49 protein-coding genes and 1 tRNA gene (2 of these 50 cut by a window edge) are annotated in these 56,904 nt (G+C 64.4%); 26 read left to right on the top strand and 24 right to left on the bottom strand.

Annotation, left to right across the window (positions count from 1 at the left end; translation table 11 throughout):
• The 11 genes from ACSHT2_RS17205 to ACSHT2_RS17155 form a co-directional block, all read left to right on the top strand.
• A protein-coding gene (locus ACSHT2_RS17205) for an ABC transporter substrate-binding protein (RefSeq protein WP_440642596.1) crosses the window boundary here: on the top strand, window positions 1–1,224 show its 3' portion. 438 nt of this gene lie to the left of the window's left edge; 1,224 of the gene's 1,662 nt are visible here — the last part of the coding sequence; the start codon falls outside the window, past its left edge; its stop codon occupies window positions 1,222–1,224.
• A gap of 225 nt (window positions 1,225–1,449) precedes the next feature.
• A complete protein-coding gene (locus ACSHT2_RS17200; protein ID WP_440642595.1) occupies window positions 1,450–2,403 on the top strand; it encodes an ABC transporter permease in 954 nt (317 codons plus the stop codon).
• 3 nt (window positions 2,404–2,406) lie between these two features.
• On the top strand, window positions 2,407–3,309 hold the full coding sequence (locus ACSHT2_RS17195; RefSeq protein WP_440642594.1) for an ABC transporter permease: 903 nt from the start codon (window positions 2,407–2,409) through the stop codon (window positions 3,307–3,309).
• A gap of 197 nt (window positions 3,310–3,506) precedes the next feature.
• Entirely contained in the window at window positions 3,507–4,565 is a 1,059-nt protein-coding gene (locus tag ACSHT2_RS17190; protein WP_440642593.1) for an ABC transporter ATP-binding protein, read from the top strand.
• Window positions 4,562–4,759, top strand: a complete 198-nt coding sequence (locus ACSHT2_RS17185; RefSeq protein WP_028179607.1) for a hypothetical protein — start codon at window positions 4,562–4,564, stop codon at window positions 4,757–4,759. The genes ACSHT2_RS17190 and ACSHT2_RS17185 overlap by 4 nt, the downstream gene beginning before the upstream one ends.
• Entirely contained in the window at window positions 4,756–6,171 is a 1,416-nt protein-coding gene (locus ACSHT2_RS17180) for an amidase (protein ID WP_440642592.1), read from the top strand. Before ACSHT2_RS17185 ends, ACSHT2_RS17180 begins: the two co-directional genes overlap by 4 nt.
• Entirely contained in the window at window positions 6,168–7,145 is a 978-nt protein-coding gene (locus ACSHT2_RS17175) for an ABC transporter ATP-binding protein (protein WP_440642591.1), read from the top strand. The genes ACSHT2_RS17180 and ACSHT2_RS17175 overlap by 4 nt, the downstream gene beginning before the upstream one ends.
• Before the next feature lie 377 nt (window positions 7,146–7,522).
• Complete coding sequence (locus ACSHT2_RS17170; RefSeq protein WP_440642590.1) at window positions 7,523–9,271, top strand: type I secretion system permease/ATPase; 1,749 nt, start codon at window positions 7,523–7,525, stop codon at window positions 9,269–9,271.
• A 10-nt stretch (window positions 9,272–9,281) separates the two neighbouring features.
• A complete protein-coding gene (locus ACSHT2_RS17165) occupies window positions 9,282–10,616 on the top strand; it encodes an HlyD family type I secretion periplasmic adaptor subunit (RefSeq protein ID WP_440642589.1) in 1,335 nt (444 codons plus the stop codon).
• Between the two features lie 82 nt (window positions 10,617–10,698).
• Window positions 10,699–12,168, top strand: a complete 1,470-nt coding sequence (locus ACSHT2_RS17160; protein ID WP_440642588.1) for an AMP nucleosidase — start codon at window positions 10,699–10,701, stop codon at window positions 12,166–12,168.
• An 81-nt stretch (window positions 12,169–12,249) separates the two neighbouring features.
• Window positions 12,250–12,525, top strand: coding sequence for a DUF1488 family protein (locus tag ACSHT2_RS17155; RefSeq protein WP_440642587.1), 276 nt, complete (start codon window positions 12,250–12,252; stop codon window positions 12,523–12,525).
• A 35-nt stretch (window positions 12,526–12,560) separates the two neighbouring features.
• On the opposite strand, the gene ACSHT2_RS17150 is transcribed toward ACSHT2_RS17155, so the two are convergent.
• Window positions 12,561–13,043, bottom strand: a complete 483-nt coding sequence (locus ACSHT2_RS17150) for a CinA family protein (RefSeq protein WP_440642586.1) — start codon at window positions 13,041–13,043, stop codon at window positions 12,561–12,563.
• Between the two features lie 143 nt (window positions 13,044–13,186).
• On the opposite strand from ACSHT2_RS17150, the gene ACSHT2_RS17145 reads away from it, so the two are divergent.
• Genes ACSHT2_RS17145 through ACSHT2_RS17135 form a run of 3 tightly spaced genes read left to right on the top strand, consistent with a single transcriptional unit; the run spans window position 13,187 to window position 15,791 of the window.
• Complete coding sequence (locus ACSHT2_RS17145; protein ID WP_440642585.1) at window positions 13,187–14,272, top strand: amidohydrolase family protein; 1,086 nt, start codon at window positions 13,187–13,189, stop codon at window positions 14,270–14,272.
• On the top strand, window positions 14,269–15,378 hold the full coding sequence (locus ACSHT2_RS17140; RefSeq protein ID WP_440642584.1) for an amidohydrolase family protein: 1,110 nt from the start codon (window positions 14,269–14,271) through the stop codon (window positions 15,376–15,378). The genes ACSHT2_RS17145 and ACSHT2_RS17140 overlap by 4 nt, the downstream gene beginning before the upstream one ends.
• On the top strand, window positions 15,378–15,791 hold the full coding sequence (locus ACSHT2_RS17135) for a Rieske (2Fe-2S) protein (RefSeq protein WP_440642583.1): 414 nt from the start codon (window positions 15,378–15,380) through the stop codon (window positions 15,789–15,791). The genes ACSHT2_RS17140 and ACSHT2_RS17135 overlap by 1 nt, the downstream gene beginning before the upstream one ends.
• 142 nt (window positions 15,792–15,933) lie before the next feature.
• Here ACSHT2_RS17135 and ACSHT2_RS17130 read toward each other — a convergent pair whose 3' ends face one another.
• On the bottom strand, window positions 15,934–16,833 hold the full coding sequence (locus tag ACSHT2_RS17130) for a transcriptional regulator GcvA (RefSeq protein WP_440642582.1): 900 nt from the start codon (window positions 16,831–16,833) through the stop codon (window positions 15,934–15,936).
• Window positions 16,834–16,943: 110 nt separating this feature from the next.
• On the opposite strand from ACSHT2_RS17130, the gene ACSHT2_RS17125 reads away from it, so the two are divergent.
• Window positions 16,944–17,147, top strand: a complete 204-nt coding sequence (locus tag ACSHT2_RS17125; RefSeq protein WP_440642581.1) for a DUF1127 domain-containing protein — start codon at window positions 16,944–16,946, stop codon at window positions 17,145–17,147.
• Between the two features lie 67 nt (window positions 17,148–17,214).
• A complete protein-coding gene (locus ACSHT2_RS17120) occupies window positions 17,215–17,838 on the top strand; it encodes an N-acetyltransferase family protein (protein WP_440642580.1) in 624 nt (207 codons plus the stop codon).
• 248 nt (window positions 17,839–18,086) lie between these two features.
• On the opposite strand, the gene ACSHT2_RS17115 is transcribed toward ACSHT2_RS17120, so the two are convergent.
• Together ACSHT2_RS17115 and ACSHT2_RS17110 are read right to left on the bottom strand one after the other, a co-directional pair.
• A complete protein-coding gene (locus ACSHT2_RS17115) occupies window positions 18,087–18,917 on the bottom strand; it encodes an enoyl-CoA hydratase (protein WP_440642579.1) in 831 nt (276 codons plus the stop codon).
• A gap of 228 nt (window positions 18,918–19,145) precedes the next feature.
• Complete coding sequence (locus ACSHT2_RS17110; protein ID WP_440642578.1) at window positions 19,146–19,847, bottom strand: SDR family NAD(P)-dependent oxidoreductase; 702 nt, start codon at window positions 19,845–19,847, stop codon at window positions 19,146–19,148.
• Window positions 19,848–19,914: 67 nt separating this feature from the next.
• Between ACSHT2_RS17110 and ACSHT2_RS17105 the strand changes: the two genes are divergently transcribed.
• From ACSHT2_RS17105 to ACSHT2_RS17095, 3 genes are all read left to right on the top strand, one after another.
• Window positions 19,915–20,076: a hypothetical protein gene (locus ACSHT2_RS17105; RefSeq protein ID WP_440642577.1), complete on the top strand. Its 162-nt coding sequence runs from the start codon at window positions 19,915–19,917 to the stop codon at window positions 20,074–20,076.
• On the top strand, window positions 20,069–21,853 hold the full coding sequence (locus ACSHT2_RS17100; protein ID WP_440642576.1) for an acyl-CoA dehydrogenase family protein: 1,785 nt from the start codon (window positions 20,069–20,071) through the stop codon (window positions 21,851–21,853). The genes ACSHT2_RS17105 and ACSHT2_RS17100 overlap by 8 nt, the downstream gene beginning before the upstream one ends.
• Window positions 21,854–22,025: 172 nt before the next feature.
• Window positions 22,026–23,114, top strand: a complete 1,089-nt coding sequence (locus ACSHT2_RS17095; RefSeq protein WP_440642859.1) for a Zn-dependent alcohol dehydrogenase — start codon at window positions 22,026–22,028, stop codon at window positions 23,112–23,114.
• Between the two features lie 167 nt (window positions 23,115–23,281).
• On the opposite strand, the gene ACSHT2_RS17090 is transcribed toward ACSHT2_RS17095, so the two are convergent.
• From ACSHT2_RS17090 to ACSHT2_RS17060, 7 genes are all read right to left on the bottom strand, one after another.
• The gene (locus ACSHT2_RS17090; RefSeq protein WP_440642575.1) at window positions 23,282–24,754 is read right to left on the bottom strand and encodes an amidase; all 1,473 of its coding nucleotides are present in this window, start codon (window positions 24,752–24,754) and stop codon (window positions 23,282–23,284) included.
• 95 nt (window positions 24,755–24,849) lie between these two features.
• Window positions 24,850–25,821, bottom strand: coding sequence for an iron exporter MbfA (gene mbfA / locus ACSHT2_RS17085; protein WP_440642574.1), 972 nt, complete (start codon window positions 25,819–25,821; stop codon window positions 24,850–24,852).
• 66 nt (window positions 25,822–25,887) lie between these two features.
• Window positions 25,888–27,036 carry an alpha/beta fold hydrolase gene (locus tag ACSHT2_RS17080; RefSeq protein WP_440642573.1) on the bottom strand — a complete coding sequence of 383 codons (1,149 nt, stop codon included), beginning with the start codon at window positions 27,034–27,036 and terminating at the stop codon, window positions 25,888–25,890.
• A gap of 126 nt (window positions 27,037–27,162) precedes the next feature.
• Complete coding sequence (locus ACSHT2_RS17075) at window positions 27,163–28,032, bottom strand: MBL fold metallo-hydrolase (protein WP_440642572.1); 870 nt, start codon at window positions 28,030–28,032, stop codon at window positions 27,163–27,165.
• A gap of 16 nt (window positions 28,033–28,048) precedes the next feature.
• Window positions 28,049–28,660, bottom strand: coding sequence for a glutathione S-transferase family protein (locus tag ACSHT2_RS17070; RefSeq protein WP_271527008.1), 612 nt, complete (start codon window positions 28,658–28,660; stop codon window positions 28,049–28,051).
• Window positions 28,661–28,772: 112 nt separating this feature from the next.
• Window positions 28,773–29,615, bottom strand: coding sequence for a fumarylacetoacetate hydrolase family protein (locus ACSHT2_RS17065; protein ID WP_271527007.1), 843 nt, complete (start codon window positions 29,613–29,615; stop codon window positions 28,773–28,775).
• Window positions 29,616–29,700: 85 nt separating this feature from the next.
• The gene (locus tag ACSHT2_RS17060; RefSeq protein ID WP_440642571.1) at window positions 29,701–30,549 is read right to left on the bottom strand and encodes an MBL fold metallo-hydrolase; all 849 of its coding nucleotides are present in this window, start codon (window positions 30,547–30,549) and stop codon (window positions 29,701–29,703) included.
• A gap of 110 nt (window positions 30,550–30,659) precedes the next feature.
• On the opposite strand from ACSHT2_RS17060, the gene ACSHT2_RS17055 reads away from it, so the two are divergent.
• Complete coding sequence (locus tag ACSHT2_RS17055) at window positions 30,660–31,136, top strand: DUF3775 domain-containing protein (protein WP_271527005.1); 477 nt, start codon at window positions 30,660–30,662, stop codon at window positions 31,134–31,136.
• Window positions 31,137–31,354: 218 nt separating this feature from the next.
• On the opposite strand, the gene ACSHT2_RS17050 is transcribed toward ACSHT2_RS17055, so the two are convergent.
• The gene (locus ACSHT2_RS17050) at window positions 31,355–32,137 is read right to left on the bottom strand and encodes an SDR family oxidoreductase (protein ID WP_440642570.1); all 783 of its coding nucleotides are present in this window, start codon (window positions 32,135–32,137) and stop codon (window positions 31,355–31,357) included.
• Window positions 32,138–32,262: 125 nt separating this feature from the next.
• Window positions 32,263–32,775 (bottom strand): CvpA family protein, encoded by a 513-nt coding sequence (locus tag ACSHT2_RS17045; RefSeq protein WP_440642569.1) that lies wholly within the window; start codon window positions 32,773–32,775, stop codon window positions 32,263–32,265.
• Window positions 32,776–32,918: 143 nt separating this feature from the next.
• Here ACSHT2_RS17045 and ACSHT2_RS17040 point away from each other — a divergent pair, with 143 nt between their 5' ends.
• Entirely contained in the window at window positions 32,919–33,680 is a 762-nt protein-coding gene (locus ACSHT2_RS17040) for an SDR family oxidoreductase (RefSeq protein ID WP_440642568.1), read from the top strand.
• A gap of 118 nt (window positions 33,681–33,798) precedes the next feature.
• Here the strand turns inward: ACSHT2_RS17040 and ACSHT2_RS17035 are convergent, their stop codons facing one another.
• Both ACSHT2_RS17035 and ACSHT2_RS17030 read right to left on the bottom strand, forming a co-directional pair.
• Window positions 33,799–35,397, bottom strand: coding sequence for a GMC family oxidoreductase (locus ACSHT2_RS17035; RefSeq protein ID WP_440642567.1), 1,599 nt, complete (start codon window positions 35,395–35,397; stop codon window positions 33,799–33,801).
• 130 nt (window positions 35,398–35,527) lie between these two features.
• The gene (locus tag ACSHT2_RS17030; protein WP_440642858.1) at window positions 35,528–36,904 is read right to left on the bottom strand and encodes a coniferyl aldehyde dehydrogenase; all 1,377 of its coding nucleotides are present in this window, start codon (window positions 36,902–36,904) and stop codon (window positions 35,528–35,530) included.
• 365 nt (window positions 36,905–37,269) lie between these two features.
• Between ACSHT2_RS17030 and ACSHT2_RS17025 the strand changes: the two genes are divergently transcribed.
• Window positions 37,270–37,346 (top strand) — tRNA-Met (locus tag ACSHT2_RS17025).
• A gap of 246 nt (window positions 37,347–37,592) precedes the next feature.
• Here ACSHT2_RS17025 and ACSHT2_RS17020 read toward each other — a convergent pair.
• The 3 genes from ACSHT2_RS17020 to ACSHT2_RS17010 all read right to left on the bottom strand — a co-directional run bounded on the left by ACSHT2_RS17020 (window position 37,593) and on the right by ACSHT2_RS17010 (window position 41,463).
• The gene (locus ACSHT2_RS17020) at window positions 37,593–39,164 is read right to left on the bottom strand and encodes an MDR family MFS transporter (RefSeq protein WP_440642566.1); all 1,572 of its coding nucleotides are present in this window, start codon (window positions 39,162–39,164) and stop codon (window positions 37,593–37,595) included.
• On the bottom strand, window positions 39,161–40,327 hold the full coding sequence (locus tag ACSHT2_RS17015; RefSeq protein WP_440642565.1) for an HlyD family secretion protein: 1,167 nt from the start codon (window positions 40,325–40,327) through the stop codon (window positions 39,161–39,163). Before ACSHT2_RS17015 ends, ACSHT2_RS17020 begins: the two co-directional genes overlap by 4 nt.
• Window positions 40,328–40,521: 194 nt before the next feature.
• Window positions 40,522–41,463 (bottom strand): helix-turn-helix domain-containing protein, encoded by a 942-nt coding sequence (locus tag ACSHT2_RS17010; RefSeq protein ID WP_440642564.1) that lies wholly within the window; start codon window positions 41,461–41,463, stop codon window positions 40,522–40,524.
• Between the two features lie 345 nt (window positions 41,464–41,808).
• On the opposite strand from ACSHT2_RS17010, the gene ACSHT2_RS17005 reads away from it, so the two are divergent.
• Together ACSHT2_RS17005 and ACSHT2_RS17000 are read left to right on the top strand one after the other, a co-directional pair.
• Window positions 41,809–44,673 (top strand): ATP-binding protein, encoded by a 2,865-nt coding sequence (locus ACSHT2_RS17005; protein ID WP_440642563.1) that lies wholly within the window; start codon window positions 41,809–41,811, stop codon window positions 44,671–44,673.
• 144 nt (window positions 44,674–44,817) lie between these two features.
• Window positions 44,818–45,570 (top strand): SDR family NAD(P)-dependent oxidoreductase, encoded by a 753-nt coding sequence (locus tag ACSHT2_RS17000; RefSeq protein WP_440642562.1) that lies wholly within the window; start codon window positions 44,818–44,820, stop codon window positions 45,568–45,570.
• A gap of 38 nt (window positions 45,571–45,608) precedes the next feature.
• On the opposite strand, the gene ACSHT2_RS16995 is transcribed toward ACSHT2_RS17000, so the two are convergent.
• Complete coding sequence (locus tag ACSHT2_RS16995) at window positions 45,609–46,094, bottom strand: hypothetical protein (RefSeq protein WP_440642561.1); 486 nt, start codon at window positions 46,092–46,094, stop codon at window positions 45,609–45,611.
• A 197-nt stretch (window positions 46,095–46,291) separates the two neighbouring features.
• On the bottom strand, window positions 46,292–46,783 hold the full coding sequence (locus ACSHT2_RS16990; protein WP_440642560.1) for a hypothetical protein: 492 nt from the start codon (window positions 46,781–46,783) through the stop codon (window positions 46,292–46,294).
• A 261-nt stretch (window positions 46,784–47,044) separates the two neighbouring features.
• On the opposite strand from ACSHT2_RS16990, the gene ACSHT2_RS16985 reads away from it, so the two are divergent.
• Window positions 47,045–50,092: an ATP-binding protein gene (locus tag ACSHT2_RS16985; protein ID WP_440642559.1), complete on the top strand. Its 3,048-nt coding sequence runs from the start codon at window positions 47,045–47,047 to the stop codon at window positions 50,090–50,092.
• Window positions 50,093–50,237: 145 nt separating this feature from the next.
• On the opposite strand, the gene ACSHT2_RS16980 is transcribed toward ACSHT2_RS16985, so the two are convergent.
• From ACSHT2_RS16980 to ACSHT2_RS16965, 4 genes are all read right to left on the bottom strand, one after another.
• A complete protein-coding gene (locus tag ACSHT2_RS16980) occupies window positions 50,238–51,350 on the bottom strand; it encodes an ABC transporter permease (protein WP_440642558.1) in 1,113 nt (370 codons plus the stop codon).
• A 2-nt stretch (window positions 51,351–51,352) separates the two neighbouring features.
• Entirely contained in the window at window positions 51,353–54,127 is a 2,775-nt protein-coding gene (gene rbbA / locus ACSHT2_RS16975; RefSeq protein ID WP_440642557.1) for a ribosome-associated ATPase/putative transporter RbbA, read from the bottom strand.
• Window positions 54,124–55,191, bottom strand: coding sequence for an HlyD family secretion protein (locus ACSHT2_RS16970; RefSeq protein ID WP_440642556.1), 1,068 nt, complete (start codon window positions 55,189–55,191; stop codon window positions 54,124–54,126). The genes rbbA and ACSHT2_RS16970 overlap by 4 nt, the downstream gene beginning before the upstream one ends.
• Before the next feature lie 248 nt (window positions 55,192–55,439).
• Window positions 55,440–56,630 carry an ABC transporter substrate-binding protein gene (locus tag ACSHT2_RS16965; RefSeq protein WP_440642857.1) on the bottom strand — a complete coding sequence of 397 codons (1,191 nt, stop codon included), beginning with the start codon at window positions 56,628–56,630 and terminating at the stop codon, window positions 55,440–55,442.
• 223 nt (window positions 56,631–56,853) lie between these two features.
• Here ACSHT2_RS16965 and ACSHT2_RS16960 point away from each other — a divergent pair, with 223 nt between their 5' ends.
• Window positions 56,854–56,904, top strand: partial view of an acyl-CoA synthetase gene (locus ACSHT2_RS16960; RefSeq protein WP_440642555.1) — the 5' end (the start) only. The gene runs 1,563 nt beyond the window's last position; only the first 51 of its 1,614 coding nucleotides appear in the window; its start codon is at window positions 56,854–56,856; its stop codon lies off the right edge, out of view.

The raw sequence follows: 56,904 nt of genomic DNA, 5'->3' as shown, positions 1-56,904 counted from the left end.
CGCATGCCGACGCTGGCCTCGGCGAAGAAGATCGACGACATGACGGTCGAGCTTACCACCAAGGAGCCCGACAGCTTCCTGCCGATCAACCTCACCAACCTGTTCATGGCGAGCCCGGCGAAGTGGCGGGCCTTCTACGACAAGGCCGAAGGCGCCGATGCCAAGGCCAAGTCGCAGGCCGCCTGGACCGCGTTCGCCAAGGACGCTTCGGGCACCGGCCCGTGGAAGATGTCGAGCTTCACGCCGCGCGAGCGGCTCGAGCTGGTCAAGAACGCGAACTATTGGGACAAGGCACGCGTGCCCAAGATCGACAAGATGGTGCTCCTGCCGATGCCGGAAGCGAATGCGCGCACCGCGGCGCTGCTTTCCGGACAGGTCGATTGGGTCGAGGCGCCCGCGCCGGATGCACTGCCCGAGCTCAAGCAGCGCGGCTTCAAGCTCTACGCCAACGAGCAGCCGCATGTCTGGCCGTGGCAGTTCTCGCGCATCGAGGGCTCGCCCTGGAACGACATCCGCGTGCGCAAGGCGGCGAACCTCTGCATCGACCGCGAAGCCCTCAAGGACGGCCTGCTCGCCGGCCTGATGGTGCCCGCGACCGGCACCTTCGAGCCTGGCCATCCCTGGCGCGGCAATCCCAGCTTCCAGATCAAATACGACAAGGCTGCTGCGCAGAAGCTGATGCAGGAGGCCGGCTTCGGCCCCAACAAGAAGCTGACGGTCAAGACGCAGACGTCTGCGTCCGGTTCGGGCCAGATGCAGCCGCTGGCGATGAACGAATATCTCCAGCAGGCGCTGGCCGAATGCTATTTCGACGTGAAGCTCGACGTCATCGAGTGGAATACGCTGTTCACCAACTGGCGCCGCGGTGCCAAGGACCCCTCGGCCAACGGCGCGAACGCGACCAACGTCACCTATGCGGCGATGGACCCGTTCTTCGCCCTGGTGCGCTTCCTGCAATCGGGCATGGCGCCGCCGGTCTCGAACAATTGGGGCTTCATCAACAACCCCAAATTCGACGAGCTGGTGAAGAAGGCGCGGCAGACCTTCGATCCCGCCGCACGTGACGCCGCGCTCGCCGAGCTGCACGCGGCCTCCGTCGACGACGCGGCCTTCCTCTATGTCGCCCACGACGTCGGCCCGCGCGCGATGAGCCCGAAGGTGAAAGGCGTGGTGCAGCCGAAGAGCTGGTTCATCGACTTCTCGCCGGTGTCGATCGCGCCGTGAGGCGGCCCTCACTCTATCACGTCATGCCCGGGCTTGACCCGGGCATCCACGTCTTTCCGCAGCTCAGTCATTCCGGGGCGCACGCAGGGCGAGCCCGGAATCTCGAGATTCCGGCTTCGATGCTTCGCATCGTCCCGGAATGACCGAGCAGGAAGAAACGTGGATGGCCGGGACAAGCCCGGCCATGACGTCCGAGATGTCCATGCGCCAACCTGAGTAACCAACGTGCTCGCCTATATCGCCCGACGCATCGTCTATGTCGTCCCGATCGTCATCAGCGTCGCGCTGGTGTGTTTTCTGCTTGTGCACATCACGCCGGGCGATCCGCTCGTCGCGGTGCTGCCGGCCGATGCCTCGCAGGAGCTCGCCGCGCAGCTCCGCGCCGCCTATGGCTTCGACCGGCCGCTGCCGGTGCAGTTCGGCCTCTGGCTCTTGCGCGCGCTGCATGGCGACCTCGGTAATTCCATCGCGACGGGACGCCCCGTCCTGGCCGAGGTCATGCGCGCGGTCGGCAACACGGTCACGCTCGCGATTGCCGCGGCCATCATCGGCTTCACAATGGGCATCCTGCTCGGCTTGATCGCCGGCTATTTTCGCGAGACCTGGATCGACAAGGTCGCAACGTCCTTTGCCATCGCCGGCGTCTCCGTGCCGCATTACTGGCTCGGCATGCTGCTCGTCATCATCTTCTCGGTCCAGCTGAACTGGCTGCCCGCGGTCGGCGCCGGGCCCGGTGGCTCCAATTCCTGGGCGTGGGACTGGGCGCATCTGAAATATCTGGTGCTGCCGGCGATCACGACATCGGTGATTCCCATGGGCATCGTTACCCGCACGGTGCGCGCCCTCACCGGTGACATTCTCTCGCAGGACTTCGTCGAGGCCTTGCGGGCCAAGGGCCTGCACGAGCGTGGCGTGTTTCGCCACGTCATCAAGAACGCCGCGCCCACCGCGCTGGCGGTGATGGGACTTCAGCTCGGCTACATGCTCGGCGGCTCGATCCTGATCGAGACCGTGTTCTCCTGGCCAGGCTCGGGCTTCCTGCTCAATTCGGCAATCTTCCAGCGCGACCTGCCGCTGCTGCAAGGCACGATCCTGATCCTGGCGCTGTTCTTCGTCTTCCTCAATCTGCTGGTCGACATCGCCCAAGCCGCGATCGACCCGCGCATCAAGCGGGGCTAGCCGATGAGCGAGCTTCCGTTGTCCGCCACCGCCGACGCCGCGCTCCAGGCCGCGCCCGCGACCAAGGCGCGCGGCTACTGGGCGACCGTGGGCCGCCGCATCATGCGCGACAAGGTCAGCATGGCCTGTGCGCTGGTGCTGCTGCTGATCTTCCTCTCCGCGGTCCTTGCGCCGTGGCTGGGTCTCGAAGATCCCTACAAGGGCTCGATGATCCGCCGCCTGCGCCACATCGGCACGGCGGGCTATCCGCTCGGCACCGACGAACTCGGCCGCGACATGCTGGCACGGCTGATCTACGGTGGCCGGCTGTCGCTGGTCATCGGCATCCTGCCCGTGATCCTCGCCTTCTGCATCGGCACCTCGCTCGGCATCATCGCCGGCTATGTCGGCGGCAAGCTCAACACCGCGATCATGCGCACGATCGACGTGTTCTACGCCTTCCCCTCCGTGCTGCTGGCGATCGCGATCTCCGGTGCGCTCGGGGCCGGCATCCTCAATTCCATCGTGTCGTTGACCGTGGTGTTCGTGCCGCAGATCACGCGCGTCGCCGAGAGCGTCACGACAGGCGTGCGCAACATGGACTTCGTCGAGGCTGCGCGTGCCTCCGGCGCCGGGCCCTTCACCATCATGCGCGTGCACATCCTCGGCAACGTGCTCGGTGCAATCTTCGTCTATGCCACGAGCCTGATCTCGGTCTCGATGATCCTGGCGGCCGGTCTGTCCTTCCTCGGTCTCGGCACAAAACCGCCGGAGCCGGAATGGGGCCTGATGCTGAACACGCTGCGTACCGCGATCTACGTCAATCCCTGGGTCGCAGCGTTGCCGGGCGCGATGATCTTCGCGGTCTCGATCTGCTTCAACCTGCTCTCGGACGGCCTGCGCAGCGCCATGGACATCAGGAACTGACGAATGATGATGCAGAAGCACAATGGCGCCGCACGGAAGGTCGTCATGCCCGGGCTTGTCCCGGGCATCCACGTTCTTCGTTCCGCGTGGCAAGGCGTGGATGGCCGGGACAAGCCCGGCCATGACGGCGTGGAGACTTTAGTACCAGCCATATGGGGTTGCCCTGCCCGGATCGGGAAAAGTGTAGGGCGGCTGCCATGAGCGAGAGCACATCTGTCGAAATGCTGGAGCCGGTCGAGGACGTCGGCGGCGTCGCGCAGCCGCTGCTTCAGGTCAACGGCCTGACGAAGCATTTCCCGGTGCGCGGTGGGTTGTTCGCCGCCAAGCGTACCGTGCGCGCCGTCGACAACGTCTCGTTCGCCGTCGCCAAGGGTGAGACGGTCGGCATCGTCGGCGAGTCCGGTTGCGGCAAGTCCACCACCGCGCGGCTGCTGATGCATCTGATGCCGCGCGACGACGGCGACATCATCTATGACGGCATGACCGTCGGCCAGTCGCTGAGCTTGCGCGAATTGCGCCGCGGCATGCAGATGGTGTTCCAGGACTCCTACGCCTCGCTCAATCCGCGCCTCACCATCGAGGAATCGATCGCCTTCGGCCCCAAGGTGCACGGCATGGCCGACGCCACGGCACGTGCGCTCGCGCGCGAGCTGCTCGGCAAGGTCGGCTTGCGTCCGGAAACGTTCGCCAACCGCTATCCGCACGAGATCTCCGGCGGCCAGCGGCAGCGCGTCAATATCGCCCGGGCACTGGCGCTGTCGCCGCGGCTGGTGATCCTGGACGAAGCCGTCTCGGCGCTGGACAAATCCGTCGAGGCGCAGGTGCTCAACCTGCTTGCCGACCTCAAGCGCGAGTTCGGCCTGACCTATCTCTTCATCAGCCACGACCTCAACGTGGTCCGTTACATCTCGGACCGCGTGCTGGTGATGTATCTCGGCGAGGTCGTCGAGCTCGGCCCGGTCGACCAGGTCTGGGACGCGCCTGCCCACCCCTACACGCGCGCCCTTCTCGCGGCGATGCCGTCATCGGACCCGGACAAGCGCACCGAGACGCCGCCGATATCAGGCGATCCGCCCAATCCGATCGATCCGCCGTCGGGCTGCCGCTTCCATACCCGTTGTCCGTTTGCGGAGCCGATCTGCGCAAATGCGACACCAAAGCTCACCGCGCTCGATAGAATGGGCCACGAGGCCGCGTGCTACATGGCTATACCGGGTTCAGGCCATAGCCGCGCGCCCAGGGAGAAGACCGCATGACGAGACCGACACCGAAAGACATCAAGCCGATCGCGCTGGTCGCAGGCGTGCCCGTGGACGACGAGATCGCAACCCGCATCTCCAATGCCATCGGACCTGCCTTCGAGGGCTTCGCGGCCATTGCCGGCACGCTGCCGTTCGACCTCGAGCCCGCCGGCTATGTGCTCGCGCAGACGCAGAAGGTGTCGAAATGAGCACCGAACCCGCATTGATGACGCTCACCGGGGTCGCACGTGCGATCGCGACGAAGCAGCTGTCCTCGCATGAAGTTACGCGCGCGCTGCTGCATCGCATTGCGCAGTGGCAGCCGCACCTCAATGCCTTCATGTCGATCGAGGCGGAGGCTGCGTTGAAAGCGGCGGATGCAGCCGATGCCGAGCTCGCCAAGGGCAATGTCCGGGGTCCCCTGCACGGCGTGCCGCTCGCGCACAAGGATATGTACTACGACGCGGGCCACGTCGCGACCTGTGGCTCGCTGATCCGCCGCGACTTCGTGCCGACCGTGACCTCCACGGCCTTGCAGCGGTTGAAGGACGCCGGCCAGGTCCGCCTCGGCACGTTGCATCTGGCCGAATTCGCGTATGGGCCGACCGGGCACAACGCCCATTACGGACCGGTGCGCAATCCCTGGAACGTCGCGCACATCACCGGCGGCTCCTCGTCGGGTTCCGGCTCGGCGGTCGCCGCGCGCCTGACCTATGCGGCGCTCGGCTCCGACACCGGCGGCTCGATCCGCATGCCCGCGCATTTCTGCGGCGTCACCGGTCTCAAGACCACGGTGGGCCGCGTCAGCCGTGCCGGCGCGATGCCGCTGTCGCAATCGCTCGACACCGTCGGCCCGCTGGCGCGCACTGCCGAGGATTGCGCGCTGTTGCTGGCGCTGATGGCCGGCCCCGATCCCGCCGATTCGACCTGCAGCCACGAGCCGCTGTCGGACTACGTCGCGGCGACGAAAGGCGCGCTGAAGGGCTTCAAGATCGGCGTCCCTGCGTCCTTCTATGTCGACGATCTCGACAGCGAGGTCGCGCGCGTGCTGGACGAGACCATCGCGGTGCTCAAGCGTGAGGGCGCCGACATCGTCAAGGTCGAGCTGCCGGACCAGCGGCAATTGTCCTCGGCCAGCCAGCTCGTGCTCGCGGCCGAAGCTGCCGCCTTCCACAAGCGCTGGATGATCGAGCGTCCGCAGGACTACGGCGCGCAGGTCCTGATGCGGCTCCAGAACGGCCTCGCCGTTCCCGCCATCACCTATCTCGAGGCGATGCGCTGGCGCGGGCCGGCGCTCGCCGCGCACGACGCCGCGACAGCAGGAGTGGATGCGGTTATCGCGCCGGCCTCGCCCGTGCCGGCGCCGACCATCGAGGAAAGCGATGTCGGCGGCGGCCCGAACGCGCCGGCGCTGCTGCAGCGGCTCACGCTGTTCACCCGTCCGGTGAATTTCCTCGGCCTGCCGTCGCTCACCGTGCCCTCGGGCTTCACCCGAAGCGGCCTGCCGGTCGGCATGCAGCTGATCGGCCGCTCCTTCGACGAAGCGACCTTGCTCACCATCGGCGCGGCCTTCCAGCGCGCCACCGACTATCACGACCGATTGCCGAAACTGCCGTCATGACAAAACTCGTCGAGATCTCGGGCCTCAACATCCGCTTCACCGGCGAGCGCACGGTCTATGCCGTGAACGATCTCAGCCTCTCGCTCGGCAACAGCGAGGTGCTGGGCCTGCTCGGCGAGTCCGGTTCGGGCAAGAGCGTGACACTGCGTGCGCTGATGCGGCTGCTGCCGAAGAAGCGCACGCAGATCACTGGCACGGTCAACGTGCTGGGCCGCGACGTGCTCGCCATGAACGACGAGGAGCTGTCGTCGTTTCGTGGCCAGACCGTGTCGATGATCTTCCAGGAGCCGGCGCTCGCGCTCGATCCGGTCTACACCATCGGCGCGCAGATCGCCGAAAGCGTCGTGCGTCACGAAGGCAAGAGTTTCGCGGAAGGTAGGGCGCGGGCGCTCGAAATGCTCGAGGTCGTGCGCATCCCCTCGGCGAAGCGCCGGCTCGACGCCTATCCGCACGAGATGTCCGGCGGCATGCGTCAGCGCGCGATGATCGCGCTCGCGCTCGCCTGCCGTCCCAAGATCCTGCTGGCGGACGAGCCGACCACCGCGCTCGATGCCACCGTGCAGATCCAGATACTGCTGCTGCTGCGCGAACTGCAGCGCGAGTTCGGCATGTCCGTCATCTTCGTCACCCACGACATCGGCGTCGCCATCGAGATCTGCGACCGCGTCGCGGTGATGTATGCCGGCCAGATCGTGGAGCAGGGCACGCTTCGCGACATCGTCCGCTCGCCGGTGCATCCCTACGCCAAGGGCCTGCTCGCCTCGACCGTCCACGGCGCCAAGCGCGGCGCCCGCCTGGAGACCATTCCCGGCACCCCGCCCTCGCTGGCGGAGAAGCCGCACAATTGCTCCTTTGCTCCCCGCTGCAAGTTCGCAGAGCCGCGCTGCCTGGAACGACTGCCCGCGAATGTCGAGGTCGGACCGGGAAGGGCGGCGAGATGCGTGCTGGCGGAGCCGGTCACCGTGGTGTCATAGTCTCGGATGAGTTGAGCTGGAGCATGATCCGGAAAAGTGTGCAGCGATTTTCCGAAAAGATCATGCTTAAACAACAACCTGAAGCGATGACGATTCATCCCAGTCGCATCGCGCTTTAGCCCCCCGCATTCGGCGGGCCGGAACTTTCAGCCTCGCCATTTTCCCGGAAGAGGCTGAAAGCCTGCAAGAAAAAGCCGCAAGCCTGTGAAATTCCGGACTTGCGCGGGAGGCCATCAGGGGTAGATGTGGCCCATCAGGGCTCTGGATGAACTCGGCTGCGTTGGACGCCGGGCGAACACGATGTTAATCCGGAACGAGTACCCTGAATTGCCCGTGAAATCAGGGGCCTCGCCCCCTAGCCGAAAGAGATCAGACTGATGGCAGCCATCCCTGGCGTCCGCCGTTCAGAGCTCGGTGACGCCTTGCGCGCTTGTCGCACGGCATTCATCGGCGTCGGCCTGATGAGCTGCATGATCAACCTGCTCTATCTGACCGGGTCGATCTTCATGCTGGAGGTCTACGACCGGGTGCTGCCGAGCCGCAGCATCCCGACCCTGGTCGGCCTCATCATCCTCGCCAGCTTCCTCTACATGGCGCAGGGCGTGCTCGACATGATTCGCAACCGCATCCTGGGGCGGATCGGTACGTCGCTCGACGAAGCCCTCAACAAGCGCGTGTTCGACACCATCGTGCGACTGCCGCTTCTGGTCGGCAGCCGCAACGAGGGCCTCCAGCCGCTGCGCGATCTCGACAATGTCCGTTCCTTCCTCGGCGGCATGGGCCCGAGCGCGTTCTTCGATCTGCCCTGGCTACCGCTTTATCTCGCCATCTGCTTCGCCTTCCACGTCCTGATCGGCGTCACCGCGCTGGTCGGCGCCATCATCCTGGTCGGCCTGACCCTGGTTACCGAATTCATGTCCCGTCAGCCGGCACGCGAGGCGATGGGGCTCGCCGCCCAGCGCAACGATCTCGCCCAGGCCAGCCGCCGCAACGCCGAGGTGATGGTGTCGATGGGCATGGCGGGACGGATGAACCAGCGCTGGAGCGAAGCCAACGAAAAATATCTTGCCGGCAATCAGCGTGCGAGCGACGTCGCCGGCGGTCTGGGCGCAGTCGCAAAGGTGCTGCGCATGATGCTGCAATCGGCCGTGCTCGCGGTCGGCGCCTATCTCGTCATTCACCAGGAGGCGACGGCCGGCATCATCATCGCCGGCTCGATCCTCGCCGCCCGCGCGCTCGCTCCGGTCGATCTCGCCATTGCGCATTGGAAATCCTTCGTCGCCGCACGCCAGAGCTGGCACCGCCTCACCCGCCTGCTGGAGCAGATGCCGGCGCAGGCGATGCCGACCCAGTTGCAGGCGCCCACCAGCCGCCTCTCGGTCGAAGGCGTCGCCATGGTGCCGCCCGGCGATCAGCGCCTCGTGGTGCAGGACGTCACCTTCGCGCTCGCCGCAGGCAACGGCCTCGGCGTGATCGGCCCGAGCGGCTCCGGCAAGTCGTCATTGATCCGCGCACTGGTCGGGGTCTGGCAGCCGGTGCGCGGCAAGGTGCGGCTCGACGGCGCGGCGCTCGATCAATGGTCGTCCGACATGCTCGGCCGCCACATCGGCTATCTGCCGCAGGACGTCGAACTGTTCGGCGGCACCATCGCGCAGAACATCAGCCGGTTCGATCCCGAGGCGACCTCCGACGCGATCATCGCCGCGGCCAAGGAGGCCGGCGTGCACGAGATGATCATCAAGATGCGCGAGGGCTACAACACGCAGGTCGGCGAGCAGGGCGCCGCGCTCTCCGCCGGCCAGGCGCAGCGCGTGGCGCTGGCGCGCGCGCTCTACGGCAACCCTTTCCTGGTCGTGCTCGACGAGCCCAACTCCAATCTCGACACCGAAGGCGACGAGGCGCTGACCCGCGCCATTCGCTCGGCGCGCGAGCGCGGTGCCATCGTCGTCGTTGTGGCGCACCGCCCGATCGGCGTCGAGGCGGTCGACCAGATCCTGGTGCTGCGCGACGGCCGCATGCAGGCGTTCGGCCCCAAGGAGCAGGTGCTCGCCCAGGTACTGCAGCCGCGCGCGACGCCGCCGGCACCGATCAAGATCGTCAGCGAAGGCGGAGTGGCCAAATCATGAGCACAAAGTCATGAGCACGATGGCCATCGGCGGAGCGAAGCCTGCCGCGAAGAAGACCGTAGGCGACTCCATCAAGTTTCACCTGGTCCTCGGCCTCGCCATCGTGGTGGTCCTGGTCGTCGGCCTCGGCGGCTGGGCGTCGACGGTGCTGATCTCCGGCGCGCTGATCGCGCCGGGGCAGATCGTGGTCGAATCCAACGTCAAGAAGGTGCAGCATCCGACCGGCGGCGTGGTCGGCGAGGTGCGCGCCCGCGACGGCGACCTGGTCAAGGCCGGCGACATCGTGGTGCGGCTCGACGACACCGTCACCAAGGCCAACCTTGCGATCGTCAGCAAGAATCTCGATGCCGCGCAGGCGCGTGCGGCGCGATTGCAGGCCGAGCAGCGCGGTCTCGACAGAATCGAGTTTCCGCAAATGCTGCTCGATCGCGCCAGCGATCCCGACCTCAAGGTGCTGCTCTCGGCCGAAACCAAGCTGTTCGACGTCCGCGTCAACGGCCGCACCGGGCAGAAAGCGCAGCTGCGTGAGCGCATTACGCAGCTCAACGAGGAAATCTCCGGTCTCAGCGCCCAGGAGAAGGCCAAGGACCAGGAGATCGCGCTGGTGCAGAACGAGCTCACCGGCGTGCGCGAGCTCTACGAAAAGCGCCTGGTGCAGATCTCGCGCCTGACCCAGCTCGAACGCGACTCGGCACGTCTCAACGGCGAGCGCGCGCAGTACATCGCCTCGCGCGCCCAGGCCAAGGGCAAGATCACCGAGACCGAGCTCCAGATCATCCAGATCGACAAGGACGTGGTCAGCGAGGTCTCCAAGGACCTGCGCGAGACCAACGACAAGATCGGCGAGCTGATCGAGCGCAAGGTCGCGGCCGAAGACCAGCTCCGGCGCGTGGACATCCGCGCGCCGCAGGACGGCATGGTGCTGCAATCGACCGTGCACACCGTCGGCGGCGTCGTCACCGCCGGCGATACCTTGATGCTGATCGTGCCGCAGGCCGACGATCTCCAGGTCGAGGCCAAGGTCAATCCGGTCGACATCGACAAGCTTCAGATCGGACAAAGGACGCTGCTGCGCCTCTCCGCGTTCAACCAGCGCACCACGCCCGAACTCAACGGCGTCGTGAGCCGCGTCTCGCCCGACGTCACCACCGACCAGCGCACCGGCCAGGGCTACTACACCATCCGCGTCTCGATGCCGGCCGAGGAGGTCGCCCGGCTCGGCGACGTCAAGCTGATTCCCGGCATGCCCGTGGAAGCCTTCGTCCAGACCGGCGACCGCACCATGCTGTCCTATCTGATGAAGCCGCTGCACGACCAGCTGATGCGCGCATTCCGGGAGAAGTGACGCGCGAACGCGCGCCGTCAATGACGACCTGGCTGCCAGTTTGCTATACTGCGATTGCAAACAGCAACCCGGCGGTCGAACAATGCAATCCCCACCCTCCATCGCCACCGAATCCTTCTCCGATGCGGCCGCGGCCGTGGCCCGCCTCGAAGACATCTACGAGCGCAACACCAAGTTCCTGCGCGACCGGTTCGAGGCCTATGTCAATGGCGAGGCCGTCACGACGCGCATGCGGGCCTATTATCCCTTCGTTCGCATCACTACCGCGACGCACGCGCGGCTGGATTCGCGCCTGTCGTATGGCTTCGTCGCCGGCCCCGGCGTGCACGAGACCAGCGTGACGCGACCGGATCTGTTCCGCAGCTACCTCACCGAGCAGATCGGATTGCTGATCCAGAACCACGGCGTGCCCGTCGAGATCGGCGAATCGGCCGAGCCGATCCCGATCCACTTCGCCTATCGCCGCGACATCAATATCGAGGCCGCCATCACCACCAGCGAGAACTCGCTCGTGACGCGATCGTTGCGCGACGCATTCGATGTGCCTGATCTCGCGACGATGGACGATGCGATCGCCGACGGCACCTTCGAGCTCCGGCCGGGTGCGCCCGAGTCGCTGTCCCTGTTCCGCGCCGCTCGCGTCGATTACTCGCTGCGCCGGCTCTATCACTACACCGGCACCGATCCCGAATATTTCCAGAACTTCGTGATCTTCACCAATTACCAGTTCTATGTCGACGCCTTCGCACAACTCTGCCAGCAGCGGCTTCAATCCGGCGAGGCGGGCCTCGACGCTTTCGTTGCGCCCGGCAACGTCATCACGCGCGGCGGCGGCGCGACCACGGGCGTTGTCCCCGCGCGCACACCGCAGATGCCGGCCTTCCATCTGGTCGAGGCTGGCTATCGCGGCATCACGCTGATCAACATCGGCACCGGCCCGTCCAATGCGCGCAACATCACCGACCACGTCGCGGTGCTGCGGCCGCATGCGTGGCTCATGCTCGGCCATTGCGCGGGACTGCGCAACACGCAGCGGCTCGGCGACTACGTGCTCGCGCATGGCTATGTGCGCGAGGACCATGTGCTCGACCGCGAGCTGCCGCCGTGGGTGCCGATCCCGGCGCTCGCCGAGATGCAGGTCGCGCTCGAGGAGGCGGTCGAGGATGTCACGGGCCTCGAAGGTTTCGAGCTGAAGCGCCTGATGCGCACGGGGACGGTGGCGAGCGTCGACAACCGCAACTGGGAGATTTCCGGGCCTGAAGTGATCCGCCGCCTGTCGCAATCGCGCGCGGTCGCGCTCGATATGGAATCAGCCGCCATCGCCGCCAACGGCTACCGTTTTCGCGTCCCCTACGGCACGCTGCTCTGCGTGTCCGACAAGCCGCTGCACGGCGAGATCAAGCTCGCGGGCATGGCCAGCGAGTTCTACCGCCGCCGCGTCGGCCAGCATCTCGAGATCGGCCTCAAGGCGCTGGAGCGGCTCAAGCAGCAGGAATCGGAGCGCCTGCATTCGCGAAAGCTCCGCAGTTTCGCCGAAGTCGCGTTCCAGTAGGTCGGGGCCCCCTTTCCTCCCTGCTGACAAGCCGGAGAATTTTCCGCATTGTCCGCGAGGGGGCTGACCGGGACGCTTGCAATGCCGCTGACGCGCGACAGGATCATCGGCCACGACCTCGAACGGCTGGCCTTCCGCTTCACCATGCTGAACGATGGCGAGGTCGTGCATTGCCAGATCAGCGACGCCGCGATGGACGAGCTCGCGGGCATGCAGGGCACCGAAAGCAGCGCCCGTCAGGCACAGTTCCTGTCCCTGCGCGAGACCATCGAACGCATTGCGTCAGACCTCTACGACGAAGCACCGCGCTTTCACGGCTATGTGGTTCGGATTTTCATGCGGCATTTGGGGCGGTGACGTTGAGCTGTGCCGCGGACACAATTCCCTCACCGTCACCCCTGCAGCTTCCTCAGCAGCAACTTCAGCGCCGTTGCCGCGAACACCTGCATGTTCGCAAACCGGTCGCTGCTGCCCGTCTCCAGCGTCATCACCTCCGCGGCGGGTCCCGCGACTGCCATGCAGCTGTGGCCCGCTGCATCGCCATAGCGGTTGCCGGTGGGGCCGGCGGCGCCGGTCTCGGACAGGCCCCAATCGCAATTGAAGCGGCTGCGCATCTGCTCGGCCAGCAACTGCGCGTAAGGCTCCGACGACGACCGAAAACCCTTCATGCCGTCATCCGAAATATCCATCAGCACCCGTCTGGCATCGCGGGTGTAGACCACCGCGCCGCCGAGGTAATAGGCGGAGGCGCCGGGCACCGCGAGCAGGCTGGCCGAGATCAGGCCGCCGGCCGATGATTCCGCAACCGCGATGGTCTGTTTGCGCGCGATCAGTTGGGCCGCGACCTGTTCGGCAATGCCGACGAGCTCTTTCATCCCTAAATCCCCTCATTCCTTCGCAACCGAGCTGCGCCTTCCTAGCATATGCCGGCGGCCCCGGCTGAGTTGCGGACGGCGGGCAGGCCTGCTTGAATGCGGGCACGAGACAAGAATTGACGAGGAAACGTGAAGGAGACGTCATGGCGTCCCTGATCGCCGGCGGGGTGGACTGCGATGTGCATCCGGCCGTGCCGCATCTGACCAGCCTGCTGCCGTACCTGAACGATTATTGGCGCGATCAGGTGACGACGCGCGGCATGGTCGACCTCGTCTCGCAATCCTATCCGCAGAACTCGCCGATTACGTCACGGCCGGATTGGCAGCCCGAGACCGGCAAGCCCGGCGAGCGCCTGGAGGACATGCAGCGGCATGTGCTCGATCCCTTCAAGCTCAAGCATGCCATCTGCAATCCGCTGTACGGCGTGCAGATGGTGTTCTCCGAGGACATGCAGGCTGCATTCTGCCGCGCGCTGAACGACTGGCTGGCGAAGGAATGGCTCGATCGCGACGCGCGGTTGCGTGGCTCTATCGTGATCCCGACGCAAAGCGTCGAGAAGGCGGTCGCCGAGATCGAGCGCTGCGCGCCGGACAGGCGCTTTGTGCAGGTCTTGATGCTCGTGATGGGCGACGTGCCGCTCGGCAAGCGCGCGCTGTGGCCGATCTATGAGGCGGCGGAGCGACTGGAACTTGCCGTCGGCATCCACGCCGGTTCCGCCTATCACAATCCGCCGACCGCCGTGGGATGGGGGTCCTACCACATCGAGGACTATGTCGGTCAGGCCCAGGCGTTCCAGACCCAGCTCACCAGCCTGATCGTCGAGGGCGTGTTCGCCAAATATCCGCGGCTGAAAATGGTGATGCTGGAGTCCGGCGTCTCCTGGATCGCGCCCTATCTCTGGCGGCTGCACAAGTTCTGGCGCGGGGTGCGGATGGAGACGCCCTGGGTCGATCGCGCGCCGCTGGAGATTGTGCGCAGCAACATCCGCTTCTCGTTACAACCATTTGATGCGCCGCCGGAACCAGAGACATTAATTCGCCTGTTTGATCATATGCAGTCGGACGAATTGGTCCTATTCTCCACGGACTATCCGCACTGGCAGTTCGACGGCCAGGACGCGCTGCCCGAAGGTCTGTCCCCCGATCTCGTGCGCAAGATCATGATCGACAATCCGCATGCAACCTATCCCCGCCTGAAAGAACTCCCTCCCAAGGAGGCAAGGCCATGAACATCCAGTTCCGCGAACGAACGGATTCCGTCGCTCCCCTCACCGTGAAGACCGCGATCGCGGACTGCGACATCCATCCGGCACGCGCCACCCGCACCGAGCTCTATCCCTACCTCGCCAAACGCTGGCAGCATCACCTCGAGGTCTACGGCGTCCATGCCTATCAGGGCATGACGGAAGGCCCGCCCTATCCCAAAGCACAGCCCAACGCCTCGCGCCGCGATGCCTATCCGCCGGAAGGCGGGCCGCAGGGCTCCTCGCTGTCTTTCATGCAGAAGCAGCTGCTCGATCCCAACAACGTGCAGCTGGGCGTGCTCAATCCGCTCAACACCGGGCAGGGCATCCGCAATCACGAGCTCTCGGCGGCCCTATGCTCGGCGATCAACGACTGGCAGATCGACAAATGGACGTCCAAGGACAAGCGGCTGAAGGCCTCGATTGTGGTGGGCAACGAGGACGGGCTGTCGGCCGCCGCCGAGATCCGCGAGCGCGCCGGCGACAGGAACTTCGTGCAGGTGCTGCTGCTCAGCCGCAATGTCGAGCCGCTCGGCCAGCGCCGCTATTGGCCGATCTATCAGGCCGCGGAAGAGGCCGGCCTTCCCGTCGGCGTCCACGCCTTCGGCTTCGGCGGCAATCCGATCACGCCGTCGGGCTGGCCGTCCTACTACATCGAGGAGATGGTGGGTCACTCGCAATGCCAGCAATCGGCGCTGGCGAGCCTCGTGCTGGAGGGCGTGTTCGAGCGCTTCCCGAAATTGAAGATGGTGATGATCGAGGCCGGCTTCGGCTGGGCGCCGTCGCTGGCGTGGCGGCTCGACAAGGCCTGGCAGCGGCTCAGGAGCGAGGTGCCGCATGTGAAGCGGCCGCCGTCGGAATACATCCGCGAACAGGTGTGGTGGACGACGCAGCCGATGGAGGATCCGGAGCGGCGCGAGGATCTGTTCGACGTCATCAAATGGATCGGCTGGGATCGGCTCTTGTTCGCGACCGACTATCCGCATTGGGACTATGACGAGCCCTCGCGCGTCTTGCCTGCGGGCGTCAGCGAGGCCAATCGCGAGGCGTTCTACCTCGGCAACGCGAAGAAGCTCTACGGCGTTTCCTGATGGCAAGACACGTCATCGCACCGGTCGACGAGCTTCCGCCGGGCACGCGAAAGTTTCTGGAGATCGACGGGCGGCCGATCGCAATCTTCAACATCAAGGGCGAGTATTTCGGCCTGATGAACCGCTGCCCGCATCAGGGCGCAGCGCTGTGCGAAGGTCCGCTGATCGGGCTGGCGCAATCGAGCAATCCCGGCGAGATCGAGTACACCAAGTTAGGGGAGATCATCCGCTGCCCCTGGCACGGCTGGGAGTTCGACATCCGCACCGGTCAATCCTACTGCGACCCTCGCCGCTTCCGCGTCAAGGCCTATCCGGCCCATGTCGAGCCGGGCGCGAGCGTGGTGAAGGGGCCGTATGTCGCGGAGACGATCCCGGTCAGGATCGAGAGCGACTACGTGGTGGTGGAGTTGTAAGCCAACCGCGCCGTCATTCCGGGGCGCGCGTAGCGCGAGCCCGGAATCCATCGTGCGACAGAAATGGTGGGAGAATGGATTCCGGGCTCGCCTCTTCGAGGCGCCCCGGAATGACATCCGGGCGGGGTAAGATATTGATTTTTCAGGATTTATTTTGCGTTGCAGCGACGATCCATTGCCGGAATGCGGCAAGTTTCGGCGCCTCGCGGCGGCCCTCCAGCGCGACCAGGTAGAACCCGGCATCGGCCGGCAGCGCGATCTTGAAGGGCACAACGAGGCGGCCCTTGGCGATGTCGTCCTGGACGTAGGAGGTCCGTCCCATCGCCACGCCGATGCCGTCGATCGCGGCCTGAATGGTCATGAAGATCATGTCGAAGGTGATGCCGGGCTGCCTTGCGATATCGGCCGGCAGGCCCGCCGCGGTCAGCCACAACCGCCAGTCGTCGCTGTTGGCGTTCGAGGTGTGCAGCAGCGGATGGTTGCGCAGATCCTCAGGCCGTCGCAGCGGCCTGTCGCCGCGCAGCAGTGACGGACTGCATACCGGAAACAGTTCGTCCGCCATCAACCAGTCGGCACGCACGCCCGGCCACTGGCCGCGGCCATAGCGAATCGCGGCATCGACATTGTCGCGCTGGAAGTCGACGAGGCTGGTCGAGGTGGTGATGCGCACGTCGATGCCGGGATGCTGCTCCTGGAAATCGGTAAGCCGCGGCAGCAGCCATTTTGCCGCGAGCGAGGCCAGCGTCGACACGGTCAGCACCTTGTCGTCCTCTTTGCGCAGTAATCGATCGGTGGCGAGCCGGAGGTCGTTGAAGGCGGCTCGGACGCCCGGGAGGTAGTCGCGCGCCTCCGGCGTCAGCGCCAGTGCGCGGTTCTGCCGGATGAACAGGCGGATGCCGAGCTCCTCCTCCAGCCTGCGGATCTGATGGCTGATCGCGGTCTGGGTCACGTTCAGCTCGCTGGCTGCCAGCGTGAAGCTGAGATGGCGCGCGGCGGCCTCGAACGCCCGCAATCCGTTGAGGGACGGCAATCTGGCAGTCATTTGGCAACAGGATACATGACGTTATTTCATGCGAAGAGGTACAAATTGTCGTTTGTCGCAGCGCGGTAGGAAGCAGATATTAGCGGTCAACTTAGCTCCAGGAGCTGAAAATGTCTACTTTGACTGACAATTTGATGACAAATCATCATGCATCCGGCCTGATCCAGCAGATCGGCGAGACGCTTCACGTCTGGCACGAGCGCTACCGTAACAGGCGCGAGCTGACCAACTGGACCGCCCGCGACCTCCATGACGTCGGGCTGTCCTGGTCCGACGTCGCCTACGAGGCCGACAAACCCTTCTGGCGGGCCTGATCGGCCGCCAGGCCGGCGCCGCCTGACTGTGGGGCGCCGGCGGTCCCTTTTCCGCACGGCATGTGTCATGAGCATCCTTCGCCTCGAAGACCTGAAGCAATATTCGGATAGGCTGCGCACCCGCGACGGCACGGCGCTCAACGTTCGCTTCGTCGAGCCGCGCGACACCGACGAACTCCAGCACTATTTCCGCTCGCTCTCGACCCGCTCCCGCTACAACCGTTTCTTCGGGGCGATCAGCGAGCTGCCGCAGGGCCTGCTGCACGACTTCCTTCAGGTCGGCGAGGGCGAGCGCTTCACGATCGTTGCGACCATGATGGTCGACGGCTTCGAGACCATCGTGGCCGAAGCGCGCTACGCCTTCCATGCCGAGACCGCGGCTCTCGAGTTCGGCCTGTCGGTCGACGACCGCTGGCAGGGCCGCGGTATCGCCACCGCGCTGATGAAGAACCTCGAATGCCGCGCCGCCGCGCTTCGAGCCGAGCACATGTTCGGCGACACGCTGCGTTCCAACGAGGCGATGGTCTCGCTCGCGCGCAAATCCGGCTTCGCTTTCGTCAACCATCCCGACGACTGGAAGCTGGTGCGTTTCGACAAGGAGATCAGCGTCGCGCCCAGAGACATTCCCTGCGCAAGCTGGCGCCTCGCCGTCCTTTCCCGTCAGGCCGACAGCCCCTCAGCCTCGGCCTGACACCACTGCAGCCCGGCCTGGCCAAGCCAGAGCCGGGCATTTTTTTGCAGTCGATGTCGTCCTTGCTTCCTCCCCGCCGTCATTCCGGGGCGCGCGTAGCGCGAACTATGATGCGCAATTGCGCATCAGAGAATCCATTTCACCGCACGTTCTGTCGCCAAATGGATTCCGGGTTCGATGCTCCGGGCCGCGCTTTGCGCAGTCCGTCGCATCGCCCCGGAATGACGACAAGATTCGATCTGGAACGCCTACTTCCCCGTGAACACCGCCTTGCGCTTCTCGATGAAGGCCTGCACCGCCTCCTTGTGATCCGCTGTCGTGGTCAGGCGGATCAGTCGTTCGGCCTCGTGGTCGCGCGCCGTTTCGAAATCGAACAGCACGGCCTCGTCCAGATTGTCCTTCATGTAGCGCAGCGCCAGGCGCGGGCCTTCGGCGAGCGATCTGGCCAGCGCGAAGGCCTCGGTCTGCAGCTTGTCATCAGGTACCACGCGGTTGACGAGGCCGATGGCTTCGCAACGCGCCGCATCGATGCGATCGCCGGTGAACATCAGCTCGCGCGCCCGCGCGGTGCCGACGAGCCGGGTGAGCAGCCAGGCGATGCCGTAGTCGCCGCTGAGCGCGATGCGGGCATAGCCGGTCGCAACGAAGGCGGATTGCGCGGCGATGCGGATATCGCAGGCCATGGCGATGGCGAGCCCGGCGCCGACCGCGGGGCCTGGCAATGCTGCGATGGTCGGCTTGCGCACCGACACCAGCGCGCCGGTCAGCAGCCGCTGCCGCTCCTGAAGGTCGGCAACCTTGTCGTCAAAGGACATGTCGAGCTTTGACTTGTCGCGATGCGCGCCCATGCCCTTGACGTTGCCGCCGGCGCAGAACGCTTCGCCCGCGCCGGTGAGTAGCAGTGCGCCGACACCGGGATCCTCGCCGCAGGTCCGGATCATCGTGCGCAGTGCCGGCGTCAGGTTATCGGATAGCGAATTGCGCGCCTCCGGCCGGTTCAGCGTGATGATCGCGACGCGGTCGCGGATGACGCAGAGGAGTTCGTTCGTGCCCGTATCGATGGTGGTTTCCGTGGTCATGTTGCCTCTCTTTCGTCATTGCGGGCAAAGCGAAGCAATCCAGCCTCTATGCTCCTCATCCTGAGGAGCGCGGAACGCGCGTCTCGAAGGATGAAGGCCCGGACCGTGGCCTCGCCCTTCGAGACGCGCGCCACTGGCGCGCTCCTCAGGGTGAGGGTCTACCTTCTGGATTGCTTTGCTTCGCTCGCAATGACGGCTGTTGTGACGCTATTGCCTCAAACTATTGCCTCAAAACTTCTCGACCCAGGGCCGCAGCTCCAGCTCCCAGCTCCAGGCGCTGCGCGGCTGCTGCAGCACGCTCCAGTAGCTCTCTGCGATCGCGTCGGGATCGAGCATCGAATCCGGCTTGTCCGCCGGTTCGGTTCGCGCCGCGCTCTTGATGCCGCCGTCGATGACGAAATGTGCGACATGGATGCCCTGTGGGGATAGCTCGCGCGCCATGCTCTGCGCGAGTCCGCGCAGCGCGAACTTGCCCATCGCGAACGGGGTCGACTGCGCATAGCCCTTGACGCTGGCGGAGGCGCCGGTGAACAGGATCGCGCCGTACTTGTTCGGCAGCATGCGCTTGGCCGCCTGCTGTGCGACCAGGAAGCCGCCATAGGCGCTGACCGCAATCGCCTGCGCGACGTCGGCCGGAACGAGCTCGACGAATGGCCCGCGCGTGCGGCCGCTGGCATTGTAGACGACGAGGTCGGGCGTTCCGATCTCGCGCTCGACGAGGCCGAACAGCCGTTCCACCTCGTCGGGCTCGGTGGCGTTGCAGGCATAGGCCTTGGCCCCTGTCTCGCTGCAGAGCGCGCCGAGCTTTTCGATCTTTCGTGCGGCGAGCGCGACGCGGATGCCCTGGGCGGAGAGCAGCCGCGCCAGCGAGGCGCTCAGGCCTTCGCCGGCACCGACGATGAGGGCGATCTTGTATTTCGGATGTTCCATGGCGTGATCTCTCGGAAGCAGGAGCCGCTGATCTATGCATGGGCTGTGCGAAGAACCAGCCGGGACGATGACAGTTCCGCAGAGCGAATTGCTCCTCCACGGCGATCATGCCTCCCTGACAATTTGCGGCTTTATCGCTGTCCGCGACTGGAGCATGATCGACATCATCTCAAGCGGCAAGCGCAAAGAATTGCCGTCGGACGGAAACGAAGAGGACGATCATGCATAAGCCGGTCACAGCGCAGCCACAAAATGTCGCGGCCGCACCATCCGGCCTGCTGGCGCCCGATACGTCAGGCATGAATTTCTACCGCGCCGATCCGGCGCTCGCCGATCTCCTGCGCATCCATCTGCCGGACACGCTGTTCCGTCATATCGAGCCGCATCTCGACCGCCTCGGCGAGCTCGCCGGCGGCCATCTCGACGAATGTGCGCGGCTCGCGGACCGGCACACGCCCATTCTGCACCAGCGCGACAAGTTCGGCCGCGATGTGCAGTGGATCGAATACCACCCGGCCTATCGCGAACTGGAGAACGCTGCGTTCGGCGAATTCGGCATCCACGCGCTCTCGATCCGCAAGGGCATCATGGGCTGGCGGGACAAATATCCCGTCGTGGCCAAGCACGCCTTCACCTTCCTGTTCAACCAGACCGAGTTCGGCATGGGCTGCCCGATCAACGTCACCGACGGCTGCGCCAAGCTGCTGGCAAACTTCGGCAGCGAGGCGCTGAAGGCAAGATATCTCGACGGCTTGACCTCGACCGACATGAGCAAGCTGACGCAAGGCGGCCAGTTCATGACCGAGAAGGAGGGCGGCTCCGACGTCGGCACGCTGACCACCCGTGCGGTGCAGGAGGGCGACCATTGGCGTCTCTACGGCGAGAAGTGGTTCTGCTCGAACGCGGACGCGAAGGTCGTGATGCTGCTGGCGCGCCCCGAAGGCGCCGGCCCCGGCACGCGCGGCGTCGGCCTGTTCCTGATGCCGCGCTTCCTCGACGACGGTTCGCAGAACCACTACCGGATCGTGCGTCTCAAGGACAAGCTCGGCACGCGTTCGATGGCGTCAGGCGAGATCAAGCTCGAAGGCGCGATCGCCTACGCCGTCGGCAAGCTCGACCGCGGCTTCGTGCAGATGGCCGAGATGGTCAACTCGTCGCGACTCTCCAACGGCGTCAAATCCACCGCGCTGATGCGCCGCGCCTATCATGACGCGATGACGGTAGCGACAAACCGCGTGGTGTTTGGTCAGCGCATCATCGACCTGCCGCTCGGACGGCGGCAGATGCTGAAGATCATGCTGCCGGTCGAGCAGGCGCTGTCGATGAGCTTTCTCACCGCCGATGCGCTCGATCGCGCCGAAGCCGGCAGCCAGGATGCGGCGGCGCTCCTGCGCATCCTCACCCCGACGCTGAAATTCCGTGCCACGCGCGATGCGCGAAAGGTCTGCGGCGATGCGCTCGAGATGCGCGGCGGCATCGGCTATATCGAGGAATTCGCCACCGCCCGCCTGCTGCGCGACGCGCATCTCGGCTCGGTCTGGGAGGGCACCGGCAACATCGTGGCGATCGATGCGCTGCGACGTGCGGTCGGCCGTCACGGCGCGGAGTCCGCGCTCGCAGCCGATCTGCACGCCCGGCTCGATGACAGCGCCTCCGTGCCGCAGGCCTGGCGCGATCGTCTGCGCGGGCTCACCGATCGCGCCGTCGGCTTCGCGCGCGAGGTCGCAAGCAAGTCCGAGAACGAGGCGGATGCGCGCCGCGCCACCAGCCTGCTCTATCATGTCGCCAGCGCGGTCGCGTTCGCCTGGGAGGCGCATCGCATCCACGAAATGCGCGGCGATGCGCGCCGCTTGCTGCTGTCACGCCTCGTCATCGATCATCGGGTGTTGCCGAGCGATCCGTTCCGGCTGACGGAAAATGCCGCGCAAGCGAAGATCGCCGCATTGCTGCTCGGCGATCGATCGGCGAGCATGAGCGAGGTTGGCGAACTGGTTCTGCCAGCGTAGGCTCTCCCTTCACCTCTCCCATCGGGAGAGGTCGATGTGCGCAGCAAATCGGGTGAGGGGCTCAGGTCCCGCGAGGGAGCATAACCCCTCACCCGACGCTTCGCGCCGACCTCTCCCGATGGGAGAGGTGGAGCCCCGCATGCAACGAAATCATAACAACGAGGAAACACCGATGAAGGCCGCCGTCCTCTATGAAGTCAACCAGCCGCTCGTCATCGAGGACATCAGCCTGCCGAAGCCCGGCCCGCGCGAGGTGCTGATCCGCACGGCGGTCGCGGGCCTCTGCCACTCCGACCTGCATTTCATGGAAGGGCTCTATCCGCATCCGCTGCCGGCGGTGCTCGGCCACGAATCCGCCGGCGTGGTCGAGCAGGTCGGCTCGGACGTCACCTACGTCAAGCCGGGCGACCACGTCGTCACCTGCTTGTCCGTGTTCTGCGGCACCTGCGACAACTGCACCACCGGCCGCACCGTGCTCTGCACCGACACCACGGTGAAGATGCTGCCGGGCGTCTCCAACCGGATGCAATGGTCGAAGCCGGAAAAGCTGCACCAGTTCCTGAACCTCTCCTCCTTTGCGGAGCAGATGCTGGTGCACGAGAACGCCATCGTCAAAATCAGGAAGGAGATGCCGCTCGATCTCGCCGCGCTGATCGGCTGCGGCGTCATCACCGGCTACGGCGCGGTGGTGAATACGGCGAAGGTGACGGCCGGCGAGACCGTGGCGGTGATCGGCTGCGGCGGCGTCGGCATGGCCGCGATCAACGGCGCGCAGATCGCCGGCGCCGGCCGCATCATCGCCATCGACACCAATCCGGCGAAGCTCCAGCTCGCGACCAAGCTGGGCGCGACCGATATCATCAACCCGGCGGATGGTGACGTCGTGAAGCAGGTGCGCGACCTCACCAACGGCGGGGTGCATCATTCCTTCGAGGTGCTCGGCCGCAAGGAGACCGCCGAGCAGGCGTTCGGCATGCTCGCCTCCGGCGGCACCGCCACCATCGTCGGCATGATCCCGTTCGGCCAGAAGATCGAGCTGCACGGCTTCGACTTCCTGCGCGAGCGCAAGATCCAGGGCTCGTCGATGGGCTCCAACCATTTTCGCGTGGACATGCCGCGTCTGGTCGACTTCTACCTGCGCGGCCGCCTGCACCTCGAGGACTGGATCTCGGCCAAGCTGAAGCTGAGCGAGATCAACGAGGGCTTTGCCAACATGAAAGCCGGCAAGACGCTGCGCAGCGTGATCATGTTCGATAGCTAGCGGCCGTCACGGTGTCATCGCCCGGCTTGACCGGGCGATCCAGTACGCCGCGGCGGGACTTGTGTGAATGAACTACCGCCGCGGCGTACTGGATGCCCCGGTCAAGCCGGGGCATGACAGCGGAGTGTGAGGACGGCTTGCCCTAACTCACCGCGACAAGTGACGCATCAATCGTCGAACATCTTCGGCGGAACGAACCCGCCGAACTCGCGCTCGATCAGCTCGGCGAGCTTCAGCGGCGTACGATCCTCCAGCCACGGGCCGACGATCTGCACGCCGACCGGCAGGCCATCGGGCGCAAAGCCGGTCGGGATCGCGGTGGAGGGCAGGCCGGGCAGGGTCGCGATGCCCGGCCAGGCGAGCTGGTCGGGATAGACATGCTCCTTGCCGTCGATCGTGATGCGGCGCGTTTCCTGGTCCGGCGAGTGGTCGTGCGGAAAGGCCGGCGTCGGCATCAGCGGGCAGATCACCGCATCAAAGGTCCTGAACAGCTCGCGCCATTGCGCGCGCAGCCGCGTGCGCCCGTGGTTCGCCGCTTGCCAGTCGCGATGGCTGAGCGCAATGCCGCGCAGCCGCTCTGCGGCTAGGCTGGTGTCGCTCTCCGGCAGCGCGGCTGCAGCCGCCTTGGCGCCGGCGTAGATGTCGGGCGCGAAGGTCGCGCCGAGGAACGACATCAGCATGCGCATATAGAGCCGCGAGGATGCTGCGAAATCCGGCAGCAGCGGGCTGCTGCGCTCGATCCTCACGCCGACCCTTGCGAGGTTGTCGGCGAGCCTGTCGATGGTCCCGCGTACCACGGCGTCGGTCGGCAGCACCGGATCGGTGTCGATCACCAACACGCGGAAATCGCTAAAAGCGCTATGCCGGGCCGGCGGCAGCTCGAGCCGGTAGGCGATGCCGGCATCGATCGGATCCGGCCCGGCCATCACGTCGAGCGCGAGCGAGAGATCGGCCGCGCTGCGCGCCATCGGGCCGATTACCGAGAGGTCGCGCTCGAACGGCAGAGGCGGGAGCGGCGGCGGCGTGTGTCCGCGCATGGCGACGAGGTTGAAGGTCGGCTTGTGGGCATAGATGCCGCAATGGAAGGCCGGCACGCGCAGCGAGCCGCCGATGTCCGAGCCGATCGAGAGCGGGCCATAACCTGCGGCGAGCGCCGCCGATGAGCCGCCGGATGAGCCGCCGGGCGTGCGGCCGAGATCGTAGGGGTTGTTGGTGGTGCCGTAGATGTCATTATAGCTCTGCCAGTCGCCGAGTCCGAGCGGCACGTTGGTCTTGCCGATCACGATCGAACCGGCGTCCTTCACCCGCGTCACCGGCAGCGCGTCTTCCTTGGCAATGAAATCCTTCTGCGCGGGAATGCCCCAGGTCGTCGGCAGGCCTGCGATGTTGTAGGATTCCTTCACGGTGATCGGAAGCCCGAGCAGAGGTTTCCGCTCGCCGCGCGCCAATGCTGCGTCCGCCTCGCGTGCCGCGCCGAGCGCGCGGTCGAAATCCCGCACACAGATCGCATTGATCTTGCCATCGTGACGTTCGATGCGGCCGATCGCATCCTGCGTGAGCTCGACCGCCGAGACCTTCTTTGCGGTCAGCGCGGCCGACAGCTCGACCGCACTCTTGAAACTCCATTCCGACTTGGCCACGCGAATGCTCCTGCTATCATTGCCAGAGGATGATGCGCAGTTTGGCCGAACGTCGCAACCGCCGTTTGATCGCGATTGCCATGCACTGTCGAAGCCTATGCAGCCCCGATCAATATGCCCACGGCCAGCACGATGGCGCCGCCCAGCACGATCTGGAACACCGCCTGGAGGAACGGGGTGTCCATGTAGCGCGAGCGGATGAAGGCGATCGCCCACAACTCGAAGAACACGACGACACAGGCGATGGCGGTCGCGATCCAGAACGCGTTGGCCCAGCTGTCCGGTACCAGATAGGGCGCGGTGTGGCCGAGCCCGCCGAGCGTCGTCATCGCGCCACAGGTAACGCCGCGCAGCCAGGGCGAGCCGCGCCCGGTCAGCGAGCCGTCATCGGACAGCGCTTCCGCAAATCCCATGCTGATGCCGGCGCCGATCGAGGCGGCGAGGCCGACCAGAAACGTCTGCCAGTTCTGATGCGTGGCAAAGGCCGCCGCAAACAGCGGCGCCAGAGTGGAGACCGATCCGTCCATCAGGCCGGCAAGACCCGGCTGCACATATTGCAGCACGAACATCCGCCGGCGCGTGCGGTCCTCCTCGGCACGCACGTCGGGCTTCAGGATCTCATCCGTGAGTTTCGCGGCCGTATGCTCATGAGCCTTCTCGGCCTCGGCGAGGTCGCCGAGCAGCCGGCGCACGTTGACGTCCTCGGCCTGCTCGGCGGCCTTGACGTAGAAGCGCTCGGCCTCGAGCTCCATGGTCTCGACTTCCTTCCGGATCGTGTCGAGCGGCAGGTTCTTGGTCAGCCAGATCGGGCGACGGCGCAGGAAGCCCTTGACGTTCTCGCGGCGGATCGGCGGCAAATGCTGGCCGAAGCGCTGCTCGTAGGTTTCCAGCAGCATGTGACGATGGCCGCGCTCTTCCTCGGCCATCTGCTCGAACAGCTTTGCCGAGTCCGGATAGCGCTCCTTCAGATCCTCGGCGAAGGTCATGTAGATCCGGCTGTCCTCCTCCTCGGAGGAGATCGCAACCGCCAGCACCTCGCGCTCGGTCAGATCGGCAAAATTCTTCACGGCAGCCTGTCTTCCAAGTTTAGAATAATTCTAAACTATATAGGATGCCGTGGTTCCCCGGTCAAATCAGCTGCCGCCAGCTTTCGCCAGGAAGTCGAGCAGCAACCGGCTGACCTCGGCGGGCTGCTCCTGCTGGACCCAGTGGCCGGCGCCGTCGACGAGATGGCAGCCGAGCATTCTGGTGCAGGCGCGCGCCTGCATCGCCTCGAAAACGCCGGGCCGCTGGTAGGTGCCCCAATCCTGCTTGCCCGAGATGAAGCAGGACGGCACGTCGATGCTGCGACCCGCGAACAGCTGCAGCTCGTTGTTGAACGGGCCTGACGTGCCGCAGCGATACCATTGCAGGCCGCCCTGGAATCCGGTGCGGCCATATTCGGCGCTGTAATAGGCGAGATCGCGGTCCGGCAGCCAGTGATTGGCGGCGACCGCGGCCGGCGACGGCATCTCCTTTGCGACCGTCTCGGCCATGGTCTCGTTCAGGTCCATCACGTAATAAGTCGGCAGCTTCGCCAGCTCATGCGCCGACCACGATTGCAGCGGATAGGGCTTGTTGTCGGTCCAGTCCGCGCTCTTGTGATGATAATAGGCGCGCAGGAAATCATGCACGCCTTGTGGCGCGCGGTGCATGTCGGCGTTTGCCTCGCGCGTCGAGTAGTACCATTGATAGTGTTTTCGCGGCCGCGGCAGCGCGGCAAGCTCGCGATGAACGGGGTCTTCGGCCGCAGGCTTAGCAGGCATGTCGACGGTGCCAAACGGCAGCGGCGGCGGTCCGCCGAACGGCGCGCTCATCATCGTCACCGACCGAAACACGTCGGGCCGGATCAAGGCGCACCAGGCCGCGACCGGGCTGCCGAAATCATGCCCGACCACATCGACCTGCCTGTAGCCGAACGCCGACACCAGGGCGAGCGCGTCACGCACGAGGTTGAAGAGCGAGAAGGACGCGAGATCGCCGTCGAACTCCGCACTCCATCCCGTCGTGCGCCCATAGCCGCGCTGGTCCGGCGCGATCACGTGGTAGCCGGCCGCAGCTAGCGCCGGCATCACCTTTCGCCAGGAGAACGCCAGCTCCGGAAAGCCGTGCAGCAGCAGGATGCAGCGCCGCCCCTTGGTCTCGAAGCCGGCCTCGAGCACATGCATGCGCAAGCCGTTGATGCCGTCGATGGTGCGTGAGCGGATGCCGGCCGGGAGGGGAATGTCGGGCAGATCAGGCATGTTGTTTCCTCGTCATGGCCGGGCTTGTCCCGGCCATCCACGTTCTTCGTGATCGATGGATTGTAAGAGCGTGGATGCCCGGGACAAGCCCGGGCATGACGGGAGGAAGCAGGAAGACCGCTTGCGCTAGACCGCCGCGCAAACGAATCCGCTGCCCTTGCGCCTGATCTTTCCGACCGACGGCGAGGGGAAATGCGCGGTGCAGCACAGCGTCTCGGTGTCGCAATAGCGATCGAGGAAGCTGCGGCGCGTCGTGGCTGCCTTGGCCGGATCGACATCGAACTTGATTGACAGCTCCGGATAGAGCGTCTGCAGCGGCGAGTGCATGAGGTCGCCGGAGAACACCGCATCGTCCTTGCTGCGGCCCATCGTAATGGCGATATGGCCCGGCGTGTGGCCGGGCGTCGGCAGGATGCGGACATGGTCGCCGATCTGATGATCGTTGCCGACGAGCTCGTGGCGCCCCGCCTCGACCACCGGCAGCACGCTGTCGGCGAAAGGCGGGACTTCCGTCTTCGCGTTCTGCGCGGACCAGTGATCGAATTCCTGCTTGGCGAACAGATAGCGCGCCCTCGGGAAGGTCGGCACCCAGCGGCCGTTCTCGAGCCGCGTGTTCCAGCCGACGTGATCGACATGCAGATGCGTGCACATCACGAAGTCGATGTCGTCCACCGAGACGCCGGCGGCTTTGAGCCCGCGCATATAGGTATCGTCGGTCTTCATGTGCCATTTCGGCCGCTGTGGCCGCGGCTTGTCGTTGCCGATGCAGCTGTCGATCAGGATGGTGTGGTGCGGCGTCTTCACGATGTAGGACTGGAAGCACAGCAGCAGCACGTCCTGCTCGTCCAGCGCTCTGGCCTGCCGCATCCACGCCCGATTCTCGGCCAGCACCTCCGCGGTCAGTCCCGGCAGCATTTCCAGCGCCGGGACGAAGGAGGTCTCCTGCTCGATGATGCGATGGATGGTGAGATCGCCGACTGAGAACTTCAGGCTCATGAGAACTCTCGCAGATTTACGCGGCCGGCGGCACCGAGATCTTGACCGAGGGCCGCGCCAGCATCCTCTGGTGGAAGGCGTCGAGCTTCGGATAGGCCTTGCGCCAGCCGCAATCGGCGAAGCGGAAGTCGGCATAGCCGAGCACGCAAACGAGGCCGATCTGCGAGATGTCGAACGGACCGTTCAGGACGTCGGGCATGTTCTCGAAGCGCGCCATGCCGGTCCAGGCCCGGTTCCAATGGTCGTCCGACCAGGCCTGCCATTGCAGGCCCTGCGGCCGCACCATCTTCTCGTAGCGGCACAGCAGCATGGAATCGAGCATGCCGTTGATCAGCGAATGGTTGGTCTTGGCCTTCCAGCGTCGCGGGCCGTAATCCGGGATCAGGCTGCCGCCGGCCATCTCGTTGAGATATTCGACGATGACGTAGGAATCCAGGATCACGTCGCCGTCATTGGTGATCAGCACCGGCAGCTTCTTCAGCGGCGTAATGCGCGAATAATCCTCGTTGGCCGTGCCCGGCGTCACGGCCGCAGGCACGAACTCGATCTTGTCGATCAGCCCGAGCTCGATCGCGGCAATGCGCACCTTGCGGGCGAAGGGCGAGGCGGGGGAGAAGGTGAGCTTCATTTTGGATCCTTGTTGTCATTCCGGGGCGATGCGAAGCATCGAACCCGGAATCTCGAGATTCCGGGTCCGGCGCTTACGCGCCGTCCCGGAATGACGAAGAGAGAATCACGGCTTACGCCGCGATGATCTCCTGGCGCTGCTCGCCGAGGCCTTCGATGCCGAGCGTGACGACGTCGCCGACATTGAGGAAGGTCGGCGGCTTCATGCCGAGGCCGACGCCGGGCGGGGTGCCGGTGGTGATGATGTCGCCGGGCAGCAGCGTCATGAACTGCGAGACATAGGAGATGCACTTGGCCATCGAGAAGATCATGGTCTTGGTCGAGCCGGTCTGGCGGCGCTGGCCATTGACGTCGAGCCACATCGACAGGTTCTGCACGTCCTTGATCTCGTCCTTGGTCGCGAGCCATGGACCGAGCGGGCCGAACGTGTCGTGCGACTTGCCCTTGGTCCACTGGCCCAGGCGCTCGATCTGGAATGCGCGCTCGGAGACGTCGTTGCAGACGCAATAGCCGGCGACATGGTTCAGCGCGTCGGCTTCCGACACGTATTTTGCGCGGGTGCCGATGATGGCGGCGATCTCGACCTCCCAGTCGAGCTTGGTCGAGCCGCGCGGCTTCTCGACCGGATCGTTCGGACCCGACAGCGAGGTGTTGGCCTTCATGAAGATGATCGGCTCGCTCGGAATATCGGCGCCCGTCTCCTTGGCATGGTCGCTGTAGTTGAGGCCGATCGCCACGAATTTCGAGATGCCGGTGACGGGCGCGCCGAACCGCGGCTTGCCGGAAACGGCGGGCAGCGAGGCGGGATCGAGCGCCGCCAGCTTCTTCAGGGACTCGGGCGAATAGGCCTCGCCGGTGAGATCCTTCACATGCGCCGACAGGTCGCGCAATTGGCCGGATTTGTCGATCAGACCGGGCTTTTCCGCACCCTTCTCGCCATAACGAACAAGCTTCATTCTCGTTTCTCCCTGGAGATTGGACCGATCGGTTAATAGCTTCATGGAACAGGGCGGCAGGAAATTCAACCGCCCAAAACAGAGGTCACCCCAGCGCTACGAACCTGAACGCGTCCCCCTCCCGCCTGATATGCCCGGCCGAAAAATGTCCGCCGATCACCAGCGTCGGCGTATCGGCAAAGCGGCCGAACAGCGCTGCCCGCGTTGCGGCCGATTGCGCCTGGTCGGAATCGGCGGTCGAGGACCAGTCGAGATGCGCCATCTGGCAGGGGTGATGGGCGACATCGCCGGTGAGCAGCGCCTGTTCGCCGTCCGACTGGATGAGGACGCTCATATGGCCGGGACTGTGGCCGGGGGTCGGGATCATGCTGATCTCCTCGCAGAGCCGGTGGTCGCTCGGGATCAAATCGGCCCTGTCGGCATCGACGATCGGCTGCACGGAATCGCCGAACACGGCCTGCTTGTCCGGCTCCGTCGAATGGTCGCGCCAGTATTCGTATTCGGTCCTGCCGAAAACGTAGCGCGCCTTCGGGAAGGTCGGCACCCATTTGCCGCCGGACAGTTTCGTATTCCAGCCGACGTGATCGACATGAAGATGCGTGCACAGCACGGTGTCGATGCTGTCGGGCGCAAAGCCGGCCGCCGTCATGGTCTCCAGGAACGGCGTGCTGCGGTTGTTCCAGGTCGGGACGTTGCGGCCCTGCTTGTCGTTGCCGAGGCCGGTATCGACCACGATGCGCCTGCCGGGCGTCTCCACCACCAGCGAATGGATCGACATTTTCAGCCGGCCTTCTTCGGTGGCGAAATGCGGGATCAGCCAGGGCAGCTTGCAAATTTCCTCATTGCTCGCGAGCGGCAGGATGAAACGGGTCGAACCGACCGTCTCCAATTCCACCACTTTGGTGATTTTGACCTTGCCCACCTGCCACTGCATCCGGCACCTTCCCAGCTTCTTTTGGTGCCGAAACATGCGGTCTTCCGCCGTCAAGCGCAATGGATCATCTGACGCGATGCGGCGTTATCGCGGGAACCCTGGAGAGAGCCATGCCGGAGCTTACGATTTCCGCCGAGAAGGTCGCCTTCATCATCGAGAAGGCGCGTGAATTCGACGTCAAGGAGGGGGATTCCGATCCGGATTCCGGCTCGAACCCGAGCGACGACGGTTCGGTCGATGTCCTCGAGGACGATGGCTCCGACCCCGTCGTCAACGAGCTCGGAAGCTTCATGATCGCCTTGAACGAGGACGAGCAGGTCGATCTCGTCGCGCTGACCTGGCTTGGTCGCGGCGACGGCACGATCGATGATTGGGACGATCTGCGCGCCCGCGCCGTGGAGGCGCGCGGTGAGTATCGCAGCCCGCGCCGCGAAACGGTGCACTATCTGCTCGGCGAGCCGATGCTGGGCGACCTGCTCGCCAACGGGCTCGAGGAATTCGGCGTCGACTGGACCGGCGAGCGCCTCACCGCCGATTCCTCCGACCCCAGCGAGCGGGACGAGGACGAGCCAACGAAGCAGCGGTGATGGTCATGCCCAGGCTTGTCCCAGGCATCCACGTTCTTCGTAACTGCGGCAAGTCGTGGATGGCCGGGACAAGCCCGGCCATGACGATGCGGAAGCTTCAGCGCCTCGCAATCGCGGCTAAAGCGCGATGCGATTAGGATGAATCGTCACCGCGCTTTAGGTTGTTGTTTAAGCATGATCTTTTCGGAAAACCGCTGCGCACTTTTCCGGATCATGCTTTACAGCGTGCCCGGGAACGCACCGCCGTCCAGCAAAATGTTCTGCCCGGTGATGAAGCCGGCCTTGGAGCCGCACAGGAAGGCGCAGGCATAGCCGAACTCGTCGGGCTGGCCGAAGCGTCCGGCGGGGTTCTGCTTGGCGCGCTCGGCCAGGATCTGCTCTGGCGTGACACCGCGCTTGTCGGCCTCGGCCTTGGCGGTGCCGGTGAGCCGATCGGTCTCGAACGGGCCCGGCAAGAGGCCATTGATGGTGACGTTGTTGATCACCGTCTTGCGGGAGAGGCCGGCGATGAAGCCGGTGAGGCCGGCACGCGCGCCGTTGGAGAGGCCGAGGATGTCGATCGGCGCCTTCACCGCAGCCGAGGTGATGTTGACGATGCGGCCGAACTTGCGCGCCATCATGCCGTCCACCGTCGCCTTGATCAGTTCGATCGGGGTCAGCATGTTGGCGTCGATCGCCTTGATCCAGTCGTCGCGGGTCCAGTTGCGGAAATCGCCGGGCGGCGGGCCGCCGGCATTGTTGATCAGGATATCGGGCTCCGGGCAGGCCTTCAGCACCGCCTCGCGGCCCGCAGGCGTCGTGATGTCGCCGACGATCTCGGTGACCGTGACATCGGGATAGGCCTTGCGGATCTCATCGGCCGTTTTCTTCAGGGCTTCGGCACCGCGCGCGGTCAGCGTGACATGAACGCCGGCGTCCGCCAGCGAGATGGCGCAGGCGCGGCCGAGACCCTTGCTGGATGCGCAGACGATGGCGCGGCGACCCTTGATCCCAAGATCCACTGTTTCACTCCGTAATATCAGCTAGGTTTGGACGGCGGCACTCTAGCCAACTGTGGCGCCGCTGGTAAGGGACGGGCTCGCACCAAAATGCATGCGCGTCCACGCTGCGATGCAAATGTGCTTCATCAGATGCGCCGCTCCTGCTTGAGTCGGTCGATGGCGGAGGTCGCCTCCGGCGGCAGCGACTTGAAGCCCATCTGGCCGGCGGCCGAGAACAGCGGCCGCAGATGCGAGCCGGCGAGGAAAGGTGGCTGGCGGTTGGCCGGCACGATCTGGTCGAACACCAGCACCAGCGTGGTGGCGACGAGGCCGACCCTGATGGCACCGAGCGCGGCGCCGCCGAGCCGGTCGCCGATGCCCGCCTCGCCGATGGTGTCGTTCAGCGCGATGCGGCCGATATGGCCGAACAGCATGCCCACCACCAAGAAGATCGCAAAGAACCAGATCCAGTTCTGGAGCAGCGGCGAGTTTGCATTGCCGGCAATCTGCGGTGCGATCATCGGCATCAGCGCAACCGCGATCGGCGCGGCGAGAAGATAGGCGAGGATGGTCATGGCGCTGCGCAGCAGGCCGGTCCTGAAGCCGAAGCCGACCGCGACGGCGAGCGCGGCATAGACGGCGAGATCGAAACTGTTCATGAGCGAAACCCTGCCTATGGAACGAATGAACGCCGAACCGATCATTCCGGTTTCAGATCGTTAAAATCGTCTGTATTGATGGCCCCAAAGCTCGCGGGATCGCGCCCAAGGAAATCGGTAAGGAAATCGGCAAGGAAGTCGTCATGTCAGACCTATTCGACGTCAGTAAAGAAACCATCCTCGTCACGGGCGCGAGCCAGGGGCTGGGCCGGCAATTTGCACGGGTGCTGGCGGCGCATGGCGCATCGGTCGCGCTCGCCGCGCGGCAGGCCGACAAGCTGAAGAGCCTCGAGGAGGAGATCCGCGGCAAGGGCGGCCTCGCGGCAGCGGTCGCGCTCGATGTCACCGACACCGCCTCGATCGCCAAGGCTGTCGACGCCGTCGAAGCCGCGCTCGGCCCCGTCACCGTGCTGATCAACAATGCCGGCATCGCCATCGAGAAGCTCGCGACCGAGCAGACCGAGGCGGACTGGGACGCGGTGATCGGCGCCAATCTGAAGGGCGCCTATTTCCTCGCGACGGAGATCGCCCGCCGCATGATTGCGCGCAAGCAGGAAGGCAACATCGTCAACATCGCCTCCGTGCTCGGCACCGGCGTGCTCAAGGCGGTCTCGCCCTACGCGATCTCCAAGGCCGGCATCATCCAGGCGACGAAAGCGATGGCGCTGGAGCTGGCGGGGCAGAACATCCGCATCAACGCGCTCGCGCCGGGCTATATCGACACCGAAATGAACCATGCGTTCTGGTCGACGCCGGCCGGCGAACGCCTCGCCAAACGCATCCCCCAGCGCCGCGTCGGCGCCGAGTCCGATCTCGACGGCGCCATCCTGCTGCTGGCGTCGAAGGCCTCGCGCTACATGACGGGGAGCGTCATTACCGTCGACGGTGGTTTTCTGTTGAATTGAATTCCGCTGTCGTCCCGGATCTGCGCTTACGCTTGTCCGGGACGACAGCGGAGAGTGCGGCAGCAGTTTGCCCTTCGCAGCACGACAGTGGAGAGCGAGGCGGCAGCGTCGCCTAACTCTACCGCATCTCCGCCTTGATCATGTCCGCCGCCTTCTCCCCGATCATGATCGTCGGCGCATTGGTGTTGCCGCCGATCAGCGTCGGCATGATCGAGGCGTCGACGACGCGCAGGGCCTCGAGCCCGTGCACCTTCAACGCCGGATCGACCACGGCCATCGCGTCCGTCCCCATCTTGCAGGTGCCGACGGGGTGATAGACGGTGTCGACGCGTTCGCGCAGCACGGCGCGGATGTCGTCGTCGCTGCGCACGTTCGCGGTGAACATGTCCCTGGTTTGGAGTGCGCGCAGCGCCGGCGTCTCCATCAGGCGGCGCGTGGTCTTGAAGCCCGCGACCATGGTCTCGAGATCGTCCTCGTGCCCAAGGAAGTTCGGGTCGATCAGCGGCGCCTGCATCGCATCAAAGCTGGCGAGCGAAACGCTGCCGCGGCTCTTCGGCCGGAGCAGGCAGACATGGCAGGAGAAGCCGGTACCCTTATGGCGCTTGCGGCCGTGGTCGTCGACCATCGCCATGCCGAAATGCAATTGAATGTCGGGAATGTCGAGATCGGGTCGCGTCTTCAGGAAGCCGCCGCATTCGGCGAAATTGGAGGTGAGGGGACCGCGGCGCTCCCGCCGATATTGCAGGATGGCGCGGATCAGCCGCGGCATGCCCTTGAGCGAGATGCCGGAGAAATAGGGACTGTCGGACATGTAGCCGAAGATGAAGTCGGGATGGTCCTGCAGGTTCTGTCCGACGCCCGGCAGATGATGCACGTTTGCGATGCCGTGCGCGCGAAGCGCGGCGGCGTCGCCGATGCCCGACAGCATCAGGAGCTGCGGCGACTGGAACGCACCGGCGGCCAGGATCACCTCACGCCGCGCGCGGAGTTGCTTCAAGTCCTTGCCCTGGCGGTATTCGACGCCGACCGCGCGCCTGCCCTCGAACAGGATGCGCGTGGCATGCGCCTGCGTCACGACGCGCAGGTTCGCGCGCCTGCCCATGTGCGGATGGACATAGGCCCGCGCCGCGCTCCAGCGCTCGCCGTTCTTCTGCGTCACCTGGTAGATGCCGAGGCCCTCATGGTCTTCGGCGTTGAAATCCGCGCGGATGCGGAATTGCCCCTCCTGCGCCGCCTGCAGGAAGATCTGCTGCACCGGATTGCCGGAGCGTAGTTTGTTGACGAAGAGCGGACCGTCCTTGCCGTGATATTCGCCGTCGAAATCGGCGTTGCTCTCCGACCGTTTGAAATAGGGCAGCACGTCGGCATAGGCCCAGCCGGTGTTGCCGAGCGAAGCCCAGTGGTCGTAGTCGGCGCGGTGGCCGCGGATATAGACCATGGCGTTAATCGCCGACGAGCCGCCGAGGCCCTTGCCGCGCGGCTGATAGCCGATGCGGCCGTTCAGCCCCTTCTGCGGCACGGTGTTGAAGGCCCAGTTGTTGACGTTGCCCGCGACCATCAGCACCAGCGCGCCCGGCGTGGTCACGACCCAGTTGTCGCAAGGCCCGCCGGCATCGAGCAGCGCCACGGATGTCGCCGCATCCTCCGACAGCCGGCCCGCGACCGTGCAGCCGCCCGAGCCCGCGCCCACGACGACGAAATCGAATGTGTCGGTCAATGTTGTTTCCCCCCTTTATCGTCATTCCGGGGCGCGACGCAGTCGCGAACCCGGAATCCATCGATCAGCATGACGTGCTGCGAAATGGATTCCGGGTTCGATGCTTCGCATCGCCCCGGAATGACGAGCCCTACGACATGAACCGCATCAGCTTCTCCAGCCGCGCGATCTTGCCGCCATAGGGCGGATAGAGATCGGCGAGGCGGTTGAACCTGGAGCGATAGAACACCGGCTTCAGCTTGCTGAACGTCCTGAAACCCCATTCGCCGTGATAGGCGCCGGTGCCGGAGGCGCCGACGCCGCCCATCGGCTGGTTGATCTGCGTAAAGTGGAACAGGCAGTCGTTGATCGTGACGCCGCCGGAGACGGTGCGCGCCAGCACCTCGTCGCGCGCGCTCTGGTCGCTGCCGAACCAGTATAGCGCCAGCGGCCGGTCGCGCCGGTTGACGAAAGCGATGGCCTCCGCCGGCTGGCGAGTGCCGAGCACCGGCAGCACCGGGCCAAAGATCTCCTCCTGCATCGCCGCCATCGTTTCGGTCGCACCAGCGATCAGCGTCGGCGGGAATTTGCGGTGCGCCTTCCAGTTGGGATCGTCGGGCTTTGCCGGTTGCAGGATCTTTGCGCCGTGCTGGGCTGCGTCCGCGACCAGGCCCTCGAGCCGGGCATAGTGCCGGTCGGAGATGATCGACGTGTAGTCCTTGTTGGCGGGATCGGTGCCGAACATGCGCCGCATCTGCGCGCGGACCTTCTCGGCGAAGGCCTGCACCGAATTCTCCGGCACCAGCACGTAGTCGGGCGCGATGCAGGTCTGCCCGGCATTGAGCAGCTTTCCATAGGCGATGCGCTCGGCGGCTTCGTCGAGATCGGCCGAGGCGTCGATGATCGCGGGCGACTTGCCGCCCAGCTCGAGCGTGACAGGCGTCAGATTGCGTCCCGCGGCCTCGGCGACCAGCCGCCCGACCCGCGTCGAGCCGGTGAACACGAGATGATCGAACGGCAGGCTCGCAAAGCCCTTGGCGACCTCGTCCTCGACGCCGGTGACGAGCACCTCAGCGCCGTCGAACCGCTGCGCGACCGTCTCCTGGAGCAGCGCCGAGAAGTGCGGGACAAGCTCGCTCGGCTTGATGATGACGCGGTTGCCGGCGGCGATCGCGCCGATCGCGGGCGCGAGCGTGAGCTGGAGCGGGTAATTCCACGGCGCGATGATGCCGACGACACCGAGCGGCTGCGGCATCAGCCGGTTGCGCGCGGGCAGGAATTGCAGCGCGGTCGCGACGCGCTGCGGCGTCATCCAGGCCTTGAGGTGCTTGGTGGCATGCCGGATCTCGGAGAACACCAGCATGGTCTCGGCGATGGTGGTCTCGACCGCGCAGCGGTGGCCGAAATCGGCCGAGATCGCCTGCCGGAAGCGCTCCTCGTTGTCGGCGACCACCGCGCGCAGCCGCGCCAGCCGGTCGAGCCGCTGGGCGAGGTCAGGCGCCGGCTCGTCCCGCGACCGTGCGCGCATGGCATGGAAGGCCTCTTCGAGGGCCCGCAGCGGAGCGTTCGTCAGGGATTTGTCCACGGCGTTCCTCCCTCCAGGCGTTTCAGCCTTAATCTTGTTGCCGCAAGCTGGCCCTTTGTGGAACTTCTGGCAAGAGCGCGCGGAACGCAGCGGAAATCGGTCGATCCCCCTGTCATAAAGTCGAAAAAAACGTTCCCGCAGCCCTTTCCAAAGCCAGCCCGCCTTGATACATACGCCCCGCACCCGATGGGCTTTGCCCCGGGGTCGCCTTCCAAGGAAGCCTTTGGGACGGAAGAGCAAGCCACGCGAACAGCGCCGGCCTCAACCGACCGTCCCCGGGATTTTCGCAAAGGCACGCAACAGTTTAACGCGGGGTGGAGCAGCCCGGTAGCTCGTCAGGCTCATAACCTGAAGGTCATAGGTTCAAATCCTATCCCCGCAACCAAATTGTTATCGCTCACGCTCCGTCCCGGTCTAACGGCCGGGACGGATTTGATTTTCTGGGAAACCGGGGACCGGGCGACGGAGCAGGTCCAGCTTGTGTGTCGGATCGTTTCTTTCCCGAAGACGGACCTGGATGCCGAGGGTGGAATTCGTGCATATCCCCCACGGCTCGTGTCTCGCCTCTCAGCCGCAAACCGGCGGTTCGTTGTGCTCCTTGAAGCCGTCGCTGAAGATAGCGCTCAATCGCTCATCCGGCAGGAGCCCGCTTGTTCATCGGCGATCTTGTGAGCGCCACGGCAAGCACGGCAGTTAGTAACACAACTGCTATCGAATAGAACGCGTCTGAATAGGCCATTATCGTTGCCTGCTGCTTGACAAGTTCGCCGAGCAGGATCTCGGCTTGCTGATAGGAGCGCGCCGGATCTGGCACGCCATGGGGCAAGAAGTACTGCTGCATCCGGATCAGGAAAGACTGGTCGATCGGATTGAACGAAGTCACCGCTTGTCCGATGATGTTGGAGTGGAACTGCTCGCGTTTCGTGATGACTGTGGCCAGCCCGGCCGTTCCAATAGCGCCGCCCAGACTGCGAAGCATATTGAACAGGCCAGACGCCGCCGCCGATTCATCCTGCTTTATGTGCGCCATCGCGATGCTCGATAAGGGGGCGACGAGGAGCGATTGGCCGACCGCGCGCACCAGGTTGGTCAACATCAACTGCGGCCCGGAATCGTTGATGCTCAGATGGGTATTCATGACGCAGCTCGCTGCGAACACGATCAGTCCGGCGCAGACGACCACGCGCACATCGAAGTACTTGAGGATAAGCGGTACAAAAGGAATGATGACGAGCTGCGGGAAGCCTGACCAGGCGAGCACAAGCCCGATCTGTTCGGCATTATAGCCTTGGACGGAATCGAGATAGGCCGGCAACACATAGACCGATCCGAACAAGCCGAATCCGACGAGTGTGTTGGCGAGTGTGCCGAGGCCAAAATTGCGCTTCGCAAGCAGGCGAAGCCGCACGGCGGGCTTGTCGCTTCTTAGCTCGATGACCGCGAACACCGTCAACATGACGGCCGCGACGATGGCGAGATGCGCGATGTAGGGAGAGCCGAACCAGTCATCCTTGTTGCCCTCGTCGAGCACGGTCTGAAAGCAGGCAAGCCCTATTGCCAACGAGCCTATGCCGTACCAGTCGCCCTCCTTGAGAAGGTGCAACTGCATCGGCGTGTGGTCGAGGCTCGGGAATAGCAAGGCGAGCATCACGGAGCCGGGGATAAGATTGATGAAGAAGATGTATTGCCAGCCAAAGTGCTCGGTGAGATAGCCCCCGATGGTCGGCCCAATGGCCGGACCGAAGGTGGCTGTGACCGCGAATATCGCCAGCCCGATCGGGCGTTGTCCGGAAGGGAGCTTGGTAAGCAGGATGGTGAATGCCATCGGAATCATGACGCCACCCGTGAAGCCCTGCAGCGCGCGGGTGACGATCATGGTGCCGAGGCTGTCGGCAAAGGCACAACTGACCGAGAAAGTCAGGAAAAGCGTCACGTTGGTCAGCAGGAATCGGCGGAATCCGAACACGCGACTGAGATAGTCGGTCAGCGGAATCATGATGATCTCGCCGATCAGGTAAGACGTCGATATCCACGCGCCGTTGTCGATCCCCGTGCCGATTCCTCCTTCGATTTCCGCAAGCGATGAATTGACGATCTGGATGTCCAGCACGGCGATCAGCGCCCCGAGCATGCAGCCATAGACGGCGATCCAGGTCCGCAGTGACGCGCGCTCGGTGTCCCGATCGTCGATCGCGCCGCTCATCGCTGCGATCCCTGAGGCGTGGCGCCGCGCCTTGTGTCGATTGTCGCAGTCACCGACATGCCGGGACGCAGCATGCCGGCGAGCGGGTCGCTCGGGTCAACGGCGATCTTGACCGGAATGCGCTGAACAATCTTCGTGAAATTGCCGGTGGCATTGTCGGGCGGCAGCAGAGCGAACTCCTGTCCGCTGGCAGGCGCCAGGCTGTCGACCCGGCCGCGAACTCGTTTCCCGGGAAACGCGTCGACGTCCAGGACGACGGGCTGCCCGGCGCGCACCTCGGCCAGCTGGGTTTCCTTGTAGTTCGCCACAACGTAGATCTTCGCGAGCGGGACGATGGCGAGAAGCTGGGTGCCTGGCTGAACGTACTGGCCAAGCCGCAGCGTGCGATCGCCAATGACGCCATCAACCGGCGAGGTGATCGTGGTGTATCCGAGATTGATCCGTGCCTGCTGCAATGCCGCTTCGTTTCGCTTGAGTGTCGCCCTGGCCTGCGCCAGTTGAGCATTCAGGGTCTCGATCTGCTTTTTGGCGGCATCAAGCGCGGCCTGGTCCTTGGCGACGACCGCCGTCGCGGTATCGATCTGCGAGGCCGCCTGCTGTGCGTCCTGGACCGAGCCGTAGCCGTCGTCTGCGAGCTTGCCGTAACGTTGACTGTTCTCTTTCGCGAACAGCTCCTGTGCCTTGTCCGCATCGATCGTCGCCTCGACTTGGCGAATCACGGCCCGCTGCTGGGCGATCTCGGCCTCGATGGTCGCGATCCCGGCGGTGGCCTGCTCGACGCCAGCGGCCGCCTGTTCGACAGCTGCCTCGTAGTCGCGTTGGTCGATGACGGCCAAGACCTGTCCGATCTTCACATGCTGATTATCGTCAACGAACAATGATGCGATATTCCCGGCAACCTGCGATGCGATCGAAACGACATCGGCTTGCACATAGGCATCGTCTGTGGCGGCTTCGAAGCGCCAATGCGTCCAATACCTCCAACCAGTATAGGTCCCGCCGCAAACCGCCGTGATCGCCAGGATCACAGGCAGCAAGTGTCTCAGCAACGGACGCGCCCGCTCTGTGGACGCCCTGCCGAGATGTTCGGATGCCCCAGTTGCAGCGTCTCCGGGAGGCGGGGCGCGCCCTTCCGTTTCAATGCTCGTCGCGGTGGAGGTCATTGCTCCCGAGCCCTTTCAGGATGATTCAGGCATCATTGTTCAGAGCGCCGGCATTGCGTCTTCTTGAGTGCGCGACCTATTGCGAGATCGCATGGCGAATTCGCCGCATATCGGCAAGTGCGGATTGCGCGAGGCGGCGGTCGGAGCGGCGTTCGGCAATTTTGGGTCACTCTCCGCTGTCATACGGAAGTGCGCTACACGGGTCCGGAAGCGGCCGTGCTCCTCGACCGCGTTCGCCAATGAGCAGGGGTCTCACCGGTGATTTCTTTGAACACGGCCGAGAAATGTGCCTGAGTGCAAAATCCGACCGCGAGCGCGATTTGGACCAAAGGCGCCTCCGTATTCAGCAGCGTCTTCGCGTGTTCGACCCGTTGAGCCAGCAGATATTCGTGGGGGCGGTATCCCGTCGCGGCCCGGAACTGTGCGGCAAAATGCATACGGGAAAGTCCGGCAACTCGAGCCAGCTCCGGGAGCCTTATCGACCGACGAAAATTCTGTTTGACGTGGTCTTGGACGCGCCGAAGCCGCCAATTTGCCAAGGCTCCGACCCTGGTGCGTGGAAATTCGAGGCGCGCGAGCCGCATCGCCAGCGTTTGTCCGATGCAGCGGGCGAACGGCTCGTCGACCGGTTCGCCGCGTCCGAGCAGCGGTCGGGTGAGCTGTCCTGCGAACATGTCGCGAAGCAGAATAAGGTCATTCAGATGCTGAGTTGGGCGACGCTGCGCAATTGGTAGCCGATCTGTAAAGTACGAGTCTGGAACGTGGAAATGCAGGAAGTCGCAGGGCGCATCGAAGCGTGCGGCGAGCCGTTTTGAAGGAGCGCTGACATACAGCGTGCTTTCCGGCATGACGCCCTCGAAGATTGTTCGCTGTTCTCCTGTCAACTTGATGCGCGTCGTCCTCAATGCCACGCCAATGAAGTAGCGATCATCAGGGGTGACCGCCTCCTCGGTACGAGACGCGGTTCGGAGATCGAGCCAGCGCGAAATGGTGATGTCCTGGGCCAGGGACGCACCGTTTTGTTCCGGCCTGCGCCACGCCCGCTCCTCCAAAGGATATCCTCGCGGATGTCTCTTGTCGCACAACGCGGGGTGATGACCGTGTTTTGGGGGGACCGCATGCATGTCGTCGCGCATCCTGGCTCTCCTCTGTTCGCTCGTACTTGCGATACCGAGTGGATTTAGCCTGCACTTGCTTCGGAAGGCGCGTTAGCTCCTCTTAAGAAATGTTGGATTCCGCTAAATCGAATGCTGCGACCGTCCGCCGCAGGCGTAACGTTTGGGTAACTCACACAGAACAGGACTTTCCAATATCCGAGTTCAATCAGTTGCTTGCGACGATGAATAGTGGCACGCGCGTGATGGCCGCCAAGGCATGGAACGCGAAGACGCTACCCGGCAGGCCCGTTCGCACGTACATTTGCGAAGCCGGTAACTGCGTCCAGCCGCTCAAGTCGGAGACGCACCTTCAGGTGAAGCGGGATGATGTCGAGCAGTACTCAGGCGTCTATGAGTTCCGATGCGATCATTCTCTTTGGCGACTTCCAGCTCGATCGCAGACGTCGCTTGCTTCTCAAGGATGGAATTCCCGTACGAATTGGATCGCGCGGCCTGGACATTCTGATCGCGTTGACCGATCGCGCGGGCGAAGTTGTCAGCAAGCGTGATCTCCTCGAGTCGGTGTGGAAGGGTGTTGTGACCGACGAGGCGGGCCTGAGGGTACATATGTCGACGCTTCGCCGAGCTTTGGGCGACGGCCGGAATGATGCGCGCTACATCGTCAACGTCGCAGGCCGCGGATACAGTTTCGTTGCCGCAATCAAGCGGTCTCACACGAGCCTGGCGTACTCGTCGAATTCCAACTCGGCTGATCGGTTGGGTCGTCAATTCCTGTCGCATCGGGGGCTTTTCGTCGGCCGCGACGAGGTCGTTCTCAGTCTAAGCAGGCTTCTCGCGAGTCGACGGTTTGTCAGTATCGTGGGCGCCGGCGGCATCGGCAAGACGGCGGTCGCGGTTGCCTTGATCGCGCAGTTGCGAGCCGAATTTGGCGACGAGAACGTTGCCTTCGTCGATTTTGGCGCGGTGCTCGAGCCTGGCTTGGTTCCTGGCAGCGTGATTTCGGCGGTTGGCTGCACATTGGGGGGATCCGATCCCGTCGCCGAACTCTCAAGCTTCCTTGCAGATAAGCGCATGCTGGTTGTCTTCGACAGCTGCGAGCACCTCCTCGACCCGATCTCGCTCCTGGCAGACCGGCTATTCCGTGAGGCCCCCAGCGTCCATTTACTGGCCACCTCGAGGGAGCCGTTGCATGTCGAGGGTGAGACGGTGCATCTGCTCAGTCCGCTCGCTTACCCAGTGGAGGAAGCCCCGACGGCGGTGGATGCTTTGGCAACGCCGGCCGTGCGTCTGTTCATGGATAGGGCGGCGTTCAGCGGATTCACCGAAGATCTAACTGACGCCGATGCGCCGATCGTTTCGGATATATGCCGGCGGACTGACGGAATTGCGCTGGCGATAGAGCTGGCCGCCAGCCGCGTGGGAAGTTATGGGATCCGTGGCGTTGCAGGCCTCTTGGCGCAAAATGCGGAGATGGCATTACCCATCAGACGCAATGTTTCTCCTCGACATCGAACGCTTCAAGCGATGCTTGACTGGAGTTACGATCTGCTCGCAGAAGACGAAAGGCGAGCGCTTTCACGCCTGTCCGCCTTCGTCGGTCTGTTCACAATGGAGGCGGCTTGCTCCGTCGCGGGCGAAGAAGAGAGCGACCGGGCAGCTATCGCTTCGACTCTGGAGAGGCTGGTCGACAAGTCTCTGGTCTGGGTAAGACCGACCGATGAAGCGGTCTTTTACCGCCTCCCCGATACGACGCGCGCCTATGCTGCGGCGAAGCTCAGCCAATCCGAAGACGTCGAGCCGATTGCCAGTCGCCATGCTCGCTACTTTGCTTCCTTGTTCAAATCACTTGCTCTCGAGCACGGCGCGTATGCCGAGATCGGGCGCCATGCACCACACCTCGGGAATGTACGAAAGGCGCTCGAGTGGAGTTTCTCCAGCGAGGAGAATCGCAAAACCGGGATTGAATTGGCGGCCGATGCTGCGCCTTTGTTTCTTGGTCTTTGGCTGCTTGCGGACTGCAGCCACTGGTCGCGCCTTGCCTTGACCGCGATTCAGCATATGAGCGAGATGTCGCACCGGGAGGCGCGCTTGCTGGAGGCATTCGCTGTCGCCTCCATGCATATGTGGGGCAATACGCAGGAGGTGAAAGATGCGATCCAGCGTGGGCTGGACCTGTACGAAGCGGGCGAGCAAGGATTGGCGCAACTTCGCCTTCTGGCCGGCCTCAACCTCTTCCTGACGAGGATTGGCGACTTTGATGGCGGGCTGGCGGCCGCCGAGAGATGCAAAGCCGTAGCCGACCGGAGCGGATCGATCAGCGATCGGGTCATCTCCGAATGGATGCTTGCCGCCGCCTTGCATCTTGCCGGTCATCAAGCCGATGCCATCGCCCATTGCGAACTGGGGTTTGAGCTCGAGGCCACCCATAGCCGCCTCGACCTCAATTTGTTCGGCTACGATCATCGCCTCCGCGCGGAGCTCGCGCTGGCACGATCGCTTTGGCTCAGAGGGGCGGCAACGCGCGCGTGCGGGTTGGCTGTGGCGGCTCTCCATGAGGCCGAAGGGTTGTCACCGCCGAGCAACTATTGCATGGCTGTAGTCCATGCTGTCCCTATCCTGCTCTGGAATGGCGAAACTGAAGTTTGCGCCGAACATATAGATCGCGCAATCGTGCAGGCTGAAAAGCACTCTCTCAAGGCGCTCGCAGCCGCTGCCCTGGCGTTGAAGGGGGAGTGGCTCACGATGACGGCAAAACCTGCAGCCGGCGTGGAAACATTGCGCCAGGCTTTGAATCTGCTGTACCGCGAACAATTTCGCATGCTTACGTCCGCTGCCGCGCAGGCTCTGGCAGATGGATTGGCACAGAGCGGAAGGTTGGTCGAGGCACGAACGACGATCCAGACGGCGATCTCTTCAGCACAAAAAATGGGTCAGAAGTTTTCAATGCCCGGCCTACTGCGCACGCAAGCGCAAATAATCATGAGAAGTGCGGATGCCCAGCACGACAAGGCAGAGTCATTGCTGCGAGAGTCGATCAACTACGCAAGGAGCCAAGGCGCATTGGCATGGGAGTTGAGGGCTGCGCTCGCATTGGCCCGGCTATTGATCGTGCATGGGCGGGTAGCAGAGACGCGCTCGCTCCTCGAGCCGGTCTTGGCGGCTCACGAGGAAGATTCCGGCTCATCGGATCTCCTGGACGCAACGGATCTTCTGGCGCGCTTGGCGTGATCGGGAAGAATCCGGCATGAGCGGTCAGGAGAGCCGCGACGGCTTTTCATTTCCTTGCAGTTCATAACACCTTGGGCATCCAAGTCTGGTCCATATTCCTCCTCTCCGCAAGACCGCTTGAAAAAGCAAACGGCAGGAGCAGCGATGGAACAGGACCGGAGAATCGCCGTCGTGACGGGCGGCAGCCGCGGCATCGGGCGGAGTACGGTTCTCAGTCTGGCAAGGCGAGGTGTTGACAGCATCTTCACATTCAAAGCCGCTTTTGCTGAGGCCGATGCGGTTGCGACGGCCGTTGAGGAGATCGGCCGGAGAGCCATTCCTTTGCAGCTTGATCTCGCGGAAGCGAGCAGCTTCGACGGTTTCGTACTGCAATTCCGCGAAGCACTTGGAGTTCTTGGCGCCACCCGTTTCGACTATCTCGTCAACAATGCCGGGATCTCTCATCATGGCAAATTGGAAAGCACGACCGAGGCAGAACTCGATGCGATCTACCAGGTGAATTTCAAAGCAGTGTTCTTTCTCACCCAAAAATTGCTGCCTCTCATCAAGGACGGCGGCCGTATCGTCAACATGTCAAGTGGGCTCGCCCGAATCATCGTGCCCGGCAGCGGGCCGTACGGTGCATTCAAGGCTGCGATCGAGGTGCTGACGCGATACCAGGCAAATGAACTCGGCGCTCGAGGCATAGCGGTCAACGCAGTCGTTCCCGTAGCGATCCGAGCTGATTTCAGTGACGACCGAGTGTGGGAATATCCCACAATCAACGCTCAGGTCGCCAACTTGACGGTGCTCCGCCGACCGGGGGGGCCGGAAGATATCGGGTCAATGATCGCTTCTCTGCTGTCCGATGAGAATCGCTGGATCAACGCGCAACTTATCGAGGTCTCGGCGGGATGAGAATCTAGAGCGCGATGAGATCAGGTCTGATTGCTGCCTCAAAGGTGCACTGCCTCTCCCGCTTGCGGGAGAGGCCCGGGGAGAGGGTGTTTCTGCCATGGGACACGCCTCAAGAGGAAAAAGCCCTCACCCGGCGCTTCGCGCCGACCTCTTCCGCAAGCGGGAGAGGCCAGCCAGTGGTTGATGTCGATCTTTTCGCCCGGGACCGTCACCTCGATGTCGCCGACCAGCCGTCCATAGGCCGAGAGCGGCGACGGCATATAGTGCAGCTCCGGCGCGTCGATGCCCTGGAGGCGAACGGTGAGCTTGCCGTTCTTGATCGGCGGGGTCGACGTGCGGCCCTTGACCTTGGCGCCCTCGAAGACGTCAGTCGGCTGGAATGGCGCAGTATCGTTCTCGCGGAAGCGGATCGCGTCCGGCGCCACAGTCACCAGCACCTTGGCGGTATCGGCGTCCGACCGCCCCGCCGGACAGAACCGGCCGACATCGATGGCGCCTTCGACCTCCGGCAATCCAACCGGCATCGGCCGCTCCTGTCGGGCGCGCACGACGACCGCCGCCCGGGCTGACTTGCAAGCACACCGAAGCGGAGCGGATCATCTTCGTGCGGCAGGCCCGTGACGGAAGGTGAGACGGCTGAGGCGACGTCCGCGAACAAATCGCCCGCGCGTCCGGCGCGCGGGCGACGATGATTTTCGCCAATAGAGTAGAATCTTTCCAATCAGGATCTGTGCGGACAGACCATCGTCAGATTGAGCAGCGTCGGCCTGTCCGAGCCCTTCTTGTACTCCCACTCCAGCCGGATCTCGTGCCGGTGGGCAAAGGCGTCGCTCGGCGCGTGGACGATGATGTTGGTCTTCATCGGGATTGGCGGCTCGGAGTTGAAACATTTCCGGACGCAGGCATCGAGCAGATCGCATCGCGTCAGCGGGATCACGCCCGGCTCGTCCCTGGACAGCGGGACCGTGTTCGGCTGGGTGCTGAGGTCGACGCGGGCGCGGCCCTTCTCCTTGTGCCAGTACTTGGCGCTTCCCTGCGGCCACTTCGAGGGCGGGTTCAGGATCAGGTGGTACTGACCGTATTCCAGGGTCGGCAGGTCGATGTCCTCCGATGCCTTGAGCTTGGCGACGCTCTTTTTCATGTTCGCCAAGGGATAATAATTGCTGTTCATCAAGTCTCGAAATGCCTTGCCGCTATATACCAGTCCGGCCATCGCCTCTTTCCCCGAGATGTCTGTTTGTCGAAACCTGTAGCCGGCCGCCCGAAACGGGCAGCGCGCCGCTGCCGATCACACAAATTGTTGTGTGCAGGCACGCTACCATCCGACGTTGCGCTTCGTCCAGAGAACCGCGATCCGGTAACATCGCATATCCCGCCGGCCCAATTGCCATGCATTCCTCTATGGGTAATGTAGACCAAACGCCTCGCGGGCGTTGGAGCTGGACTGCCGCGGCAGTTCGTTGAAGGCGCTGGAATGCATTGCTTCGCGTGTCAGTCGGCGATTGGTCCGGGCGATAGCTGGTGCTCCAAGTGCGGAGCGGCGGTTCGCGAGCGCGTTGACCCCGACAGCGAGCGACGATTTGTGACCATTCTGCGCGCCGACGTCGTCGATTCCACGGGACTGGTCGCTGAGTTGGAGCCTGAGGAAGCGGTGTCGCGTCTCGAACCGGCTCTCGCGGCGATGCGAGGCGCAGTGCGCCAGTTCGGCGGCATCGTGAGCAAGGAGCTGGGTGACGGGGTCGCCGCAGTATTCGGCGCGCCCATCGCCGATGACAACCATGCGCCCCTGGCCTGCCATGCCGCGATCGAGCTTGTCCGGCGTGTCGCCAGTCTGGGCGATCCCGGACTTCAGGTTCGGGTCGGCCTCCATTCGGGCCACGTGGTGGCCTATATGGTCGCCAGCGAATTTTCCAAGGTTTACGAGATCGGCGGTGCCGCCCAGCATCTGGCGGCGCGGCTGGAGTCGGCGGCCGAGGCGAACCAGATCTACGTGTCGGAGGCATGCCAGGAGCTTGCGGAAGGGCATGTCCGCTTTGAATTCCTGGGCCGCAAGGCGCTTCGTGGCTTCGGCGATCCGCTGCCCGTGTACCGCGTCATGGGCGCAAGCGATCTTTCGAGCTGGCGGGTCCGACGCGCGCGCAGTGTTTCCCGATTCGTCGATCGCGCGGCCGAGCGGGCGCTGCTGTGGCGCGCCACGGAGACAGTCGCCGCCGGCCGGCAAACGGTATTGCTGACGGGTGATGCCGGCATTGGAAAGTCGCGCCTTGCACATGAGTTCGCACAGGACCTTCGGGCCGGTGGCTGGCGGCTGGTCGACGCCGAGTGCAGCCCGAATCTCCAGGGCGCGCCGTACAGCGCCCTCAAGCGCCTGTTGCTGTCGATACTTGATGCGGCCGCGCGCGATCTGGACAATCTCAGAGACGCATTGCCTGTGGTGCAGCAGCGAGCCATCGATGCGATTCTGGACCTGCCGATCTCCGATCCGCAATGGGACGAATTGGAGCCTCACGCCCGCGGCCGCGCCATTGCAGACGCAAGCTGCTCTCTCGTCGAGAGCGTCGCTAGGCGCCAGCGTACGATCCTGCTGATCGAGGATCTGCACTGGATCGACCGGGCCAGCGACGCGGTCGTGGCCACTCTCTCCACCCTGCAATGCCCCAATTTGCTCGTGCTGCTGACGACGCGGCCCAATGGAATGCCAGTGTGGATCGCGCGGTGTCACGCGGAAATCGTGGCCATGCGGCCTCTCGACGATGATTCGGGCCTTGCCATGCTCGCGGAGATACTTGGCCCCGCCACGACGAACTCAGAGTTGAAGAGCCGGATTATCTCTCATACGGCCAGCGTTCCACTGTTCATCGAGGAAGTCTGCCGCAGTCTGAAGGATAGCGGCATGCTGCTTGGACAGTGGGGCGACCTTTCTCTCGCGCGTCCTGTCGACGAGCTCGGCATCCCCAGCAGCATTCAAGGGGTGATCGCGGCGCGGCTTGATCGGGTGTCGCGACAGGAGCGATCGCTTCTCCAGATCGCCGCGGCGCTTGGCCCCCGGGCAAATCAGGCCCTGCTGCGAAAAGTAGCTTCGTTGCCGGAAGACGTCCTGCAGGATTGCCTCACTGCGCTCGACCGGGCCGAGCTGTTCGTCAGGATCGACAGCGAGTTGGAGGACTCGCTCGAATTCCGGCACGAGATGGTCAGGCAGGTGACCTACGATTCGATGATTGAAAAGGTGCGCGAAGGTATCCATGCCAGCATTCTCGCGGCTCTCGAGGGCGAGGAAGCATGGACCGAGGGGCCTGACACGCTCTGTTACCACGCAACGAGGGCGAAGGATTGGGAGAAGGCGTTTCAGCATGGCAGGAGCGCTGCGCGACGATGCCTGGCTCGCTCAGCCTATGCCGAGGCGGTCGATTATTTCGAGATCGCGATGGAAGCGCTCGACAAGACCCCTGCGACACACGCAAGAGAGGCGGGCGCTATAGACCTCCGGATGGAGGCTCGTTTGGCCTATGCCGGATCTGGGCGCGTGGCCGAAGCCTTGGACCTGGGAAGCGAGGCCGAACGGCGAGCCGATGCGATCAACGACACCGGACGCAAGATCGCTGCCATGACGATGAGAGCGGGTGCTCAGAACTTCTATGGAACGCCGCTCGAAGCGGTCGCAATCGGCGAAGCCGTCGTGCATCTGGCGGAAAGCTCGGGCAATTCCGGCTGGCGCAATCTCGCACAATACGGGCTTGGGCAGGCGTATTTTCTTGCCGGTCGTTACCACGCCGCCGAGAAGATGCTGGCCACCGCTCGAGCCCATCTCGCGGGCTCCGCGCCGAGTGCCCCGATCGGTACGACCCCGCGCTCCTTGCTCCTGCTCTGCTGCATGATGAGCAGCATCACCCACACCGTCATGGGCGAGTTCGATGTCGCCGAGCAGCTCCAGCAACAGGCCGCCGCGATCGCCGAGGAGACCGGCCGTCCCTATGATCGCGTCGCCGCCGCCTATAGCGGCGGCTGGCTGAAGCTCGGGCAGAACGATCCGGCGGCGGCCGCCGCCATTCTCGAAGGTGGTTTCGTCCTGGCGCAGAAGCACGGCATCCGGCTGTTCGTGCCGGTGCTCGCCTGTCATCTCGGCATCGCCTATCTCGAGCAGGGGCTGTTCGACCGGGCGCGCGGCATGCTGACTGAGGCGCGCGAGGAGGCGAGGGCGGTCGGCTATACCTCGGCGGTGCTGCGCAGCTCGATCTACCTGGCGCTCGCCACCCACCGCCTCGGCGATGTCAGGGCCGCGCAGAACATGCTGCGCGAGGCACGCAACACCGCCCGCCAGCAGGGTTTTTCCGGCCTCGAGGCCGAGGCCCTGTTCGGCGAGGCCGTCGTGACGTCGCCATCGGATGCGGCGAACAAGGCCGCCATCCTTGTCGCTCTGCGCGCCGCCATCGCGATCGCCTCCGAAAGCGGCGCGCTACCGCTGAAGCAGAAAGCCGAGGCGATGCTGAACGAGATGCTCGCCCGGGACGATCGGCTTAGCTGAGGCTGCTCCCGGTCAGTCTGGCGATAGCGCCGGCGCGAGCACGATCTTGCCCGACGCGTCAAATAAATCCCGTAGCTAAAACAAGGGGATCGCTACTGTGCATGGGGTTGTTTTCGCCCCATTTTTTGAAGCTGAGCCCTTCGGCTCAGGCGAGAAAGGCGCGGAAGCGGCGCAGCGCGATCACGAAGAAGACGCTGCCGATCACGGTGAGCGCGGCGAGCTGCGGCCACACCGCCTCCAGGCCCGCGCCGCGAAACAGGATCGCCTGCGCCAGCATCACGAAATGCGTATTGGGCGCCGCCAGCATGATGTCCTGGACGAATTGCGGCATGCTCTCCCGCGGCGTCATGCTGCCCGACAGGGTTTGCAGCGGCAGCAGGATCATGATCAGCAGCAGTCCGAACTGTGGCATCGATCCGGCGACTGTGGCGAGGAAGATGCCCATGCTGGTGGTGGCGAAGAGCTGAAGTGCCGTCCCGACGAGAAACAGCGCCACCGAGCCGTCGATCGTGACCGCCAGCCATCCCTTGACGACGAAGGCGATCGACAGCGCCGAGGCGACCAGCACCACCGCTCCCATCGACCAGACCTTGCTCACCATGATCTCGAGCGGCGTGACCGGCATCACCAGGAGGTGCTCGATCGTGCCGTGCTCGCGCTCCCGGATCAGCGCCGCCCCGGTCAGGATGATCGAGAGCATCGTGATCGACATGATGAGGTGGTCGATCGCGCCGAACCAGGACCTCTTCAGCTCCGGATTGAAACGGGCGCGCAGCGCGAGGTCGATCTGCGGTGTTTGAGCTTCGCGGGTGCGCGCCAGGAACTCCGCGATCTCGGCGTTGACGATCTGCTCGACATAGCCGCCACCGTTGAAGGCCTGTGAGATGCGCGTCGCGTCGACGTTGAGCTGGATCGTCGGCGCCTTCCGCGCCAGCAGGTCGCGCTGAAAGTCCGGCGGGATGTCGAGGGCAAACGTGTCGAGGCCGGCATCCATCCGTCTGTCCATCTCGTATTGCGAGATCAGCCGAGGCGTGGAGAAGTACGGGGCGGTGAACGCCATCCCGATGCGAGTCGAGATCGGCGAATGGTCTTCGTCGACGATGGCGATCGCAGCGCGGTTCAACGTCTCCGGCAGCGTGTTGGCACCCTCATAGACCGCGAACGTGAAGGAATATGCGATCAGCACGAGCAACACCGGGTCGCGCGCCAGTCCGCGCAATTCCTTGATTCCGAGCTGTAGCAAGTTGCCAAGGCGCATGGTCAGCGGGCCTGTTTCTTCAGCAGCAGCGCACCTGTGGTGACCAGCACCGGGATCATGACGGCGAGCGCCAAGAGCTCGTTGTGAAGCGTGGCGAATCCCAGTGCCTTCGAGAACGTGCCGCGCGAGATGGTCACGAAATAGCTGGTCGGATAGACAAGACCGATCATCTTGCCTGCCCCCTGCAGCGAGGAGACGGGATCGATCAGGCCGGAATACTGGATCGCGGGAATCAGCGTGATCAGCACGGTGCCGAACAGCGCGGCGATCTGGCTCTTCATGAACGACGAGATCACCAGCCCGATGCCGGTGGTGGCCGTGACATAGAGCAGCGCGGCAGCCGCATAGGTCGGGAAGCTACCGGTGAAAGGCACGCGGAAGACGGTGAGCGCAAAGCCGACCAGCAGCAGGAAGTTGGCAAAGGCCAGCACCACATAGGGCAGCTGGATGCCGAGCAGGAACTCCAGCCGCGTCACCGGTGTGACGTAAAAATTGACGATCGAGCCGAGCTCCTTCTCGCGCACGACCGCGAGTGCTGCGAGCACCGCAGGGATCATGATCAGCAGCAGCGGAATGATGCCAGGCGCCATGGCGACGACGCTCCGGACGTCCGGATTGTAGCGGTAACGCAGCGCGAGCTGATAGGACCCGGCGATCGCCGCATCGCCATAGAGCTCGCGGCCCTTCTGCGCGAGCCAGGCCGCGTGGATCGCCTGCGCATAGGAGCGCAGCGTCTCGGCCCGCGTCGGATTGGCGCCGTCGACCCAGGCGCCGATCTCGACGTGGCGGCCGCGGCTGACGTCGCGGCCGAAGCCCGGCGGAAGCTCGATCGCGAGGCCGATCTCGCCGGCGCGCATGCGGCGGTCGAGATCGGCGTAGTCGGTGATCGGGGGCTTTTCGGTGAAATAGCGCGAGCCCGCGATCTGGAGGCTGTAGTCGCGGCTGATCGCGGTGTCGTCGCGGTCGAGCACGGCGAAGGTCAGGTTCTCGACGTCCATGCTGATGCCGTAGCCGAGCACGAACAGCAGCAGCACGCTGCCGAGGATCGCGAGCGTGGCGCGGATCGGATCGCGCCGCAGCTCGAGCGTCTCGCGCCGAGAATAGGCGAGCATGCGCGTCGGATTGAACGCGGGGCTGTGCCGACGGACCGTTGTGGGGCCTGCAGGTGCGGGCGGCGGCGAGGCGGCCGCCGGCTGGCCGGCCGGCTCCGTCGTGTCCGCGATCGCCTCTTCCAGCCAGGCGATAAAGGCCTGCTCGAGCGTAGCGGTGCCGCGCGCGGCCACGATGGCGGCCGGCGTATCCGACGTCAGCACCTTGCCGGCGTGCATCAGCGAGATCCGATCGCAGCGCTCGGCCTCGTTCATGAAATGGGTGGAGACGAAGATGGTGACGTTGTCCTTGCGGGAGAGTTCGACGAGGATCTGCCAGAAGCGGTCGCGGGCGATCGGATCCACGCCGGAGGTCGGCTCGTCGAGGATGAGGATGTCGGGCGCATGGATCATGGCGACCGCCAGCGACAGCCGCTGCCGCAGCCCGAGCGGCAGGCCATCGGGCAGGGCGTCGACGACGTCGGCAAGATCGAACCGGGCGATCATCTCGTCGATGCGCGCAGCGATGGTGTCCGCCGGCAGCTCGAACAGTCGCGCATGCAGATCGAGATTTTGCGCGACCGTGAGCTCGGAATAGAGTGAGAAGCCCTGCGACATGTAGCCGATGCGCCGCCGCACCGACATGTCGCCGGCATCGATGGTGTTGCCGAACAGCCGCGCGGTGCCTTCGCTCACGGGCAGGAGGCCGGTGAGCATCTTCATGGTCGTGGTCTTGCCGCAGCCGTTCGAGCCGAGAAAGCCGAAGATCTCGCCCTTCCTGATGCGGAAGCTGACGTCGTCGACGGCAACGAAACCATCGAACCGCCGGGTCAGGTGGTCGGCTTCGATCGCGATCTCCTCGTGGTCTTCGTCGCGCGGCGGAATGACGACATTGGCATGGTTGCTGCGCTCGGCCTCGGGCAGGAGACGGATGAAGGCGTCATCGAGCGTATCGGCGCCGGTCTGCCGCTTGAGTTCGGCGGGCGTTCCGGTCGCCAGGACGCGGCCGGCGTTCATCGCGATCAGGAAATCAAACTGCGCAGCCTCTTCCATGTAGGCGGTCGAGACGATTACGCTCATGCCGGGCCGGCTGTCGCGGATCGAGGCGATCAATTCCCAGAACTGACGGCGCGACAGCGGATCGACGCCGGTGGTCGGCTCGTCCAGGATCAAGAGCTCGGGATCGTGGATCAGCGCGCAGCACAGGCCGACCTTTTGCTTCATGCCGCCGGAGAGTTTTGCCGCCGGCCGGTCGGCAAAGGGCGTGAGCCCCGTGTCGCGCAGCAGACCCGCGATCCGCCTGTTCCGCTCCGCCTTGTCGTGTCCGAACAGGCGACCGAAGAAGTCGATGTTCTCGAACACCGACAATGTCGGATACAGATTCTTGCCGAGGCCCTGCGGCATGTAGGCGATATCGGGGCACACGTTGCGGCGGTGGCGCGCGCTCGCCATATCGCCGCCGAGCACGTCGATACGCCCCTCCTGGATCGCGCGCGCGCCCGCGATCAGGGCGAGCAGGCTCGATTTGCCGACTCCGTCGGGGCCGATCATCCCGACCATGCAGCCGGACGGCAGGTCGAGCGTGATGGACTCGAGCGCCCGGGTCCTGCCGTAGCTCAGGCCCACGCCTTCCAGACGCACCACGCTGCCGACAGCAGCCGGTGCTTCGGCTGCGGCAGTCGTGCTCATCTCGTCAACTTGATCTTGAGGTTGTCGGGCCATTGCGCCGCCGGATCGAGCTGCACATAGGCCATGCCGGGAAGGCCGGTCTTCACATGCTCGATATGCTTGCGCAGCAGGCCGGGCGAGATATGCGCCTTGATGCGGAACATCAGCTTTTGGCGTTCCTCCTCGGTCTCGACAGTCTTGGGCGTGAATTGCGCGACGTCTGCGACGAAGGTGGCCTTGGCGGGGATCACATATTTCGGGATGGCGTCGAGGACGAGGCGGACCTCGGCGCCGATCGCGACGCGGCCGGCATCGGCCGTCGGCAGGAAGAACGTCATGTAGACGTCGCCGAGATCGACCATGTTGAGGACGCGGCCGCCGGCAGCAAGCACTTCGCCGGGCTGCGCCACGCGATACTGCACGCGGCCGTCGCGCGGCGCCTTCAGCACGCTGTCGTTGAGGTCGGCGTTGATGCTTTCGATCGCGGCCTTTGCCGCGTCGACCGCTGCGCCGGCATCGATCACCAGGGCGCGGGAGGAGCTGATCGCGGCTTCCGATGCCGCGACCTGGGCCTGGGAAGCGGCCAGCGCCGCTTTCGCCGTGGCGTTGGCGGAACGATCGTCGTCCAGGACCTGCTGGGATACCGCACTCGTCCTGATCAATTGTTCGGATCGGTCGAGCTTGCGGCTCGTGGTGTCGAGCTGGGCGATGCGCTGGTCGACCACGGCCTCCGCAGCCCTGCGTTCGGCCTCGCGCTGGTTCACCAGGCTCTTCGCGGTCTCGACATTGATCATTGCGCGCTGGAGCTGCGCTTCGGCCTGGCGGCGCTGGGCCTGCAGCTGCTCGGTATCCATGCGTGCCAGAACCTGGCCCGCGCTGACGAAATCGCCTTCGTTGACCAGGATCTCGCGGACCCGTCCCGGCGTCTTGGTGGCGATGTCGATCTCGACTGCTTCGATGCGGCCATTGCCGCGGGCGAAACCCGGTGGCAGCGCGTCGGCATCGCGGTGCTGCCAATAGTAATAACCGCCGCCCGCGAGCAGGATGGCGAGGGCTGCGACGACGCGACCCGGTGTAAAGTTCATCTATGCACAACGCCGTGCGGTGGCGCCCACTGTTGAGATACGAACGCCCGGCCGCTGATCGCGCGGAAAGGGCAGGCTCAACATTGCAGCAAATTTTGCACCGCAACTTGATGCAGATCAGACCGCGCGCAAGGCGTCCTGCCTCTGCCTTTGGGGCCTGCGCTCTCATCACTGCTCGTCCGCCCTGATTGGCCAGGCGGACGAGCGAGACTTGTCGAAGGATTGCCGTCGGCGCGATCCGGGCCGTCTTATTTCACCAGCGGGCAGCCGCCGTCCTTCAGCGGCCGGAATGCCTGGTCGGCGGGAACTTCAGCGAGCAGCTTGTAGTAATCCCAGGGCCCCTTCGATTCCTCAGGCTTCTTCACCTGGAACAGGTACATGCTGTGCACCATGCGGCCGTCCTCGCGCAGCACGCCGTTGTCGGTGAACGCATCTCGCACCGGCAGCTCGCGCATCTTGGCCATCACCGTCTTGGTGTCGCGGGTGCCGGCGGCCTGCACGGCCTTGAGATAGTGCAGCGTGGCGCTGTAGGTCGCGGCCTGGTTCATGGTCGGCATGCGCTTGACCCGCTCCATGAAGCGCTTGCCGAAGGCGCGAGTCTTGTCGTTGAGGTCCCAATAATAAGCCTCGGTGACGATCAGGCCTTGCGCGAGCTTGAGCCCGAGGCTGTGCACGTCGGAGATGAACATCACGATCGCAGCGAGGTTCTGGCCCCCGGCAACGATGCCGAACTCGCCGGCCTGCTTGATCGCGTTGATGGTGTCGCCCCCGCCGTTCGCGAGGCCGATGATCTTGGCCTTGGAAGCCTGTGCCTGAAGCAGGAACGAGGAGAAGTCCGCCGTGTTGAGGGGATGCTTGACGCTGCCCAGCACCTTGCCGCCGGAGGCCTTCACGACGTCACCGGTGTCGCGCTCGACCGAATGGCCGAACACGTAGTCTGCGGTCAGGAAGAACCAGGTGTCGCCGCCGCTCTTGACGATGGCGCTGCCGACCGTGTGCGCGTTTGCATAGGTGTCGTAGGTCCAGTGCGCCGTGTAGGGCGAGCAGGACTTTCCGGTGATGTCGGAGCTCGCTGCATCCGTCACGATCATGATCTTCTCGTACTGCTTCGACAGCTCCATCACCGCGAGCGCGGTGGCCGAAGTCGGCAGATCGATGATCATGTCGACGCCTTCGGTCTCCCACCATTTGCGGGCGATGGTGGAGGCGACGTCGGGCTTGTTGAGCACGTCGGCACTGACCATGTCGATGGGTTTGCCGAACATCTTGCCGCCAAAGTCCTCGATCGCCATTTTGGTGGCCTCGACATTCCCCATGCCGCCGATGTCGGAATAGACGGACGAGAAGTCGGAGAGGACGCCGATCTTGAGAGGGCCCTGCTGGGCATGAGAAGGGCCGACAGAAAACGAAGCGAGTGCGGCCGCAAATGCGGCGCACATAATCCGGCACATGGTATTTCCCCCAATATTATAGTTGGTGCACGAGCCCAGATTTGCCGCTCCGGAGCGTCAATTCTTGCGTGACGGCGCCGCGCAGGCGGTCGATTTGACGCGGCCAATCGTGCCGACTACGTTTGCGCAAACGCAAAATACGTTTGAATGCGGTGGGCCGACGAGCGCCCAGGCTCCCATTCATGCAGAACAAGGATTCAGGGGGAAGGACATGACCGGCGACATCGCAGCCACCATCTCGAAAGCGCGCGAGCATTCGATA

Source organism: Bradyrhizobium sp. PUT101, assembly GCF_052043945.1.
Lineage (GTDB): Bacteria > Pseudomonadota > Alphaproteobacteria > Rhizobiales > Xanthobacteraceae > Bradyrhizobium.
Note: the sequence above shows the minus strand (reverse complement) of the source record. Positions and strands in the feature narration are given on the sequence as shown.

Excerpts from the sequence above, each read along its gene's own strand:
- ACSHT2_RS17195 (WP_440642594.1), top strand. The coding sequence starts at position 2,407 with ATGAGCGAGCTTCCGTTGTCCGCCACCGCCGACGCCGCGCTCCAGGCC.
- ACSHT2_RS17190 (WP_440642593.1), top strand. The coding sequence starts at position 3,507 with ATGAGCGAGAGCACATCTGTCGAAATGCTGGAGCCGGTCGAGGACGTC.
- ACSHT2_RS17185 (WP_028179607.1), top strand. The coding sequence starts at position 4,562 with ATGACGAGACCGACACCGAAAGACATCAAGCCGATCGCGCTGGTCGCA.
- ACSHT2_RS17180 (WP_440642592.1), top strand. The coding sequence starts at position 4,756 with ATGAGCACCGAACCCGCATTGATGACGCTCACCGGGGTCGCACGTGCG.
- ACSHT2_RS17175 (WP_440642591.1), top strand. The coding sequence starts at position 6,168 with ATGACAAAACTCGTCGAGATCTCGGGCCTCAACATCCGCTTCACCGGC.
- ACSHT2_RS17170 (WP_440642590.1), top strand. The coding sequence starts at position 7,523 with ATGGCAGCCATCCCTGGCGTCCGCCGTTCAGAGCTCGGTGACGCCTTG.
- ACSHT2_RS17165 (WP_440642589.1), top strand. The coding sequence starts at position 9,282 with ATGAGCACGATGGCCATCGGCGGAGCGAAGCCTGCCGCGAAGAAGACC.
- ACSHT2_RS17160 (WP_440642588.1), top strand. The coding sequence starts at position 10,699 with ATGCAATCCCCACCCTCCATCGCCACCGAATCCTTCTCCGATGCGGCC.
- ACSHT2_RS17155 (WP_440642587.1), top strand. The coding sequence starts at position 12,250 with ATGCCGCTGACGCGCGACAGGATCATCGGCCACGACCTCGAACGGCTG.
- ACSHT2_RS17150 (WP_440642586.1), bottom strand. The coding sequence starts at position 13,043 with ATGAAAGAGCTCGTCGGCATTGCCGAACAGGTCGCGGCCCAACTGATC.
- ACSHT2_RS17145 (WP_440642585.1), top strand. The coding sequence starts at position 13,187 with ATGGCGTCCCTGATCGCCGGCGGGGTGGACTGCGATGTGCATCCGGCC.
- ACSHT2_RS17140 (WP_440642584.1), top strand. The coding sequence starts at position 14,269 with ATGAACATCCAGTTCCGCGAACGAACGGATTCCGTCGCTCCCCTCACC.
- ACSHT2_RS17135 (WP_440642583.1), top strand. The coding sequence starts at position 15,378 with ATGGCAAGACACGTCATCGCACCGGTCGACGAGCTTCCGCCGGGCACG.
- ACSHT2_RS17130 (WP_440642582.1), bottom strand. The coding sequence starts at position 16,833 with ATGACTGCCAGATTGCCGTCCCTCAACGGATTGCGGGCGTTCGAGGCC.
- ACSHT2_RS17125 (WP_440642581.1), top strand. The coding sequence starts at position 16,944 with ATGTCTACTTTGACTGACAATTTGATGACAAATCATCATGCATCCGGC.
- ACSHT2_RS17120 (WP_440642580.1), top strand. The coding sequence starts at position 17,215 with ATGAGCATCCTTCGCCTCGAAGACCTGAAGCAATATTCGGATAGGCTG.
- ACSHT2_RS17115 (WP_440642579.1), bottom strand. The coding sequence starts at position 18,917 with ATGACCACGGAAACCACCATCGATACGGGCACGAACGAACTCCTCTGC.
- ACSHT2_RS17110 (WP_440642578.1), bottom strand. The coding sequence starts at position 19,847 with ATGGAACATCCGAAATACAAGATCGCCCTCATCGTCGGTGCCGGCGAA.
- ACSHT2_RS17105 (WP_440642577.1), top strand. The coding sequence starts at position 19,915 with ATGACAGTTCCGCAGAGCGAATTGCTCCTCCACGGCGATCATGCCTCC.
- ACSHT2_RS17100 (WP_440642576.1), top strand. The coding sequence starts at position 20,069 with ATGCATAAGCCGGTCACAGCGCAGCCACAAAATGTCGCGGCCGCACCA.
- ACSHT2_RS17095 (WP_440642859.1), top strand. The coding sequence starts at position 22,026 with ATGAAGGCCGCCGTCCTCTATGAAGTCAACCAGCCGCTCGTCATCGAG.
- ACSHT2_RS17080 (WP_440642573.1), bottom strand. The coding sequence starts at position 27,036 with ATGCCTGATCTGCCCGACATTCCCCTCCCGGCCGGCATCCGCTCACGC.
- ACSHT2_RS17075 (WP_440642572.1), bottom strand. The coding sequence starts at position 28,032 with ATGAGCCTGAAGTTCTCAGTCGGCGATCTCACCATCCATCGCATCATC.
- ACSHT2_RS17070 (WP_271527008.1), bottom strand. The coding sequence starts at position 28,660 with ATGAAGCTCACCTTCTCCCCCGCCTCGCCCTTCGCCCGCAAGGTGCGC.
- ACSHT2_RS17065 (WP_271527007.1), bottom strand. The coding sequence starts at position 29,615 with ATGAAGCTTGTTCGTTATGGCGAGAAGGGTGCGGAAAAGCCCGGTCTG.
- ACSHT2_RS17060 (WP_440642571.1), bottom strand. The coding sequence starts at position 30,549 with ATGCAGTGGCAGGTGGGCAAGGTCAAAATCACCAAAGTGGTGGAATTG.
- ACSHT2_RS17055 (WP_271527005.1), top strand. The coding sequence starts at position 30,660 with ATGCCGGAGCTTACGATTTCCGCCGAGAAGGTCGCCTTCATCATCGAG.
- ACSHT2_RS17045 (WP_440642569.1), bottom strand. The coding sequence starts at position 32,775 with ATGAACAGTTTCGATCTCGCCGTCTATGCCGCGCTCGCCGTCGCGGTC.
- ACSHT2_RS17040 (WP_440642568.1), top strand. The coding sequence starts at position 32,919 with ATGTCAGACCTATTCGACGTCAGTAAAGAAACCATCCTCGTCACGGGC.
- ACSHT2_RS17030 (WP_440642858.1), bottom strand. The coding sequence starts at position 36,904 with ATGCGCGCACGGTCGCGGGACGAGCCGGCGCCTGACCTCGCCCAGCGG.
- ACSHT2_RS17020 (WP_440642566.1), bottom strand. The coding sequence starts at position 39,164 with ATGAGCGGCGCGATCGACGATCGGGACACCGAGCGCGCGTCACTGCGG.
- ACSHT2_RS17015 (WP_440642565.1), bottom strand. The coding sequence starts at position 40,327 with ATGACCTCCACCGCGACGAGCATTGAAACGGAAGGGCGCGCCCCGCCT.
- ACSHT2_RS17010 (WP_440642564.1), bottom strand. The coding sequence starts at position 41,463 with ATGCGCGACGACATGCATGCGGTCCCCCCAAAACACGGTCATCACCCC.
- ACSHT2_RS17005 (WP_440642563.1), top strand. The coding sequence starts at position 41,809 with ATGATGTCGAGCAGTACTCAGGCGTCTATGAGTTCCGATGCGATCATT.
- ACSHT2_RS17000 (WP_440642562.1), top strand. The coding sequence starts at position 44,818 with ATGGAACAGGACCGGAGAATCGCCGTCGTGACGGGCGGCAGCCGCGGC.
- ACSHT2_RS16995 (WP_440642561.1), bottom strand. The coding sequence starts at position 46,094 with ATGCCGGTTGGATTGCCGGAGGTCGAAGGCGCCATCGATGTCGGCCGG.
- ACSHT2_RS16990 (WP_440642560.1), bottom strand. The coding sequence starts at position 46,783 with ATGGCCGGACTGGTATATAGCGGCAAGGCATTTCGAGACTTGATGAAC.
- ACSHT2_RS16985 (WP_440642559.1), top strand. The coding sequence starts at position 47,045 with ATGCATTGCTTCGCGTGTCAGTCGGCGATTGGTCCGGGCGATAGCTGG.
- ACSHT2_RS16980 (WP_440642558.1), bottom strand. The coding sequence starts at position 51,350 with ATGCGCCTTGGCAACTTGCTACAGCTCGGAATCAAGGAATTGCGCGGA.
- rbbA (WP_440642557.1), bottom strand. The coding sequence starts at position 54,127 with ATGAGCACGACTGCCGCAGCCGAAGCACCGGCTGCTGTCGGCAGCGTG.
- ACSHT2_RS16970 (WP_440642556.1), bottom strand. The coding sequence starts at position 55,191 with ATGAACTTTACACCGGGTCGCGTCGTCGCAGCCCTCGCCATCCTGCTC.
- ACSHT2_RS16965 (WP_440642857.1), bottom strand. The coding sequence starts at position 56,630 with ATGTGCGCCGCATTTGCGGCCGCACTCGCTTCGTTTTCTGTCGGCCCT.